Origin of the sequence: Wylensekiella montiformis, assembly GCF_009697385.1 — a bacterium.
Taxonomy (GTDB): Bacteria; Bacillota; Negativicutes; order Selenomonadales; family Selenomonadaceae; genus Selenomonas_A; species Selenomonas_A montiformis.
The window spans coordinates 1-57,120 of the sequence record NZ_VUNL01000006.1 but is presented as its reverse complement, the minus strand read 5'-3'; the positions used below and the strand labels follow the sequence as shown (position 1 = coordinate 57,120).

At 51.7% G+C, this 57,120-nt stretch carries 59 protein-coding genes and 1 other annotated feature (1 of these 60 only partly in view); of the genes, 48 read left to right on the top strand and 11 right to left on the bottom strand.

Annotated elements, in window-relative coordinates; translation table 11 throughout:
- On the top strand, nt 1-560 hold the 3' portion of the coding sequence (locus FYJ78_RS06595) for a YibE/F family protein (RefSeq protein ID WP_154620608.1). 205 nt of this gene lie to the left of the window's left edge; only the last 560 of its 765 coding nucleotides appear in the window; the start codon falls outside the window, past its left edge; it ends in the stop codon at nt 558-560.
- A gap of 70 nt (nt 561-630) precedes the next feature.
- Here FYJ78_RS06595 and FYJ78_RS06590 read toward each other — a convergent pair whose 3' ends face one another.
- Together FYJ78_RS06590 and FYJ78_RS06585 are read right to left on the bottom strand one after the other, a co-directional pair.
- Complete coding sequence (locus tag FYJ78_RS06590; protein WP_154620607.1) at nt 631-1,632, bottom strand: tyrosine-type recombinase/integrase; 1,002 nt, start codon at nt 1,630-1,632, stop codon at nt 631-633.
- Between the two features lie 3 nt (nt 1,633-1,635).
- Nucleotides 1,636-2,268 (bottom strand): helix-turn-helix domain-containing protein, encoded by a 633-nt coding sequence (locus FYJ78_RS06585; protein ID WP_195847896.1) that lies wholly within the window; start codon nt 2,266-2,268, stop codon nt 1,636-1,638.
- Nucleotides 2,269-2,409: 141 nt separating this feature from the next.
- Between FYJ78_RS06585 and FYJ78_RS06580 the strand changes: the two genes are divergently transcribed.
- The 5 genes from FYJ78_RS06580 to FYJ78_RS06560 all read left to right on the top strand — a co-directional run bounded on the left by FYJ78_RS06580 (nt 2,410) and on the right by FYJ78_RS06560 (nt 4,911).
- Nucleotides 2,410-2,598, top strand: a complete 189-nt coding sequence (locus FYJ78_RS06580; protein ID WP_206671382.1) for a helix-turn-helix domain-containing protein — start codon at nt 2,410-2,412, stop codon at nt 2,596-2,598.
- A 43-nt stretch (nt 2,599-2,641) separates the two neighbouring features.
- The gene (locus FYJ78_RS06575) at nt 2,642-2,845 is read left to right on the top strand and encodes a DNA-binding protein (RefSeq protein ID WP_154620604.1); all 204 of its coding nucleotides are present in this window, start codon (nt 2,642-2,644) and stop codon (nt 2,843-2,845) included.
- 217 nt (nt 2,846-3,062) lie between these two features.
- Nucleotides 3,063-3,545 carry a hypothetical protein gene (locus tag FYJ78_RS06570; protein WP_154620603.1) on the top strand — a complete coding sequence of 161 codons (483 nt, stop codon included), beginning with the start codon at nt 3,063-3,065 and terminating at the stop codon, nt 3,543-3,545.
- Between the two features lie 429 nt (nt 3,546-3,974).
- Nucleotides 3,975-4,688 carry a hypothetical protein gene (locus FYJ78_RS06565; protein ID WP_154620602.1) on the top strand — a complete coding sequence of 238 codons (714 nt, stop codon included), beginning with the start codon at nt 3,975-3,977 and terminating at the stop codon, nt 4,686-4,688.
- 10 nt (nt 4,689-4,698) lie between these two features.
- Nucleotides 4,699-4,911: a hypothetical protein gene (locus FYJ78_RS06560; RefSeq protein ID WP_154620601.1), complete on the top strand. Its 213-nt coding sequence runs from the start codon at nt 4,699-4,701 to the stop codon at nt 4,909-4,911.
- Nucleotides 4,912-5,188: 277 nt separating this feature from the next.
- On the opposite strand, the gene FYJ78_RS06555 is transcribed toward FYJ78_RS06560, so the two are convergent.
- Nucleotides 5,189-5,338, bottom strand: coding sequence for a hypothetical protein (locus FYJ78_RS06555; protein ID WP_154620600.1), 150 nt, complete (start codon nt 5,336-5,338; stop codon nt 5,189-5,191).
- 951 nt (nt 5,339-6,289) lie between these two features.
- Between FYJ78_RS06555 and FYJ78_RS06550 the strand changes: the two genes are divergently transcribed.
- A complete protein-coding gene (locus FYJ78_RS06550; RefSeq protein ID WP_328597671.1) occupies nt 6,290-6,850 on the top strand; it encodes a YibE/F family protein in 561 nt (186 codons plus the stop codon).
- Nucleotides 6,847-7,548: a winged helix-turn-helix domain-containing protein gene (locus FYJ78_RS06545; protein WP_235899911.1), complete on the top strand. Its 702-nt coding sequence runs from the start codon at nt 6,847-6,849 to the stop codon at nt 7,546-7,548. The genes FYJ78_RS06550 and FYJ78_RS06545 overlap by 4 nt, the downstream gene beginning before the upstream one ends.
- Nucleotides 7,549-7,611: 63 nt before the next feature.
- Here FYJ78_RS06545 and FYJ78_RS06540 read toward each other — a convergent pair whose 3' ends face one another.
- Nucleotides 7,612-8,184, bottom strand: a complete 573-nt coding sequence (locus FYJ78_RS06540) for a nitroreductase family protein (protein WP_154620599.1) — start codon at nt 8,182-8,184, stop codon at nt 7,612-7,614.
- A gap of 228 nt (nt 8,185-8,412) precedes the next feature.
- On the opposite strand from FYJ78_RS06540, the gene FYJ78_RS06535 reads away from it, so the two are divergent.
- Nucleotides 8,413-9,033 carry a TetR/AcrR family transcriptional regulator gene (locus tag FYJ78_RS06535; RefSeq protein ID WP_154620598.1) on the top strand — a complete coding sequence of 207 codons (621 nt, stop codon included), beginning with the start codon at nt 8,413-8,415 and terminating at the stop codon, nt 9,031-9,033.
- A 58-nt stretch (nt 9,034-9,091) separates the two neighbouring features.
- Complete coding sequence (locus FYJ78_RS06530) at nt 9,092-9,391, top strand: phosphatase PAP2 family protein (protein WP_154620597.1); 300 nt, start codon at nt 9,092-9,094, stop codon at nt 9,389-9,391.
- Nucleotides 9,392-9,560: 169 nt separating this feature from the next.
- Here FYJ78_RS06530 and mmuM read toward each other — a convergent pair whose 3' ends face one another.
- Nucleotides 9,561-10,502 (bottom strand): homocysteine S-methyltransferase, encoded by a 942-nt coding sequence (mmuM, locus tag FYJ78_RS06525; RefSeq protein WP_154620596.1) that lies wholly within the window; start codon nt 10,500-10,502, stop codon nt 9,561-9,563.
- 25 nt (nt 10,503-10,527) lie between these two features.
- Nucleotides 10,528-11,316 carry a basic amino acid ABC transporter substrate-binding protein gene (locus tag FYJ78_RS06520; protein ID WP_154620595.1) on the bottom strand — a complete coding sequence of 263 codons (789 nt, stop codon included), beginning with the start codon at nt 11,314-11,316 and terminating at the stop codon, nt 10,528-10,530.
- Between the two features lie 338 nt (nt 11,317-11,654).
- Between FYJ78_RS06520 and FYJ78_RS06515 the strand changes: the two genes are divergently transcribed.
- The 5 genes from FYJ78_RS06515 (at nt 11,655) to phoU (ending at nt 17,040) form a co-directional block, all read left to right on the top strand.
- The gene (locus FYJ78_RS06515; RefSeq protein WP_154620594.1) at nt 11,655-12,290 is read left to right on the top strand and encodes an efflux RND transporter periplasmic adaptor subunit; all 636 of its coding nucleotides are present in this window, start codon (nt 11,655-11,657) and stop codon (nt 12,288-12,290) included.
- Nucleotides 12,291-12,484: 194 nt separating this feature from the next.
- Nucleotides 12,485-13,507, top strand: a complete 1,023-nt coding sequence (locus tag FYJ78_RS06510; protein WP_235899909.1) for a Ppx/GppA phosphatase family protein — start codon at nt 12,485-12,487, stop codon at nt 13,505-13,507.
- Entirely contained in the window at nt 13,467-15,554 is a 2,088-nt protein-coding gene (gene ppk1 / locus FYJ78_RS06505) for a polyphosphate kinase 1 (protein ID WP_154620593.1), read from the top strand. The genes FYJ78_RS06510 and ppk1 overlap by 41 nt, the downstream gene beginning before the upstream one ends.
- Nucleotides 15,555-15,590: 36 nt before the next feature.
- The gene (pstB, locus tag FYJ78_RS06500) at nt 15,591-16,340 is read left to right on the top strand and encodes a phosphate ABC transporter ATP-binding protein PstB (protein ID WP_154620592.1); all 750 of its coding nucleotides are present in this window, start codon (nt 15,591-15,593) and stop codon (nt 16,338-16,340) included.
- A gap of 19 nt (nt 16,341-16,359) precedes the next feature.
- The gene (gene phoU / locus FYJ78_RS06495) at nt 16,360-17,040 is read left to right on the top strand and encodes a phosphate signaling complex protein PhoU (RefSeq protein WP_154620591.1); all 681 of its coding nucleotides are present in this window, start codon (nt 16,360-16,362) and stop codon (nt 17,038-17,040) included.
- On the opposite strand, the gene FYJ78_RS06490 is transcribed toward phoU, so the two are convergent.
- Nucleotides 16,979-18,775 (bottom strand): sensor histidine kinase, encoded by a 1,797-nt coding sequence (locus tag FYJ78_RS06490; protein WP_154620590.1) that lies wholly within the window; start codon nt 18,773-18,775, stop codon nt 16,979-16,981. The two genes, phoU and FYJ78_RS06490, sit on opposite strands and share 62 nt — an antisense overlap.
- 177 nt (nt 18,776-18,952) lie before the next feature.
- Between FYJ78_RS06490 and FYJ78_RS06485 the strand changes: the two genes are divergently transcribed.
- From FYJ78_RS06485 to pstA, 3 genes are read left to right on the top strand one after another with little or no spacing between them, the layout of a single operon-like run.
- Entirely contained in the window at nt 18,953-19,819 is an 867-nt protein-coding gene (locus FYJ78_RS06485) for a phosphate ABC transporter substrate-binding protein (protein ID WP_154620589.1), read from the top strand.
- 27 nt (nt 19,820-19,846) lie between these two features.
- Nucleotides 19,847-20,770: a phosphate ABC transporter permease subunit PstC gene (gene pstC, locus FYJ78_RS06480; protein WP_154620588.1), complete on the top strand. Its 924-nt coding sequence runs from the start codon at nt 19,847-19,849 to the stop codon at nt 20,768-20,770.
- A 1-nt stretch (nt 20,771) separates the two neighbouring features.
- A complete protein-coding gene (gene pstA / locus FYJ78_RS06475; protein ID WP_154620587.1) occupies nt 20,772-21,623 on the top strand; it encodes a phosphate ABC transporter permease PstA in 852 nt (283 codons plus the stop codon).
- Nucleotides 21,624-21,675: 52 nt separating this feature from the next.
- Here the strand turns inward: pstA and FYJ78_RS06470 are convergent, their stop codons facing one another.
- Entirely contained in the window at nt 21,676-21,873 is a 198-nt protein-coding gene (locus tag FYJ78_RS06470; protein WP_154620586.1) for a hypothetical protein, read from the bottom strand.
- A 17-nt stretch (nt 21,874-21,890) separates the two neighbouring features.
- Nucleotides 21,891-22,154, bottom strand: a complete 264-nt coding sequence (locus FYJ78_RS06465) for a hypothetical protein (protein ID WP_154620585.1) — start codon at nt 22,152-22,154, stop codon at nt 21,891-21,893.
- A 284-nt stretch (nt 22,155-22,438) separates the two neighbouring features.
- On the opposite strand from FYJ78_RS06465, the gene FYJ78_RS06460 reads away from it, so the two are divergent.
- The 4 genes from FYJ78_RS06460 (at nt 22,439) to FYJ78_RS06445 (ending at nt 26,138) form a co-directional block, all read left to right on the top strand.
- Nucleotides 22,439-22,738, top strand: coding sequence for a LysM peptidoglycan-binding domain-containing protein (locus tag FYJ78_RS06460; protein ID WP_154620584.1), 300 nt, complete (start codon nt 22,439-22,441; stop codon nt 22,736-22,738).
- Between the two features lie 46 nt (nt 22,739-22,784).
- Nucleotides 22,785-23,021 (top strand) — a binding site (T-box leader).
- A gap of 42 nt (nt 23,022-23,063) precedes the next feature.
- Entirely contained in the window at nt 23,064-24,983 is a 1,920-nt protein-coding gene (gene thrS, locus FYJ78_RS06455) for a threonine--tRNA ligase (protein ID WP_154620583.1), read from the top strand.
- A 138-nt stretch (nt 24,984-25,121) separates the two neighbouring features.
- Complete coding sequence (locus tag FYJ78_RS06450; protein ID WP_195847894.1) at nt 25,122-25,373, top strand: hypothetical protein; 252 nt, start codon at nt 25,122-25,124, stop codon at nt 25,371-25,373.
- A gap of 123 nt (nt 25,374-25,496) precedes the next feature.
- The gene (locus FYJ78_RS06445; protein ID WP_154620581.1) at nt 25,497-26,138 is read left to right on the top strand and encodes an MBL fold metallo-hydrolase; all 642 of its coding nucleotides are present in this window, start codon (nt 25,497-25,499) and stop codon (nt 26,136-26,138) included.
- Here FYJ78_RS06445 and FYJ78_RS06440 read toward each other — a convergent pair.
- Nucleotides 26,130-27,761, bottom strand: coding sequence for an SGNH/GDSL hydrolase family protein (locus FYJ78_RS06440; protein WP_154620580.1), 1,632 nt, complete (start codon nt 27,759-27,761; stop codon nt 26,130-26,132). The two genes, FYJ78_RS06445 and FYJ78_RS06440, sit on opposite strands and share 9 nt — an antisense overlap.
- Before the next feature lie 128 nt (nt 27,762-27,889).
- On the opposite strand from FYJ78_RS06440, the gene cobO reads away from it, so the two are divergent.
- From cobO to FYJ78_RS06310, 26 genes are all read left to right on the top strand, one after another.
- Nucleotides 27,890-28,426: a cob(I)yrinic acid a,c-diamide adenosyltransferase gene (cobO, locus tag FYJ78_RS06435; RefSeq protein ID WP_328597662.1), complete on the top strand. Its 537-nt coding sequence runs from the start codon at nt 27,890-27,892 to the stop codon at nt 28,424-28,426.
- 155 nt (nt 28,427-28,581) lie between these two features.
- Complete coding sequence (gene ilvD, locus FYJ78_RS06430) at nt 28,582-30,234, top strand: dihydroxy-acid dehydratase (RefSeq protein WP_154620579.1); 1,653 nt, start codon at nt 28,582-28,584, stop codon at nt 30,232-30,234.
- A 100-nt stretch (nt 30,235-30,334) separates the two neighbouring features.
- Nucleotides 30,335-30,832: a tRNA (cytidine(34)-2'-O)-methyltransferase gene (locus FYJ78_RS06425; protein ID WP_154620578.1), complete on the top strand. Its 498-nt coding sequence runs from the start codon at nt 30,335-30,337 to the stop codon at nt 30,830-30,832.
- A 33-nt stretch (nt 30,833-30,865) separates the two neighbouring features.
- Nucleotides 30,866-31,777: a UDP-N-acetylmuramate dehydrogenase gene (murB, locus tag FYJ78_RS06420; protein WP_154620577.1), complete on the top strand. Its 912-nt coding sequence runs from the start codon at nt 30,866-30,868 to the stop codon at nt 31,775-31,777.
- A 141-nt stretch (nt 31,778-31,918) separates the two neighbouring features.
- A complete protein-coding gene (locus tag FYJ78_RS06415; protein WP_154620576.1) occupies nt 31,919-33,532 on the top strand; it encodes an MBL fold metallo-hydrolase RNA specificity domain-containing protein in 1,614 nt (537 codons plus the stop codon).
- Between the two features lie 130 nt (nt 33,533-33,662).
- On the top strand, nt 33,663-33,977 hold the full coding sequence (locus FYJ78_RS06410) for a hypothetical protein (protein WP_154620575.1): 315 nt from the start codon (nt 33,663-33,665) through the stop codon (nt 33,975-33,977).
- 340 nt (nt 33,978-34,317) lie between these two features.
- Entirely contained in the window at nt 34,318-35,265 is a 948-nt protein-coding gene (locus FYJ78_RS06405; RefSeq protein WP_154620574.1) for an aspartate carbamoyltransferase catalytic subunit, read from the top strand.
- The gene (locus FYJ78_RS06400; protein WP_154620573.1) at nt 35,262-36,548 is read left to right on the top strand and encodes a dihydroorotase; all 1,287 of its coding nucleotides are present in this window, start codon (nt 35,262-35,264) and stop codon (nt 36,546-36,548) included. The genes FYJ78_RS06405 and FYJ78_RS06400 overlap by 4 nt, the downstream gene beginning before the upstream one ends.
- 19 nt (nt 36,549-36,567) lie before the next feature.
- On the top strand, nt 36,568-37,638 hold the full coding sequence (carA, locus tag FYJ78_RS06395) for a glutamine-hydrolyzing carbamoyl-phosphate synthase small subunit (protein WP_154620572.1): 1,071 nt from the start codon (nt 36,568-36,570) through the stop codon (nt 37,636-37,638).
- A gap of 3 nt (nt 37,639-37,641) precedes the next feature.
- The gene (gene carB, locus FYJ78_RS06390; protein WP_328597661.1) at nt 37,642-40,869 is read left to right on the top strand and encodes a carbamoyl-phosphate synthase large subunit; all 3,228 of its coding nucleotides are present in this window, start codon (nt 37,642-37,644) and stop codon (nt 40,867-40,869) included.
- On the top strand, nt 40,862-41,623 hold the full coding sequence (locus FYJ78_RS06385) for a dihydroorotate dehydrogenase electron transfer subunit (protein ID WP_408014428.1): 762 nt from the start codon (nt 40,862-40,864) through the stop codon (nt 41,621-41,623). The genes carB and FYJ78_RS06385 overlap by 8 nt, the downstream gene beginning before the upstream one ends.
- Nucleotides 41,620-42,555: a dihydroorotate dehydrogenase gene (locus FYJ78_RS06380; protein WP_195847893.1), complete on the top strand. Its 936-nt coding sequence runs from the start codon at nt 41,620-41,622 to the stop codon at nt 42,553-42,555. Before FYJ78_RS06385 ends, FYJ78_RS06380 begins: the two co-directional genes overlap by 4 nt.
- 22 nt (nt 42,556-42,577) lie before the next feature.
- Nucleotides 42,578-43,291, top strand: coding sequence for an orotidine-5'-phosphate decarboxylase (gene pyrF / locus FYJ78_RS06375; protein WP_154620570.1), 714 nt, complete (start codon nt 42,578-42,580; stop codon nt 43,289-43,291).
- Between the two features lie 2 nt (nt 43,292-43,293).
- The gene (gene pyrE, locus FYJ78_RS06370) at nt 43,294-43,869 is read left to right on the top strand and encodes an orotate phosphoribosyltransferase (RefSeq protein ID WP_154620705.1); all 576 of its coding nucleotides are present in this window, start codon (nt 43,294-43,296) and stop codon (nt 43,867-43,869) included.
- Between the two features lie 130 nt (nt 43,870-43,999).
- Nucleotides 44,000-44,725 carry a hypothetical protein gene (locus tag FYJ78_RS06365; protein WP_154620569.1) on the top strand — a complete coding sequence of 242 codons (726 nt, stop codon included), beginning with the start codon at nt 44,000-44,002 and terminating at the stop codon, nt 44,723-44,725.
- Entirely contained in the window at nt 44,722-45,723 is a 1,002-nt protein-coding gene (locus FYJ78_RS06360) for a nucleoid-associated protein (RefSeq protein ID WP_328597660.1), read from the top strand. Before FYJ78_RS06365 ends, FYJ78_RS06360 begins: the two co-directional genes overlap by 4 nt.
- A gap of 15 nt (nt 45,724-45,738) precedes the next feature.
- A complete protein-coding gene (gene hflX / locus FYJ78_RS06355; protein ID WP_154620568.1) occupies nt 45,739-47,541 on the top strand; it encodes a GTPase HflX in 1,803 nt (600 codons plus the stop codon).
- A gap of 5 nt (nt 47,542-47,546) precedes the next feature.
- Nucleotides 47,547-48,794: a methionine gamma-lyase family protein gene (locus tag FYJ78_RS06350; RefSeq protein WP_328597659.1), complete on the top strand. Its 1,248-nt coding sequence runs from the start codon at nt 47,547-47,549 to the stop codon at nt 48,792-48,794.
- Between the two features lie 234 nt (nt 48,795-49,028).
- The gene (locus FYJ78_RS06345) at nt 49,029-49,709 is read left to right on the top strand and encodes a Crp/Fnr family transcriptional regulator (RefSeq protein WP_154620567.1); all 681 of its coding nucleotides are present in this window, start codon (nt 49,029-49,031) and stop codon (nt 49,707-49,709) included.
- Entirely contained in the window at nt 49,681-50,346 is a 666-nt protein-coding gene (locus FYJ78_RS06340) for an ABC transporter ATP-binding protein (protein WP_235899907.1), read from the top strand. The genes FYJ78_RS06345 and FYJ78_RS06340 overlap by 29 nt, the downstream gene beginning before the upstream one ends.
- The gene (locus tag FYJ78_RS06335; RefSeq protein ID WP_154620566.1) at nt 50,318-50,989 is read left to right on the top strand and encodes a heme exporter protein CcmB; all 672 of its coding nucleotides are present in this window, start codon (nt 50,318-50,320) and stop codon (nt 50,987-50,989) included. Before FYJ78_RS06340 ends, FYJ78_RS06335 begins: the two co-directional genes overlap by 29 nt.
- 29 nt (nt 50,990-51,018) lie before the next feature.
- Entirely contained in the window at nt 51,019-51,669 is a 651-nt protein-coding gene (locus FYJ78_RS06330; RefSeq protein ID WP_154620565.1) for a cytochrome c biogenesis protein, read from the top strand.
- Nucleotides 51,659-52,027, top strand: a complete 369-nt coding sequence (locus FYJ78_RS06325) for a cytochrome c maturation protein CcmE domain-containing protein (RefSeq protein ID WP_154620564.1) — start codon at nt 51,659-51,661, stop codon at nt 52,025-52,027. Before FYJ78_RS06330 ends, FYJ78_RS06325 begins: the two co-directional genes overlap by 11 nt.
- Nucleotides 52,028-52,073: 46 nt before the next feature.
- Nucleotides 52,074-54,191, top strand: coding sequence for a cytochrome c biogenesis protein CcsA (gene ccsA / locus FYJ78_RS06320; RefSeq protein WP_154620563.1), 2,118 nt, complete (start codon nt 52,074-52,076; stop codon nt 54,189-54,191).
- A gap of 189 nt (nt 54,192-54,380) precedes the next feature.
- Complete coding sequence (locus tag FYJ78_RS06315) at nt 54,381-54,869, top strand: cytochrome c3 family protein (RefSeq protein ID WP_328597658.1); 489 nt, start codon at nt 54,381-54,383, stop codon at nt 54,867-54,869.
- Nucleotides 54,862-56,154, top strand: coding sequence for an ammonia-forming cytochrome c nitrite reductase subunit c552 (locus FYJ78_RS06310; RefSeq protein WP_154620562.1), 1,293 nt, complete (start codon nt 54,862-54,864; stop codon nt 56,152-56,154). Before FYJ78_RS06315 ends, FYJ78_RS06310 begins: the two co-directional genes overlap by 8 nt.
- Nucleotides 56,155-56,250: 96 nt before the next feature.
- Here FYJ78_RS06310 and lexA read toward each other — a convergent pair whose 3' ends face one another.
- Nucleotides 56,251-56,865: a transcriptional repressor LexA gene (gene lexA / locus FYJ78_RS06305; protein ID WP_154620561.1), complete on the bottom strand. Its 615-nt coding sequence runs from the start codon at nt 56,863-56,865 to the stop codon at nt 56,251-56,253.
- Between the last annotated feature and the right edge of the window lie 255 nt (nt 56,866-57,120).

Sequence of the window (57,120 nt, the reverse complement as noted above, 5' to 3'; positions counted from 1 at the left end):
GCCTTGCAGATGGTGCGCAGGAAACTGCGAACTGCCCGAACGGCATGCTGTTCGGCGCAGTTTGTGAGCCGGGGATGCCTGTGGTGGCGATGAGCAGCCGGGCCGGTTCGCTGGTCACTTATACCGTATACAGTTACGATCGAACCTTGCGGGTTCTTGGCTTTATCGCTTTTTTCTGTTTCCTTTTATCCTTGGTCGGCGGGCGTAGGGGGATACGCTCTGTGGCGGCCTTGCTCAGTACCTTTCTTTTGTTCCTGTTTTTGTTTCTCCCCCTGTTGATGCATGGCATCGCACCGATTCCCGCGGCTATGGTGACGGCCGGGCTGATTTTGCTGCTGACGGTCTGGCTGGTCTGCGGCTGGTCGCGTCAGGCGGCTGCTGCTGCCGGAGGAGCATTTGGCGGAGTTTTTTTCGCTGGACTGTCGGCAGTGGCCTTTGGCGAATCGGCGCATCTTTCGGGGTACGATATGAGAATAAACGCCTATGAACCCCATGGAATAAGGATTTATAGGCGTTTTTGCTATGTTAAAAGTTCTAAAATAGTTCTGTTTTCGGCTTAAAAGTATTGTGAAAGCCTGTCAGCAACGTCTTTCTGCTTGTCTGGGTACAGATGGGAATACAGGTCAAGAGTCATTTGTATCGACGCATGGCCCAGGCGTTCTTGTACACTTTGGGCGGTGTGCCTAGGTTGATGAGCATGGACGCATGGGAGTGCCTGAGATCATGCAAACGGATGGCAGACAGCCCCACTTGTTGGGCGTGTTGTTTGAGTGCAGCAGCATAGGTTGTTCTATCCCTAGTAAAAAGGCGGTCGTTGCTTCTTGCGTCGGTTCGCCGTATCCAGTCGGCTAGGATCATGACAAGCGGGCGCGGCAGAGATACCTTGCGGCGGCTATGTGCCGTCTTGGGCGGCCCTACAATGTAGCCGTGTTCTGTTTTTGTCATTGTCTTGTTGATGCCCATGATGCCCTGTTCTAGGTCAATGTCGCCTGCTGTCAGGGCCAAACATTCCCCTGAGCGGCAGCCCGTCCAGAACAGTGTAGAGAACATGGCGATATATTCTGGTTTGAGTCCTGACAGGATAAAGCGGGCGAACTGTTCGCGCGTCCAATATTGCATATCATGGGCGGGCCTTTGCGATCCCATACCGCCCGCAATGGTGGCGGGATTCTTTGCCAGTCCAAAATACTTGCAGGCGTAGTTCAGGGTAATGACTAGTGAAGCATGAATTTTGCTTAATGTTGTCGGCTGATAATGTCGGCTTGATATAAATCTGTTCTGCCATTCGCGAATCATGACGGGCGTCAGCTCGGTCAATGTCTTGTCGCCGAAAGCAGGAAACAAGTAGGTCACGAGTAAATTTCGCGTTGTCAAGTACGTGGATTCCCTGACATGATGCCTATAGTCATCAAGGAACCTGTCACAGAGGGCCGCAAAGGTCATGGCGGGGGATCCTGCTAGGCGGTCGCGGTAGTCCTGTTCGTAGCGGGCGGCGTCGGCCTGCCGCGTGAACCCCATTTTCTTGATTTTCTTGTTCGTGCCGTCCCATTGCTTGCAGTAGAACGTGACGTAGTACAGCGTGGAGCCGTCCTTCTCGTAACTGTACACATGGAGCGTGCGTGTCTTTGCCATAGGTCAGCCCTCTTTCGTGCCTGCCGTATCGTCGGCGGGCTTTTTTGCGTCCCTTGCCTTGTGGGTATGGTTGTACATGCCTAGCCGCTTGTATATCTGCATGGCGTATATGTTGCGCGTTTCCTTCTGCCAGTCATCGGCAGCCCTTCGCATGATGGCGATGAAGTCCGCGCGCGTCAGTTCTAGCGGCAGATAGTAGGGCGGCGTGTCAGGCGTCCATTCCATCGGCAGAAAGTCGAAAGATTCATGGGGCGCGGGCGTCGGATCCACAAAATCAAACTCAGATTCCCATGTGAGCGGCGGCGCGGCGTCGGCCTTTTCCTGTTCCCTGTTGTATATCGCCACCATGTCGCCGCGTTCCCTTATCCCGTAGGCAGGGCAGGCGGCAAGAAAGACGGCCTTGTATTTTTTGTACTCCCCGACAATAGGAACAGTGTAGCCTAACAGCTCATCCACAGAGACATGCAACAGTGTAGCGATAGAAACTAGTTTCTGTAAGTCTGGTTCACGTCTGCCTTGTTCATACATTCCCAATGTTGATAACGATATACCGACTTTATCAGCTAGGCTTTGACGTGAGAAATTCCTGTTCTCTCTATATTTTTTCAAATTTTGGCTAAAGATAGTTTTTGGCATTGTTTCACCTACTATAATGCATATCGCGTTTTTTACTTGCATTATAACACGAAACAGGTTACAATAATAGCAATAACACGATAAAGGTTTATATAACTCGATTCGTGTTAAAAGAAGAACATAGTAAAGAGAGGTATGGACATGGACAAGAAAAAGTTAGTCAACATTATGGCGGACAAGGGCCTGACACAGGCAGAGCTAGCAGAAAAGGCAGGGGTGTCGAGAACGGCAATCTACGGTGCCATGAAGGGCCGTACACCGCGCCTTAATACGTTGGGAAAGATTGCCAAAGTTTTAGGCGTGAAGCCGTCAGAGCTGTTAGACATGTGAAGCCGTCTGATCGACGTAAAATACTTTTGATAGGGGGGACAGTATGGAACAGGAAAGCAAGAAGCAAGAGCCGTTGTCGCGTTTCATTGGCGCGGATGAAGTGGCGAAAGATACAGGTTGTTCAAGGGGGTTTGCTTATTCGATCATCAAGAAAATCAATGACCGACTGGAACAGCAGGGATATATCATCCCGCGACATGGGCATACGTTACGCCGGAAATATTACGAAATGACGGGTGGGGAATGAAGATGATGAGCAGGCGGCCAGTCGGCGCGAATGGCCTTGTCATTCCCACAGTAGAGCTTGAAGAAATCGAAGCATAGAAAAAAACGCCCTTGTCGTGATGGATTGACAAGGGCGCGAATCAAATGTATAGAGCAGGATATTATTTTGTTGCTATTGTGTTCAATATAGCACATTTGCGGATTAATGTTAAGTGCGTTTGAGATATAGAGGTTTTAGCATGGCAAGTAAAGATGAAAAGACAAGAATCTATTGGTTGAAAATTGAATGTGATTCTTTTAGAAAAGATGTGTTCCAAACTCTATTGTTCAATCATGGTGAAATGGGACATAAATATCTAACCGCTTATCTATTTCTTTCTCTTAAGGCAGCCCCATTAAACGGCTATCTTTATGAGCAGTTAGGAAATAAGAAATTTGAAGTTTCAAGCAAGATTATTGCCAGTAACACGAATGTGACAGATGAAGAAGCAGAGAAGATTTACAACGATTTAAAAGAATATGGCCTTATTGTAAAGGCTGATAAGCATAACGCGGATAAACTCTATTATATGCCCAAAGTGAAAGAAGCTATTGCAAGCGTAACAAAGGCAGCTATCATAAAGGCTAAACAACGAGAACGCGCCAAAACAGCCCAAAGGATCAAAGAGCAAAAGGCCCTAGAGAAGGACGCCAAAGAAAATAATATTGACCTTCCATTTTAGGTCATTGCGGACAACGTGCGGACATGTTGCGGACAATGTCCGGTATAGTATATAGAATATATACTATAGAGCGCATGAGCCGCGAGTGGCGAAAGGCTAGGAGCATGTAGCGGCCCGCGTTAGCGTGCGGGCGTTAGCGGAATGGTGCTAGCCTGTTGCGCTCGGGGGGTGTGGGGGGTGAAATAGTATAAAAAAGGCGTGGAAAAAGTGATGGAAACGGCTTAGACAGGACGAAAAGCAGAGCTTTTCTTTTCAGTGTTCCACTTTCACCTGTCACGCCTTAATTCGTTTGGATATTCTGGAATGTAGAATCGAAAACCAGAAAAAAACCTGCCTGCTTTTTGTGGGCGGCGGCTTAGGGCCGCCCACAGCAGCCAGAACTTTTTCCTATTTTGTTTTCAACAAAATTTTTCTAGCGAGGTGGGAAATATGAGATTATACAATCATGATTTTGATGACATGTATTTGATTATGGGTGAAATGCCGCCATTGAACCATAAGCCGCCCGACGATAAAGAGTTCAATCCGAAACACAGCAAGGTTTTTCGATGGATCATGCACGGCCCTTATGCGTATGAGCTAGCAGAAATAGTTCTTCATATCGCAAAGAAAACAAGTATGGTTTATGATGGCGATGAGTGCGGGAATCAAAAAACATATGACGATGAATATTGCGATGATGAAGGACGCCAATACAAGTATGATGGAATTGGCGAACCATACTGTATAGAAATCACATATGGCAGGTATAAGGGAAAATACTTAAATGAGATTCCTAAAAAGTGTTGGCTTCTTGAGTACAAGAAGTTATTGGACATGTTCGTTCATATGCCACTTCTTGAAGGCGAGATGCCGTATTATCATGATGAAATTGAACAGCTTACAGAAAACCATGTAGAGCGGGTGAGAAAGTTAAAAGCAAGGGCAGGAATAAGCAAGAAAAGAAAAATAGAAGAAGAAATCAAAGACTATGAGAAACGGAAACAAGCACTTATCCATGCTATGCGGGTACTGAATAATGTAAATCATTATATTCGCGGGAAATATGATTTTGCGTCGTATGTATTTGATAAGGCGAAAATAGCGGGCGTTATCAAATACGACAAAGAATCCCATACATGGAGAGGAATTGCAGAAGAATAGGGGCGATGATATGGAAGAACAGGATATTATGCAGCCGTTCAGGGCGGCAGGCGAGAGATTAGAGACAGAGCAGCAGCGCACGTTCTACAAAGCGTTGTGCAACGTCGTGGAACCATCGGCGCGGCAGATCGTCGCGGCGGGCGGCACGGTAGAGGACGCGCGGCTTTATGCGGGCAGGCGTATGATTGTCATTATGCGGGCGTTGCAGATGGGGCGGGCCTGATTCCCTCTTGTGGTATCATACAATGCAGATATGGGCAGAACGTACAACGAACGGTACGCAATGCCCTATTTTTTTTTGCGCGTGTCCAGAGCGCGGCGGGCGACAGTGTTCTGTATCCTGACGGCGAGACTGGCAGGACGGCGGACAGCACCATTAAGCATGGGCAGGGGCAGGCGGAAAAAGTTTTCGCATTGCGCCCGATTTAACGCGCCCCTACTTTTCCACAAAAAAACGCTAAATAAAAATAAACACGAATATTACATAAAAATATTCACTTTTAGGCGATGCGGATGCCCTGCCCGTAGTCGCGGCGATGGGATGGAGCAGAAAACGCCTGTACACCGTCCAGAGCGCCATGTAAGGCACATCTGGCGGCAGGCGATTCTAGAAGGGGCTGTCCAGACATGGGCGGCCTTTTCTGCTGCATGACGCGGGGCCGCCTGTCCTTCTTGTGGGTATCCTATGGCATGGAGCCGCGCCGCGATGCGTTCGAATCCTGAGCCGTCCGCATGGCTTCTAGACAGAGCCGCCATTTCAGACTTGCCTTGTTCCAGTACCAAAATACATTTGTTTCAGTCCGTACATTACTTCCGATAAATTATTGCTATCGGAAGTAATAGGGATGAAAAGAAACGTATCAGGATGAAGCGACAACATAATAATGATAGTAATGATAATAGACAAAAATCCATATATGATACACAAAGTTCACAAAATAAAGCGTGATAAAGCGAAGTAAAACACATGCCAGAGAGCGGGCCGCGAAAAAGACTTTACATTCGTGTCTACGGGCGTTCCTGCCTGTTTTGCAAAATGCCTTTGGTCAAAACATCAAGATTTTTGTGAGCGCGTCGGCCTGCCTGCCAGATTCCCACAGGAGAGCCGCCCGCCCGCCGAAAAGTCGGGAAAACACGGCTTTTGGCAGATGGGGCCATGTTTGGGGCGTCAATCCCGCCCGCGTGCGCGAGGGTGCAGCCCATTCCTTTGCATACCGTCGCGGATCACGACGAAAAGCCGCCCGCCCGTGGCGATATGTCCACAGGATGGGGCGGCGTTTCTCTCTCTCGCCGCCTAGGACGCGATTCTAGGCCCTTCCAGACGGCGGCCTATATAACTTTATGCGTTGATGATTCGACGGGCAGGAGCAGGCGCGGGGGAGCCGTGGAACGCGACGGCCTGCCAGTCGATGCGGGCGGCGATGCCAGAGCGTGCGCGGCAGGATCCCACATGTTGGGAGCGATGCCGTGGGGCCGCCGTTTCGGTCCCTGTATGGCGGTTCCAGAGTCAGATGCTAAAAGTTCTAAAAAAGTTCTGTTTCAGAACTGGAATCTCAAAAATAGCATGAAAATCGGGAAGGACGGGGCCGCGAACCCTTGATATTATTAAGGTAAAAAATGTTGTATGTGCCTTATCATCGGGGTACAACGTGGGGAATATCGAGGCGTTGATTTTTGTGGAGCAGAATACCGCCATTGATGTCGGCGGGCTGCTGTTTGCCGGGATTCTATTTGTCAGTCTGGGCGCCGTTTTGGATATTGCGATGGACGTGTCTGCTGCGGTGACAGAAATTCATCGGGGCCGATCGGAAGAACATGGGGCGTCTTTGTTTCGAAGCGGAATGTCTGTGGGCCGGGATGTCATGGGGACGATGGCAGCCACCTTGATTCTGGCCGTTTTTGGCAGTTCTCTGGGAACATGGGTGTTGGACTATGTCTATGATCTTCCCCTTTTACAGCTGATAAACTCAAATCGTGTTGACATTGTTTTGATGCAGGGATTGTCCGGCGGTATCGGCGTCATTTTGACCGTACCGCTGACATCGGCCTTGTCTTCCTGGCTGCTCACGCGCAGATCCTGCCATGTTTCGATAAAAAAATTTTGGAAAAAGGAAGACCATAACCCGGATTATGTTGTAAAATATGGGCAGGAAAATCTATGAAAAAGGTGAGAGCAATGAAGATCCTGGCTGTAGATGACGACGATTCCATTCGGGAATTGCTGGTTGTCCAACTGAAAAAACATGGTTATGAGGTAATGGAGGCCGCGGATGGCAAGGAGGCGCTGGCGAAGGCAGCAGGGGCAGATCTTATTTTGCTGGATATCATGCTGCCGGGATTGGATGGCTTTGAGGTATGCCGTCAGCTGAAAAACTCGCAGGATACCATGGCGATTCCAATCATTATGCTGACTGCCAAAGCGGAAGAGATCGATAAAGTTTTGGGATTGGAACTTGGTGCGGACGATTATTTGTCCAAGCCCTTTTCTGTACGGGAACTTATGGCAAGAATCAAAGCGGTGTTACGGCGAAGCAGCGGGCGGTTGGCGGCTTCTCAGCAGACGCTGTCTATTGGTGCTTTGCGGCTGGATTTCAATTCGTATCAGGCCAGCCTGAAAGAAAAGCTGCTGGCACTGACACCCAAGGAATTTGAACTGCTGAAATTGCTGGTCACGAATCCCGGTAAGGCGTTTTCCCGCGATGAACTGCTGGAGCGGGTATGGGGGTACGAATACTATGGAGACACCCGGACCGTAGATGTACACATACGTCATCTTCGCGCAAAACTGGCGGCGGATCCTTTGCTGGCAGAAGGAATTGAAACCGTTCGTGGCGTTGGCTATCGCTTTGCACGAAAATAAAGGAATGAAAAACGGTCTGTTCCGAAGGGGTGTTTCGGAACAGACCGTTTTGTGATGCAAAAATCAGCGGATAACATGGACGCGTTTGCTGATGTCTTCCGTGTCCTTGGAATTCGGCTGAGCTGCAATGCCGCCGAATGGCATCTGAGCAATGAGCTGCCAGTTGGCAGGGACGTCAAAAAGATCGGCCACGGCCGCATCGATGACCGGATTGTAGTGCTGGAGATTGGCTCCAATATCGAGATCACGCAGCGCTGTCCAGACGGAGAACTGCAGCATGCCGTTTGCCTGCTGGGCCCAGATCGGGAAATTTTCCGCGTAGAGCGGGAATTGTTCCTGCAGGGCTTTCACAACATTGTTGTCAATAAAATAAAGAACAGTACCGGCAGCTGCTCGAAACCCATCGATCTTTTCCCGGGCAACTTTCCCGTCAAAAGCACGGTAAACGGCATCCCAAAGATCATCCTGCTTTTTTCCGAGTACCACGATGACGCGGGCGCTTCGCATATTGAACGCATCCGGTACGAGCTCCGTAGTCTTTTGGATGGTATCAACAACCTGTTCTTCACTTACCGGCAGTTCTTTGTTAAGTGCATAATAGGTCCGGCGCTTTTCTATGGATTCTAATATACTCATGTTGTATCCTCCTTACATATCGGTTGATCATAATTCTTCTTTTTATTCCATTTTTTAACTTTTCTTCACTTCGATCTGCATACAAAATTTTCCTGCCGAAATGGAAGATTTTGTCCAAATAAAACAGGGTAAAGAGCAGCGTGTCTGTTTCATGTGAGGGCGTTGACATTTTGAAAACAAGGCGATATAATCTCATATTGACTTTGGTCAATATGGAGGTTTTTATTTATGAGAATTCGAAAGAATCCGGAAGAACGATACCGGGAGCTCGTGGATGTTGCGAAAGGGTTGTTTTTGACAACTGGCTATGAGCGAACTACGGTACAGGATATTTGTGAGCAGGCTGGTGTAGCCAAGGGAACGTTTTTTTATTATTTTGCGACGAAGGAAGCAGTGCTGCGGGCGATTTTCACAGAGTGGGCAGAGCAGTTTGCCGCATCGTATCAAACGAAGGCTGACGGAATAAGCGCAATGAATCAGCTGCGGATGCTTCTTGCGTTTATGTCGCGTGAAAATTCCATTGATCCATTGGTGGACAAGCTTTTTGATGAGCAGCAGCGAGACTTGGCCGTTGATCTTTGGCAGAGTGCTGTCGTGGAGCGGTTTAATCCGCTGTTGCGCAATATCCTGTCAAAGGGCGTGGACGAAGGCGTTTTTTCCAGCGATCACATGGAGGAACGCCTCACTTTCTTCTGGCATCTGCTCGGCGCCATGTGGCCGGATGAGTGCCGGGGGGAAAGCGACGAGGCGGCGGACATCCGCATGGGGATCGCCGTGCCGCTCATCGAGCAGCTCTTCGGCGCCAGAGCGGGCAGCCTGAAGGGCTTCCTCGGCGGCGATAGGAAGTGACGTTGCTTTCTTGGGGCGACTGTAACTGTAAATGTGATGCACCATATCCGCGAAGCGGATGGTTGTGCATGCGGTTCGCTGTGTTTGTGAGATACTGGGGGTATGTTTTGGATTCGTTTCTTCTTTTGTTTTTGCAGGAGCATGTGCGGCAGGCGTTTTTGCCGTCGCCCTGATCCTCCTGCGGGCCTGGTATCGCTGGCTTGCGCTGGCAATGGCCGTGCTCATCGTCTTTTCCCGCCTCTATGTCGGCATGCATTATCCAAGCGATGTGCTCGGCGGTTTCCCGCTCGCCTATATCGTGTCCTTTCTTGTCTGGCGTTTTCTGGGGGAGGGCATCGCGCAGCCGGCGAAGTCCTAGGCAGTCCTAGGCAGGCTGCAGCGGGCGGTGGTATTTTCGGAAGTGTTTTCTGCCTGTTTTGGAATAGAAAAAGCGGCACCTGCGCGGTGCCGCTTTTTTGTGCAAAGTACCTGTATAAACCTGCGCGGAGATGGTATGTCTCCATCGCAGGGAATGGCGGTGTGTGCGCTCAGCCGCGCTGCAATTCGGCGCGGAAGGCGGCGATGCTGCGGATATCGTCCGGCGTCGTGCGGCAGCAGCCGCCGATCAGGCGCGCGCCCGCCGCGTACCACGTGCGCACGAAGTCGCGGTACGGCGTCGGGCTGCCATGCCATGTCTTCGTTACGGCATCGTACGTTTCCCCGGTATTCGGATAGACGACGATGGGCTTTGCCGTATGTTGGCGGATCTGGCGGATGAGGCCAGCCACATGCTGGGGGGTTGTGCAGTTGACGCCGACGGCCGCGACCTGGGGTTCTTTGTCGAGCAGCCGCGCGCAGTCGGCAATCGCATCGCCGCCGCAGGTATGCGCGTCATCTCTGCATGAGAAAGAGATCCAAGCAGTTGTGTCAGGATGGCGGCGCAGGTCGGTGAGAATGGCGCGCGCCTCGTCGAGCAGCGGCAGCGTCTCGCAGGCCAGAAGATCCGGCTGCGCCGCACAGAGGAGCGCGAGGCGCTCCGCATGGAAATCCGCGAGCTCCGCGCGGCTCGCCTTGTAGTCGCCGCGGTACTCCGAGCCGTCAGCAAGATACGCGCCGTAAGGGCCGACCGAGGCGGCGACGAGCGGCTGCGGCCGATCTCGCCGCCTCGCCGCTTGCTGCCAGAACGCATCGCGTGCCCGTTGCACGAGGCGGACCGAGCGCGTGATGAGCTCTTTTGCCTGGTCGCGTGAAAAGCCCTTCTTTTCAAAACCCTCGATGGTCGCCTGATAGCTCGCACTCGTCGAAATGTCTGCTCCCGCCTCATAGTAATCGCGGTGGACGGCTTCGACGAGCTCCGGCTTTTCAAAAAGCGCCTTGGCTGACCAGAGCGCATCGTTCGTGTCAAAGCCGCGGCGCGCGATCTCCGTGCCAAAGGCACCGTCGAGCACGAGCAGCGGATGGTTCGCTAAATCGCGTGCGATTGTATCCATAGTTTATTCTCCTTTCTTTGTCGCTTCACTGCAGAAGTTCCTGCGGCGGCTGTTTGCCGAACCACTTTTTATAGATTTCTGTGAATTTTCCGTTGGCCTTGATTTTCGCAAGGCCATTGTCGATTTTTTCGAGCAGTTCATGATTTCCCTTGCGCACGGCGATGCCGAGGTATTCCTTCGTCAGGGCAACTTCTGCTGTGCGCACGTGTTTGCCTCCCGCATGGCTCACATAGTATTCATTGGTCGGGATATCGTTGACGACGGCGTCGACACCGCCGTTTTGTACCTCGAGAAATGCTTCGTTGATGGCGTTGAAGACGCGGACATTGGCGCCGGGAATCTTGCGTGCCGCCTCTTCGCCCGTCGAGCCGATCGAAACGCCGAGTGCCTTGCCCTGCAGATCCTCGGCCGTATGGACCGTGTCATTGTCCGCGCGGACGACGATGCCGAGCCCTGCGATATAGTACGGCTGGGAAAAATCTACTGACTGCTTGCGGTCGTCTGTGATCGTGATGTCGTTGATGGCGATGTCGATTTCTTTGGACTGCAACGCCGGAATCAGGCCGTCGAAGGAGCGGTTGCTGATCTCGACGTCGAAGCCCTCTTCCGCCGCGATGGCGCGGATGATATCGACATCGAATCCCTCGTAGTCCTTGGTTTCCTGATTTTGCGAGCCGAACGGCGGATAGCTCGCGTCCATGCCCACGCGCAGCATCTGCGGCTTTGTCGCCTGCATATCCGAGCCGCAGCCCGCCGTCATAGCCGCCGCGGCGAACAAAAGAATGGTCAGGCTTAGTAAGAATCGTTTTTTCATAGAATGAGCACCTCGCAATATGATCGTGTAACAGTATGATATTCATCATAATACATTAGTATACATAGCATGTCAATATGTTTTACAGGAAAAAGGTTTCGTCTTACCATATTCAGTAAAAATGCGATGGAATGTTTCTTTGAAGGGGCGGGAGTATCGTTTCTGGAAAAACTGTCAGCCGGGTGGTCTGCAAGGGAGCAGGGGCGCAGCATTCCAGGAGGGGCGGTTGAGAAGTTTTCTGCGGCACTGTATACTTTTTACTGACCAAGGTCAATATTGGTTGCTTTTATTTATTTTATTTTTTATTACTGACCACAGTCTATAAAAGGAGTTTTCAGATGAGAAATCACAAGGTGCGCTACGGGATGGCGACTCTTTTGGCGGCGGTGCTGGCGCTGCTCGCCTGGCGGATGCTGGGGGCGACGGAGGAGGAGACGTCCGCGCTGCAGCCGCTTGCGGTATCAATCGAAACGGTGAAGCTGGTGGAAAAGCCGGCAACCCTGCCGCTTTCCGGTACGGTGGAGGGGCTGACCTCGTCGATTGTCAGCAGCCGCTTCTCCGGGCAGGTGACGCAGGTGCTCGTCGAGGATGGGCAGGCGCAGCTTGCGCGTCTGACGCAGGCGTATCGACTTTGCCAAGCAGCGCATGCAGGCGGGAACGCCCTGCGCGGCGGCGCTCGGCACCTCGACGCTTTTGACGCTTGTCGTGGTGCCGACGATCTATGCGTTCATTCCTGGCATGCCGTTGAGAGAGCACATCCCGGTATCAGGATATGGAAGACCTTTACGCCTTATTTTGAGAAGCGGAATATTCATTTCTATGTAAACAGGCTGGGCTTTCAGATCGATGAATTTTTTCACGAAGGTCATTGCCTGTCCGCTGTTGCAGGGGACGAGCATAATGAGGGTCTGGATGAAATGTTTCATTTTATCCAGTATATGCGTGTTGAAGAGAAGAGGAAAGAGAATCCTTAACTTTGGTTCTTTTCGGGTTGGCTCAGAGGATCCGCTTTGGTGAAAAGAACCGGGCTTCGGTCTGGCAAAACGAAAAAATCGGCAGGGAAAGAAGAAAACGTAACATAGAATTTACAATTTTGTAACAGTCGGTGGACTGGATTCCCGTAGAATAAGGCTAGAACAAATATCCCATCATGATGGAGGTAATGGATATGTTGTATGGAATTGTCGATCTCGGGTCGAATTCGGTTCGGCTGAATATTTATAAGGCGGATGATCGTCACTTTTCGCTGGTTATGAGCAGGAAGGAATCGGTCGGACTGGCCAGTTATGTTAAAAACGGACAGATGACTTCGGAAGGCATTGAACGGGCCTGTTATGTTTTGCACGATTTTCAGACCTTGCTCCGTGATTTTTCTATTCGCGAGATGCATGTCTTTGCGACGGCTGCTCTGCGCAATGCGAAGAACAGCCGGGCGGCGGTAGAGGAAATCATGAACCGGACCGGAGTGGAGATCAAGGTGCTTTCCGGTGAAGCGGAGGCGGAGCTTGACTTTGTTGGCGTGTCACATGCTATGGAACGGGCGGCAGAGTCTCTGGAAGACGGATTGATGGTAGATATTGGCGGTGCCAGTACGGAGCTTGTTATTTACAAGAATGGTGCGATACGGAAAAAGACAAGTATTCCGATCGGTTCACTGAATACCTATGACGCGTATGTGTCGAATATCCTGCCGACCCGCATGGAGAGGAAAGCCATCAAACAGGCGGTATTGGATGCGCTGAAGGACGACGCCGATTTGAATTATGGCAGTTATTCGATCATTTGCGGAATCGGAGGTTCGATCCGCGCGGCAAAAAAACTCAATAATTATCTGTTCCAGCTGGCACCGGATAATACGCGAATTAAGGCGCCAAATCTAAAAAAAATGATCAAACTGTTCCAAAATGATGAAGGGGCGGCCATCCCTACGGAAACACTGGATGTTTTGCTGAGCGTAGTACCAGACCGGGTAAGAACGGTGCTGCCAGGCATGATTATTCTCAATACGCTGCTGAAACATTTTAAGAGCGAATGGGTGGAAGTCACCAAGGCAGGCGTACGGGACGGATACCTTTATCGATATGTTCTGCAGTCCGGAAAAGAAGAGGAGGAGAACGTGGATGCAGAGCCTGTAAAGGAGGAGACGGCAGATGGCTTCAATACTTCTGGAGAAGAAAGCCCCCAGGCATGATACGAGCTTCACACAAAACCGGGAATTGTCATGGCTGCGGTTTAATGAGCGTGTCCTCGAAGAGGTGAAGGATGAAACAGTGCCGCTTTACGAGCGGCTGAAGTTCACGGCGATTTTTACGAGCAATCTCGATGAGTTCTTTATGGTTCGGGTAGGCAGCCTTATGGATCTTTTGCACATCAAGCCGAATCAGCGTGATAATAAGAGCCGGATGACACCTGCCGAGCAGCTGCATCATATTTTTTCTGCCTGCCAGCAGCTTTATCCCAAGCGCGATATGGTTTATGAAAACGTATCACGCAAGCTGGCACAGGCTGGAATCGTACATTTGGATTTTGCCGATCTTGGCGGAGAACAACAGCGGTATTATGAGCAGGAATTTTCTGATCAGATTTTACCTGTTCTTTCTCCGCAGATTCTTGATTTGCATCATCCTTTCCCGCATCTTGAGAATAAAGAATTGTTTGTAGCAGCGCTGCTCAAGCATGAGCACCGTATCACGCTTGGCATGATTCCCGTTCCTCATACCTTGCCGCAGTATCTTCTTCTCCCGAGCAATCGGATGGAATATCTTTTGATCGAGGAAGTCATGCTGGCCTTCATTGAGCAGGTTTTTCCCTCTTATCCAATCATAGACCGAGGCGTTTTCTGCATCACAAGGGATGCGGATATCAGTCCGGACGATGAGGAAGTGGAATATGGGAATGATTATCTGAAACAGATGAAAAAGGTGCTTCATCTGCGCAAGCATTTGCCGCCGGTGCGCATTGAGATCCAGTCTGATGGCGATTCCATGCTGGCTCCTTATCTTTCCCGCCAGCTTCATCTTCCCATGGAGCAGGTTTATGTGACAACTGCTCTGCTTCGGCTTGATTTTGTTTATGACTTGGAAAAGGAATTTACGGCGCGGCAAAAACAACAGTTATGTTATCCTCCGTTCGTTTCGGCTGCACATGCGGATCTTTTTAAAAAATTCGGCATGATGAAGGCAGTAAGACAGAAAGACCGGCTGCTGTCTTATCCGTATGATGACTTCAACATTTTTCTGCGGCTGATCCGTGAAGCCGCTTATGATCCGAATACGGCATCCATTAAGATCACCATTTACCGGATTGGACGAGGTCATGTTCAGCTTATGAATTATCTGATCATGGCTTCTGAGCTGGGAAAAGAGGTCACCGTCCTGCTGGAACTCAAGGCGCGCTTTGATGAGGCAAATAACATGAGCTGGGTGGACAGTCTGAGAGATGCAGGAGTGCATATTCTTTATGGTTTTGAAGGATATAAAGTTCATGCCAAGGTATGTCTGATCACCTGCCAGCGCGGTGGAGAGCTTTCTTATATTACCTATGTCGGTACGGGAAATTTCAATGCCAAAACAGCGCATCTGTATACGGATCTGGCCTTGCTGACGGCAAACAGCAGCATTGGCCGTGATGCCGCCGTATTTTTTCGGAATATGGGTATTTCCAATTTGTATGGGGAATACAGGGAACTGCTGGTCGCACCGGTCAATTTGAAGAAAAAATTACTGGCTTTGATTCAGCGGGAGATCGATAAGGCAATTCGCGGAGAGGAAGCCCGTATTCTTCTTAAAATGAATTCCCTGACAGACCGTGAGCTTATCGATAAATTGAAGGAAGCGGGGACGGCCGGCGTAGTTGTTCATATGATCGTGCGCGGTATTTGCTGTCTTGTGCCGGAAATTCCCGGAAAGACGGAAAATATTCATGTGAGGAGTATTGTCGGGCGATTTTTGGAACATGCAAGAGTGTTCGTCTTTGGCTGCGGGAAGGAAGCTGAGGTATATATTGCCTCAGCAGACTGGATGACCCGCAATACAGAAAATCGTGTCGAGGTGGGGTGTCCGATCTATGATCCGGAGATACGGAGGCGCATTCTGGCCATGCTGGATCTGCAGCTTCGGGACAATACCAAAGCCCGCCGTCTGGGCAGTGATGGGTACTATCACCGGCTTTTGATGAGCGGAGAAGCGGTTAATGCACAGATGACTTTGGCCAGACAGGCCGTACTTGAAAAGGCATGATGCTTTCAAATGAAGCATCAGGGAGGTATTGGACAGATGAAGATGAATATTAAGAATCTCAACCTGTATTATGGCGATCATCAGGCGTTATATGATGTTTCGCTTGAGGTACCGGAGAATCATGTCGTAGCTTTGATTGGCCCGTCTGGCTGTGGCAAATCGACATTTCTGCGCACGCTGAACCGCATGAATGATCTGATTGAAGGGGTACGTATTGATGGAGAGATTCAGCTGGACGGCGAGAGCATCTATCAGGAAAACATGGATCTGGTTGAGCTGCGCAAGCGGGTCGGGATGGTCTTTCAGCGTCCCAATCCGTTTCCCATGTCGATTTATGACAACGTCGCATACGGCTGCCGTGTGCATGGACTGAACGACCGGAAAAAACTGGATGAGATTGTGGAGCGAAGCCTGCGCGGCGCCGCTTTGTGGGATGAGGTGAAGGACAGATTGAAATCGTCTGCGATGGGCATGTCAGGCGGTCAGCAGCAGCGCCTTTGTATCGCCCGGGTGATGGCGGTGGAGCCGGAAGTGGTCCTCATGGATGAACCGTGTTCTGCACTGGATCCGATTTCCACGATGAAGATTGAGGAAATGGTGGCAGAGCTTAAGAAAAAATATACGATTGTTATGGTCACGCATAATATGCAGCAGGCCGCACGCGTTTCCGATGAAACGGCCTTCTTCCTGAATGGGAAACTGATTGAGCATGATAAGACCGATGTGATTTTCACGAAACCGCGTGATAAGAAGACCGAAGATTATATTACGGGAAGATTTGGCTGATGTAGGGAGGATGGATACGATGAAGAAGACCAGACAGGAATATATCCGGGATCTGCAGACGGTGCAGGATAAAGTGGCAATCATGGGCGAAACGGCCCGTCAGGCGCTGCACAAAGCCATGAAGTCTCTGATGGAAAGCGATCGGATGCTGGCCGAAGAGGTTATGAAAGCAGACGATGCAATTGATGATATGATTATCGATATTGAGGATTATTGCCTTTTGCTCATCGCCAAGCAGCAGCCGATTGCCCATGACCTCCGTGTGATTGCCACCGGATTCAAGATATCGACGGACATTGAGCGCATTGGCGATCATGCCTATGATATTGCCAAAACGGCTATGTCTTTTGATGCAGCATGGGAGTTGGATAAACTGCAGAAAATTTCTTCGCTGGGCGATTACGCGGAAGCTATGCTGGAAAAAGCGATCGAGGCGTATCGTCGGCGGGATGTCGTCATGGCGGATGAAGTGCGCAAGATGGATCAGGGAATGGACGATTTGGTGACGAAAACCTTCTACATGTTGTCAGGGATGGTTACGGAAGTGGCGGAACGCCAGAAACAAATTACACAGCTGCTGTTTGTCTCTCGTTTTCTGGAACGCATCGGGGATCATGCCGTGAATATCGCAGAATGGATCATTTATCTGGAAACGGCGGAACGGATTCACACGCAGAAGCATACGAAAACGTCAGTGTGAACGTGGTACCCTTTTCCGGGATGCTCTCCACCTGAATCCTTCCGTCGAAGAGCTCGACCAGAAATTTGACGAGGGAAAGACCGATGCCGTTTCCGCCTGTCTTGCGGGCGCGGGCTTTATCGACGCGGTAGAACCGGTCGAAGATACGGGGGAGCGATTCTTCCGGTATGCCGATACCGGTGTCCTGTATGGTGAACCATACTTGCTCTTTGTCCGTTTGACAGGAGGCGGTAATACATCCCCGTTCCGGAGTATATTTAATCGCATTATCAATGAGGTTGCGCAGGACCTGTTCCATCAGATCCTGCGCAGCCTTTATTGTTGGCGGCTCGGGCGAAAATATCAGCTTCAGCTGCTGATGCTTGGCCGAGGCTTTTTTCTGCAGGGAACCCGCCGCTGCCTGCAGCAGCTCATTTCCGCTGACGATCTGCTGAGGGATCTGCGCCTGATACGTTTTGTTTTCCAAACGGGTGAGCTGCAGCAGTTCCTGAATCAGGCGGGTCATGCGCTGCGCCTGCCGGTATATGACATCGGCGTAATGGTGCGAATCGTCAGGGGAGGTGAAGTCGTCCTCGCGCAGGATTTCAGCGAATCCCGAGATCGAGGTAAGCGGCGTCGCAAGTTCATGCGCAGCATTTCCCGTAAATTCGGCCTGACGCTGGTTCAGTTCCTGCAAAACGGAAATATCATGAAATACAGCCAGGACGGCGGGGGCTTTCTGATTCTGAAAGGCGGAGAGAAAGACGTCAAACGTGTGTGTTTCGTATTGCATGGTAAATGCTTCTGCCCGGTTGCTTTTCATGATCTGTCGTGCCTTTTCCGAAAGCAGAGCGCTGCCGATGAGATGGATGCTGTGATGAGGAAGCATGGATTCCTGTATGTGGAAAAGTTCACAGGCTTTGCGGTTGGCTTCAATGATTTTTCCTTGCGGATCGATCAACATGACCGCATTGTCCATTTGTTCCAAAATCAGAGAAAATTTATGCGCGTCGGCCTGTGCCTCTTTGATCTTTGCGGCAAGGCTGGCTGTCAACTTGTTGATGGTAAGGGCGAGCATATCGAATTCATCTCCGGTGCGGAGTCGGATGCGGTGCGACAGGTTTCCTTTTGTGATTTTTTGCGCATCGCGGTTCATAAGCAGGAGCGGGCGAAGCTGTCTTCGGGCCAGCCAGAAAGCAAGAGCCAGAGAAGCCGCCAGCGCCATCAGAAGAGCGACGGCGATGCTTCGGACGATCTGACGATATGCCTGCTCGGCGGGAGCCAGCGAAGTAGAGGTTCGTATGATGCCAATGAGCGTGTCGTCGCGATAAACAGGGATGGCCGCATACATCAGATTTTCATGCAGGGTATTGCTGTAGCGTATAGACGATCCGTAGTCGGAGGATCCGGATAAGGCCTGACGAACCTCTTCCCGGTTCAGATGATTGTCCAGCTTGTCTGCCGGTTCGGAGGTATCCGCTAAAACCGCCCCGTTGTTATCTAAAATAGTGATGCGCAGAGAGGTCTGACGGCTGATTTTATCGGCAATGCCGGCGAGATGCGGGTCTTTTTGATAGAGTTTGTCGGACAGCGTCGTATCAATTATGCGGGCGTTGAGGAGAAGCGTCGCCTGCTCGCTGGCCATCGTATTTTGATAGAAGAAATGCAGCAGATACCCGCTCAGACAGGCAAGGGAAATCAGCACGACAAGCAGAATGGATGCGGTAAACCGGCGGGTAATGTGGGCGTGAAGCATAGTGCAAACCTCCTTCGTGATAAAAATATTTTATCATAATATGTTCAGGATATGTTCAGGCCTGGGAATCGTTTTACCTAAAATTAACATAGCCGCAACAATTAGCGGTGAATAGTCTGTTAGCATAAAAGAAGAAAGCGAAAGGCTTTTGATTCAGTTCATTAGGAGGAGAGGAACATGTTTAACAAGAAAAAAATTGGTCTGGCAATGAGTGCCTTGATGGTTGCAGCAACCATGGTATTCACAGGCTGCGGCGGATCGCAGTCATCTTCCGGCGGGTCGAATGCGGCTGAAGCGTTGTCCGGCAAGGTCAGTGCTTCGGGATCTACCGCGCTTCTTCCGCTGCTGAAACCGGCTCAGGAAGCCTTTCAGGAGAAAAATGCCAAGGTTACGGTCAATGTGGCCGGCGGCGGTTCCTTTACCGGTATGAATCAGGTGGCAGAAGGTTCAGTGGATATCGGAAATTCCGATGTGAACCTGCCGGACGAATATAAAGATAAAGGACTGGTCGATCATAAGGTTGTTGTGGAGCCGTTCGTCTTTATCGTCGATAAGGAAAACAAGGTGGACAACCTCACGAGACAGCAGGTCATCGATATTTTGACCGGAAAGATTACGAACTGGAGTCAGGTCGGCGGTGCGGATCAGAAAATCACGCTGATTCATCGTGCTAAGTCTTCCGGTTCCCGTGCGACGATCAGCGATGTAGTCCTCAAAGGAGCTGCATTTACCGATGATGCGGTGATTCAGGATTCGAACGGTGCGGTTCGTGCGGCTATTGCAAGCACGCCGGGGTCCATTGGATACGTTGATGCGCCTTATGCCGACGATTCGGTCAAGGTGTTGAAATTCGATGGTGTGGAATTCACTGCACAGAACATTATCGATGGGAAATATCCGATTTATGGATATGGCCATATGTATACCAAGGGCGAGCCGAAAGGCGCAGTAAAGGCCTTCATCGATTATATCCTCAGCGATGAGTTCCAGAACAGTCAGGTAGAGAAGCTGGGATTTATTCCGGTCAGCAAAATGAAGAAATAAGTGACAGAAAAACAGGAGGCAATCACGATGGAACAGGCAGCAAAGTGCAGTAAACCTGTGGCGAGCCGGAGCCCCGGGCAGGGACATGAGCGCAGGTTATTCTATGACAAATGCGGGAAGTATCTCTTTGTTGCATCAGCCTGTTTCATGACGTTGATTATCTTTGCGATTATCTTTTTTGTAGGCAGACAGGGACTGCTGACTTTTACACAGGTAAGTCCGGTGGAATTCTTCGGCAGTGCCCGCTGGGATCCGTCGGCTGGAAGCTATGGAGCGTTGGCCTTTATCGTCGGGTCATTGACCTCTACGTTGCTGGCTGTGGCGCTGGGAACCCCGCTCGGCCTGCTCGGTGCGATTTTTCTGGCGAAGGTAGCGCCGGTCTGGCTCAGAAGGATCATGCGTCCGGCAACCGATCTTTATGTCGCCATTCCTTCGGTTGTATACGGCTATATTGGCCTTGTCCTGCTGGTTCCGTTCCTGCGCACACAGTTCGGCGTAACAACTGGCTTCGGTGTTTTAGCGGCTTCGGCCGTGCTGTCCATCATGATTCTGCCGACCATTCTTTCCATCAGTGTTGATGCGATTCAGGCGGTGCCGCGTCCATTGGAAGAGGCATCGCTGGCGCTGGGGGCAACCTGGTGGCAGACGATGGTTCATGTTGTCCTTCCGGCAGCTGCCCCGGGGATCCTGACCGCGGTTGTTCTGGCGATGGCCAGAGCCGTCGGGGAAACGATGGCGGTGCAGATGCTGATCGGCAATACGCCGCAGCTCATCACGTCCCTGTTTACTCCGACGGCCACGCTTACCAGTAATATCGTTGTGGAAATGGGCAATACTCCGTTCGGATCGGTTTGGGGGAACGCGTTGTTTCTCATGGCGTTTGTTCTGTTGATTCTGTCACTGGGAATGATTCTGCTGATTCGCCGCTTCGGGCAGAGAAAGGTGGCCTGACATGAGTTCACAAATACAGAACCGGATTGCGGTTGCCGGACTTTGGTGCGCGGGATTCTTCATCCTCGCTCTGCTGGCCGTATTTCTTGGATATATTCTTTACAAAGGACTTCCTGTCCTGAACCTCCACTTTATTCTGGGGCGGTCTAGTGACATTACAGCCGGAGGCGGTGTCGGGGCGCAGCTGTTCAATTCCTTTTATATGTTGCTGCTGTCCATGGCTGTGTCCATTCCGCTGGCAGTCGGCGCGGGGATTTATTTGGCGGAATATGCCAGAAATAACCGACTGACTCGTTGCATCCGGCTTTCGGTAGAGAGCCTGGCGACGGTGCCATCCGTTGTACTCGGATTGTTCGGGATGATTGTATTCGTCAATGAAATGCATTTGGGATTCAGCATACTCGGAGGAGCGCTGACGCTGGTTCTGCTGAACCTTCCGATGCTGGTTCGCGTGACAGAGGAATCCATCCGGACGGTGCCAAAATCCTATGAGGAAGCAAGTTTGTCTCTTGGCGCGACAAAATTGCAGACCATTTTCCGCGTGGTGCTGCCAAGTGCAATGCCGGGCATCATTACCGGCATTACGCTGACGGCAGGACGGGCATTGGGCGAAACAGCCATCCTGATTTTTACGGCAGGTACGACGGTGTCGCGGTTCATGTACGATACAGATGTCATGGCCGGTGGAGAAACACTGGCTGTCCATCTTTGGTATCTGATGAGCGCCGGCCTGGTTCCTGACCGGGATACGATCACTGATGGAATCGGCGCATTGCTTATTCTGACGATCCTTGTGTTCAACTTTTTGCTGATTTTGCCGCTCCGATATTTTCGTCATAGCGCCAAAAATTAAAACAAGCCGGCAGGTTATCGATGATTATGCGATAACCTGCCGGCTTTGCGCGTTAGGATAAAAGATTTCGAATAGCCGTACTGATGGCCAGCAAGACACAAAATACGGCGATACCTCCGGCTGCATAGGCAAAGCACCAGCCGTATTTTCGTTCAGCCCCATAGCCCTTTATATTGGTCCAGATGATGTCCAGCGTGACCAGCAGGACAATGAAACAAAAAATATCCGACACATAATGAAATAGATACATAACAAGGCCTTCTTTCTTCATCCGTAAACATGATACGTTTTCCATGGAATTTGCTCCGGCCGGATCGTTTTGAGAAAATCGACGATATCCTTGCGTCCGTAATAATGTGGCGTTCCTTCGGCATCCCGGCTCATCAGGATGATCGGCATGTTTGGGAAAAAGGCGGAGAGCTCCTGCCTGACTTGTATGATGCGAGTGGTATACATGGTGACAGAGTTCCGAACCGATACGACAGCGAACGTGACCCCTTGTTCGATGATGACTGCACCGTAAATGTTCATGGAAAAATCCTTTCTGATAGGAACGGTTTTGTTTTTATCCGATACTAACGGGCGCTGGGAAAGTTCGACTAAATTCAGAGGAAGTAAAAACCCTTTTGAATAAGTCTCACTTTATTCTATCAGATGCAAACGACACGTCAAGAAAAAAGATCAGACAACACGTTCCGCGAAAAAATGTTCGAAAAACACTTGCGGGAATATGCGTTCTGTGATAATATAAGAACATAATTTTGGAGAAAATATGTTTTCGAAAGATATGTTCTAATAAGAGAGGAGTGTCTGTCATGAAGAAACAGGGAATATGGCTGTTGGCGGCTGTGATGATTCTTATTGCCGTTTCTCCTTTGCATCTGACGAATGAATACCTGCGCAGCAATACCTTTGACCGGGTGGAGATACAGCAGGGGGAGGACATACAGTCTGTCGCCCGGCGCTATACAAGGGACGAGACAAGGGTCCGCGAACTGCAGCAGGCCATCATCGATGTTAACGATCTGAATCCGGACGGCAGCGGACTGCGTCAGGGGCAGGAGCTCTTGATTCCCCTGCTGCAGGCACCTGAGACACAGGTGGCAGAAAAATAAAGAAAATCCTTGACAGAATAAAAGGAGGCTCCTATAATAAGGTCAATCAAAGGCAATGAAGAAGACAATGCTGAGTACGAGCATCTTTCAGAGAGGGATACGGCTGGTGAGAGTATCCTAAGACAGCAGACACAGATACCGCTTCTGAGCCGCTGCATAGAAGTCTGGTGATATACTGGGTGTGTAGATGCAGACGGATTTTCTTCCGTTAACAGATACTGAGTGGCCATGGCTGCAGCGTGGCAATCAGGGTGGAACCGCGATGCAATGCTTCGTCCCTATGTTTTAGGGACGGAGCTTTTTTAGTTTAAGGAGGTAGAACCCCATGTTAAAGATTACGATGAAAGATGGTGCTGTACGCGAGTTTGAGTCCGGGAAAACGCTTCTGGATTTTGTTAAGAGTGTGAGCAACAGTCTGGCAAAGAAAGTTCTGGCAGCCAAAGTAGACGGGGAGACGAAGGATCTGTCGGCGATTCTGGACAAAGACTGTGCCGTCGAGTTCCTTACTTTTGATGATGCCGACGGCCGCTGGGCATTGCGGCATACCGCTTCTCATATTCTGGCGCAGGCCGTGAAGCGCTTGTATCCGGATCAGCATGTGAAGCTGGCGATTGGCCCGGCCATTGACAACGGATTCTACTATGATTTTGATATGGATAAAAAACTCAGCGAGGCAGATCTTGTCCATATTGAAAAAGAGATGAAGAAAATCGTTAAGGAAAATCTTTCCCTTGAGCGCAAAGAGGTCAGTCGTGCGGAAGCACTTCAATTCTTTGAGGAAAAGGGTGAGGACTACAAAGTAGAACTCATCCGCGATCTGCCGGATGATGCCTCCATTACGATGTATACGCAGGGAGAGTTCACGGACCTCTGCGCCGGCCCGCATGTCCTTACCACAGGAAAGGTAAAGGCGCTGAAATTGCAGAGCATCGCCGGAGCATACTGGCGCGGTGATGAGCACAACAAGATGCTGCAGCGTATTTATGGCACGGCCTTTGAAAAGCAGGCAGATCTAGATGCCTATCTGAACATGCTGGAAGAGGCGAAGAAACGCGATCACCGCAAGCTGGGCAAAGAACTGGATCTGTTCAGTTTGCACGAGGAAGGGCCGGGATTCCCGTTCTTCCATCCAAACGGCATGGTTATTCGCAATGAGCTGATTCAGTACTGGCGGGAAGTGCATCGCCGGTATGGCTATCAGGAAATCAAAACACCGATAATCCTGAACCGCAAGCTCTGGGAACAGTCCGGCCATTGGGATCATTATGCAGAAAACATGTATTTCACCAAGATCGATGGAGAAGATTATGCGATCAAGCCGATGAACTGCCCCGGCGGCATGCTGGTTTATAATTCCAGACAGCACAGCTATCGTGACCTGCCGCTGCGTTTGGGCGAACTTGGCCTCGTCCATCGCCATGAAAAGTCCGGCGAACTGCATGGACTGTTCCGCGTCCGCAACTTTACGCAGGATGATGCGCATCTCTTCGTTACGCCGGATCAGATTGAGGAAGAGATTCAGCATACAATTGATTTGTTTGACGAAGTGTACAGCACATTCGGTCTTACTTATATGGCGGAATTGTCCACACGTCCGGACGATTCCATGGGATCGGATGAAATTTGGGACAGAGCAACCAATGCGCTGCGCAATGCGTTGGAACATCGTGGCTTGAAATACGTGGTCAATGAAGGAGACGGCGCTTTTTACGGCCCCAAAATTGATTTCCATCTGCGTGACTCCATCGGGCGTACCTGGCAGTGCGGAACCATCCAGCTGGATATGCTCATGCCGGAGAAGTTTGATCTGACTTATGTGGGCGAGGATGGCGAAAAGCATCGTACCGTCATGCTGCACCGGGTAGTATATGGATCGATTGAACGGTTTATTGGTATTCTCATTGAGAATTATGCCGGAGCTTTCCCTGTCTGGCTGGCCCCCGTACAGATCCGCATCCTGCCGATTACGGAGAAACATGCGGATTACGCTTACGCACTCAAGAAGAAAATGTTTGTCCTCGGCCTGCGCGTAGAAGTCGACGACCGCAACGAAAAAGTCGGCTATAAGATTCGCGAGAGCCAAGTCAAAAAGACACCGTACACGCTCGTCGTCGGTGATCAGGAAGCTGCTGACAAGACGGTATCCGTCCGCAAACGCGGCGTGCAGGAAAGCGAGACGATGAAGATTGACGACTTCATCACCTATGTGCAGGAAAAAATCATCAGCAAAAGCAAAAAATTTTAATTCATTTTGCAGTTAAATATCTGACCGGTCAGATTGACAGTCGTTGACATGTCAATCTGGCCGGTCATTTTTGTGTCAGGAGAGTTTTAGGCGGATTATATCATTAGCCTGCACACTAAAAATCCATAGCAAAATCCCATGCGCTATTCCGCAGAGACGGAGCAGGCCCCGCGGAAGGTTGTGGAAAAGGCGTTTTTGAACATCATGAAGCGCAGTCATATCAAGGGCGATAAAATCATCGTTGAGGAGCGCAAGGCGGCAAAGAAAATCGATGATGTTTCTGGCGTGCACCTCCGCTCACCGTCGCGTATTGCGTCGAATGTGGTCCGGTTCCGTTTGCTCTGGCGTATGGGCGACCGGGCTATGAATAATAGGAAAAGGCTGGCGTGAGCGCGCTGCAGATCATGGATGCGGCTCTCCTGCGCCAGCCTTTTTGTGTTTTGCTTTTCTGGGAAATTTGTCCTACAATGGAGAAAAAGACGTTAGGTATGTTGAGATAGAGGAGAGATGTGTATGGTAATCCAGACTGTGGTCATGCAGTATATTCCGACCAATTCCTATTTCTATATTGATGACGATACCGGACATGGTTTTTTGATTGATCCGGGAGCAGAGGCGGACAAGCTGCTGGAAATTATTAATCAGCGTGAGTTTGTGATAGAACGGATTCTTCTGACACATGGCCATTTCGATCATATCGGAGCGGTGCAGGAGCTGCAGCAAAAATTGAAGATTCCGGTCAATATGCAAAAACACGGGTGTTTTTATGTAGAGCGGCCGGAATGGAATCTTTCTGCACAAACAAGTCAGCCGATTGTGCTCAGCGATGTGGAGTATCTGCCGGATGGAAGTGATATTGTTCTGGCGGCGAATCCGGATTTTCGGCTGCATATGGTGCCGGTTCCCGGTCATACGTCGGATGGCTGTATTTATTATAGTTTGAAAGATCGTGTCGCTTTTGTCGGCGATTCGGTTTTTCAGGGAAGTTATGGGCGTACGGATATGCCCGGCGGGGATGAAGATACGCTTCTTCAAAGCATTGCCCGCGAGATTCTCACGCTGCCGGATTCGATGACGCTGTTGAGCGGTCATTCTGAACCGACGACTGTGGCCGCGGAAAAGAAGATGCCATGGTATGCGCCGTATTTACTGTGAGTCCGGTTTGGCCAGCAGATGCTGGTTCTGATTGATGATTTCGCCCATGAGCATTTTCCCGTATACGTCAGGATGCAGTCCGTCAACCGAGAATACGGGGTCCATGCGGTCGTGCGACGGCGCATAGAAGCGGGGTTCCAGGTCGATGAAATAATCCTGCTGCCGGATCCAGCCGTTGATGGAAAAAAGTTTCTGACGCCATGAGGGATCGGTCGGGGTATGAAAGGCGAATTGGATGTTGTCGGGGTTGACGGGCATTAGCGTCAGAAAAATGGGGCGGATGTCATTCTCCACGCATTTCTCGCGGATGGCTTTTAGATCGTGGATGACCATTTCAGCAGAGATGTTGGGGGCGCGCAGGCTGTTTGTTCCCGTGAGAATCAGCAGGTTGACCGGATGAAACGGAAGAACGTCCTGATCGAAACGCTGCAGGGTCATGGCGGAGGTATCGCCGCTTCGCCCAAGATTTAGGCAGGGAAAATCGAGATAGGTGGTATAGCTGTATTCCAGCGCCGCTGGCGAATTGGATACGGCTCCGCCGCCATGCGTAATGCTGTCTCCTAACACGGCGGCCGTAACGCGTTCGGGCTGCTGCGGCATGGTGAAATGAGCGGTGTCTGACCATCTGCTGACAGGTTTTCCCTGCTTGTCAACGGCCCGGACACGCCAATAATAATCGCCGGCGTAGGGGCGTGGGTATTCATCGTAGCAGGCGGTAGCTGAGTCGACGATTCGCGACCATACGCGGTCCGGATCCGGCTGCGTTCCATTTTCCTCGGCAGGCGGATGGATCAGGAGCTCCACTTCGTAGCGGTTGATATTGTGCAGGGGGATCCACTGATATACGGGATAGACCGGCATTTGGAACCGGGGCATACTGTTGAAATCGTTCGGCAGAGGCTGGTCGGGCTGCGGCAGGCTGGCATCGATGTAGAGCGGTTCTGCTTTGGAAAATTCGCCGATCGGGTTGTGGCGGATATCGAGCGCCCGGACCCGCCAGTAAATAAATTTCCGGGAGGCGTATTTTTTCAGGTCGGCCTGCCAGCCATTGGTGAAGATTTGTTTGGTGCTTTCCAGATGGGTTTTGCTGGAAAGGCTGATACCGCCTTCCTGCTCAGGTCGGCCGGCGAGCAGTTCTACCTCATAGCAGACGGCGTTGGGAATGGAGTGCCAAATCAGGAAGGGCGCCGGACTTGCCGGGGTGTCTTCGGTGTAATGACTGATGATCGTCGGAGACAGTGGATTTTTGCTGTAGATTGGATTCTCGATCGGCTGCGACGGCGGTGTAAGCGGACCGAACATTCCGTAGGCCGTGATGCGGTAAAATACCGGGATGCTGCTGGGCGGTACGTCAAATGAGGTCGTCGCAGTATAGCCGCTGTCCAGCAGGCGGCAGTCCGGTTCATCTTCCAGACGGCCGGTGGTACGGGCATAGGTTTCTACTTTATAGAAACAGGGGTAAGGAAGGGGATCCCAGGAAAGCGTCAGATGGCCGTCCTGTTCATCAAAAGACGTTTCCATTGTCCTATTCTGCAGACCGAGCAGGTCTGTCTTTTCGGCCAGAAAGGCGACACATACCGTAAAGGAAAAAAGAATAAAAACAAAGAGAAAAAATTTTTTCATGCGAACACCAGCGATAATAAGATTTTTGCGAACGGAACGATTATGAAGGATAGCTCTGTTCGTAAATGATGGTTTTTATATACAGAAATACATAAAAGTAGTATAACATAAAACGGGAGGCGATGTGAGTGAAAAAGCATGGATTGGTGCTGGTTCATACTGGCGATGGAAAAGGAAAAACAACGGCCGCGCTGGGGCTTGCCATGCGGGCCTGGGGGGACGGGCTGCGCGTTTTGATTTTGCAGTTTATCAAGGGCGGACAGACTTATGGCGAGCTGAATACCATCCAGACTTTGGCTGAGGTCGACGGCCGGATTTGTGTGGAGCAGTGCGGGCTGGGGTTTACGCAGCGGGGCACTCGCACAGAGCCGGAACATCAGGAAGCTGCGGCAAGGGCTGTCGGCAAGGCGCGGGAAGCGATCCAGAGCGGAGCGTGGGATCTGATCATTCTGGATGAGATCAATTATGCGGTCAAGTTTGGTCTGATCGAAGAATCCGAAGTCCTTGGCTTGCTGGATCTCCGCCCTTCGGAGCTTCATTTGGTTCTGACCGGACGGGATGCCAGACCGGCCGTACTGGAACGTGCTGATCTGGTCACGGAGATGAAGATGGTCAAGCATCCTTATCAGAAGGGAATTCAGGCACAGAAGGGAATCGAGTTCTAATATCTGTTGCTTTGTAAAGATTTTAGGGTGAATCTATTGAAATACCCGAGAAACTGCGGTAAAATTGTAACTACATATTGAGTTTGTATCATCAAATGTCTGAGAGAAAAAGACATTTGATGCAAAGTATTGCTCAGGAGTAGGAGAGTTTTATCATGAGAAGTGATATTGTCAAAAAGGGCGCTACGAGATGCGCTCATCGTTCTTTATTTCATGCGAATGGATATGGGCCGGAGGATTTGAAAAAGCCGCTGATCGGTATTTGCAATTCATTTAATGAAATCATTCCGGGGCATATTCATCTGCGGGAAATTGCCGAAGCAGCCAAGCTGGGAGTGGCTGCAGCCGGAGGAACGCCGATTGAGTTTCCGGCTATCGGCGTTTGTGACGGTATTGCCATGGGCCATACCGGGATGAAGTATTCACTGGCCAGCCGGGAGCTGATCGCTGATTCTGTCGAGGCTGTGACCATGGCTTCGGGGTTCGACGGGCTGGTGCTTATTCCAAACTGTGACAAGGTCGTTCCGGGCATGCTCATGGCGGCAGCCCGTCTGAATATCCCCGCTATTGTTGTGTCAGGCGGTCCGATGCTGCCGGGACGGTTCCACGGGCGTGATGTTTCGGTCAGTCAGGCCTTCGAGGCGGCGGGCAAGTATGCAGCCGGAGAGATGAGCGACGCAGAGATGGAGGAACTGGAATCGAAGTGCTGCCCTGGCTGTGGTTCCTGTGCAGGACTTTTTACGGCGAATACGATGAACTCCCTGTCTGAGGTGCTCGGTATGGCTCTGCCGGGGAACGGCACGATTCCCGCTGCTTATAACGGCGCCCGTCGGCTGCTGGCAAAACGTGCCGGTGCTGTAATCATGGATTTGGTCTGCAATCATGTCTGCCCGCGCGATATTCTGACGCGTGAGGCTTTCGAAAATGCGATCACGGTAGATATGGGGATCGGCGGTTCTTCGAATACGGTGCTTCATCTGACTGCGATTGCGCATGAAGCAGGGCTGGAGCTTCCCGCGCCTTTGTTTGATGAGATTTCCCGCCGCACGCCGTATATTACGAAACTCAGTCCGGGCGGCCATCATCATATGGTGGATTTGGATGAAGCCGGCGGGATTTCCGCTGTGATGCACGAGCTTTCCCAAAAGGATCTGATTCATCTGGATGCTATGACTGTAACTGGCCCGATGGGGGATCGGATTCGGGATGCTGAGGTGCTGGACCGTGAGGTCATTCACAGCGTCGATCATCCGTACCGCAAGGAAGGCGGCATTGCGATTTTGAAGGGAAATCTTGCCCCCGACTGCGCAGTCGTCAAGGCGTCGGCTGTGGCAGAGGATATGCTTATTTATGAAGGCAAGGCAAAATGTTATGATTCCGAGACCGAGGCCTGTGACGCGATCATGGCGGGAGATATTCATGATGGCGATGTTGTGGTGATCCGTTATGAAGGGCCAAAGGGCGGTCCCGGTATGCAGGAAATGCTGAATCCGACGGCGGTAATCACCGGACGAGGGTTGAAGGTTGGTCTGATCACCGATGGACGTTTCAGCGGGGCCAGTCAGGGAGCCTGTGTCGGTCATGTTTCACCAGAGGCGATGGAAGGCGGTCCGATCGGTCTGATCGAGGATGGAGATATCATCTTGATTGACATCCCGAATCGGAGGCTGGAGCTCAAGGTAAGCGATGAAGAGCTGGCACGGCGCCGGGCGAAGTGGACGCAGCCAGAGCCGAAGATCAAGACCGGATATTTATCCCGCTATGCAAGGTTGACGACTTCTGCCAGCACAGGTGCGGTTTTGAAATGATTCCGGCAGACAACCCATCGGACCAGATCCGATGGGTTGTTTTTGTGTAAAGAATTCGTTATAATGGAAAGGCTAATGTGTCTGTTTTGAGGTGTCTGTTTTGCATATCGTTTTGATTGAACCGGAGATTCCGGGAAATACAGGAAATATTGCCCGGCTTTGTGCCGCCGTTGGCATGGAGCTGCATTTGGTAAAGCCGCTGGGGTTTTCAACGGATGATAAGTATTTGAAGCGTGCCGGACTGGATTATTGGCATTTGGTCCGGGTTCATTATCATGAGAATTTTGATGAGGTTCTGGCGATGTATCATGGCCACCGGTTTTTTTATTGTTCGACAAAAGCGCCGCGCTCTTATTCGGAAGCGGTGTTTGGGCCGGATGATATGCTGGTATTTGGCAAAGAATCGGCAGGAATACCGGAATCGATTCTGGATGAGCATTGGGACAGCTGCATACGCATTCCGATGATCGCAGGGGCGCGTTCGCTGAATTTGTCCAATTCTGTGGCGATTGTTGCTTATGAGGCCATGCGCCAGCAGAATTTTGTTCATTTGGCAGAGGCCGGACCGGGACTGCGCATGTGGAAGAACGGCAAGTGAGGATAGACGAAACAGGAAAGGATCGTAGTAGGGATGGATAAGAATTTTATCGAAGCGTGCCGAGGTGTGGTGAAGTCTGGCCGCGTTTTGCTCGATGAGCCGATGAGCCTGCATACGACGTTCAAGATCGGCGGTCCGGCTGACTGTCTGATCTTTCCGGCGACAATGGAGGAAACGCAGCAGATTTTGAAGCTGGTCAGGGACTATCATTTGCCGCTTACTTTGCTGGGCAATGGATCGAATCTCTTGGTTCGGGATAAGGGGATCCGTGGAGTTGTGGTGAAGTTCGGCGAGCCGATGTCCTATATCCGGTGCGAGGGGACGCGGATTATTGCCGGGGCCGGAGCTTTGCTCAAGGATGTTTCCGAATGCGCCGCAGAAAATCAGCTGACCGGTTTGGAGTATGCTTGCGGTATCCCCGGCAGTATCGGCGGAGCCGTATTCATGAATGCCGGCGCTTACGATGGGGAAACGAAAGATGTAGCGGCTCTCGTCCGGGCGGTTGATGGGGACGGTGCCGTTCATGTTTTTTCTGGTGATGCGTTGGAGCTGGGATATCGGCACAGCGTGTTTCAGACGAACGGCGAGGCGATCTGCGAGGTCGAGCTGCAGCTGCAGCCCGGCGATGGCAAGGCGATTCGCGCAAAAATGGATGATTTTACACAGCGGCGTGAAAGCAAACAGCCGCTGGATATGCCGAGTGCCGGCAGCACCTTCAAGCGGCCGGCCGGATATTACGCCGGTACGCTGATCGATCAGACGGGGCTAAAGGGTCTGCAGGTCGGAGGCGCGCAGGTATCGACAAAACACGCCGGTTTTGTCGTCAATGCGGGGAATGCGACGGCCGATGATGTGATCCGGCTGATTCGGGAGGTCCAGCGCCGGGTTTATGAGAAACATGGCGTGCGGCTTCAGCCGGAGGTCCGCATGATCGGTGAGGAATAAATAGCAGACGAGAAGAGTGGTTCGAAAAAACTGCCTGACAAAATTTGTTTCTGTCGGGCGGTTTTTCTTTTTTTAGGCAGGAAAAAGAGAAAAAGGTCAGAATATTTAATATATAAAAAGAGACAGAGGGGGCGTTTTGTCATGAGACTAGGATTTTTAGGTGCAGCTCATACCGTTACAGGTTCCTGCTATTTGCTGGAGACAAAAGAGAAGCATTATCTGATCGATTGCGGCATGTTTCAGGGAGCGCGGCGCGTCCGTGACCTGAATTATGAGGGATTTTCCTTTAATCCCGCAGATATTGAAGGGGTATTGCTCACGCATGCTCATGTGGATCATTGCGGCTTGATTCCTAAGCTGGTTCGGGAGGGATTTCAGGGCAGCGTTTATGCGACAAAGGCGACCTGTGATCTCGTGCAGATCATGCTGCCGGATTCCGCACATATACAGGAAGCGGATGCAGAGATGTCCAATCGGAAAAGCCGCCGACGCGGCGAGAATCCGGTGCAGCCGATCTATACATTGAAAGACGCTGCGGCTGCATTGGAGCATTTCGTACCGGTTCCCTATGAACAGGAGTTTGAGCTTGGAGATAATCTTCGCGTGGTCTTCCACGATGCCGGACATATTTTGGGCTCGGCTATCATTGAGCTGTATGTGACGGAAGAGAATAAGACGACAAAACTAGTGTTTTCCGGCGATCTTGGACAGCCGGACCAGCCAATCATCCGGGACCCGGCGATTCTTCACGGCGCAGATTTTCTGGTGGTCGAGTCTACGTATGGAGATCGGCTGCATCAGATTTATGACAAGGAAAGTGCGCTGCTGGAGATCATCAATGATACGATGGACCGGGGCGGTAATTTGATTATTCCGTCCTTTGCCGTAGGGCGTACACAGACCTTGCTGTATTATCTCTATAAATTATGGAAAGCCGGTCGGCTGGATGGAGATATTCCGATTGTCATTGACAGTCCGCTGGCCATCAATGCGACGCGCGTTTTTTTGAAGAACTTTCAGGATTTTGACGATGAAACCATCGATTTATTCAAGGAAAGCGGCAAGATTACACGGTTCCCGCAGCTTCGTGTCTGTGAGACGGCAGAGGAGTCCCGGGCGTTGAACAGTTCGGAGGGATCGGCGATTATTATGTCGGCATCCGGCATGGCGGATGCCGGGCGCATCCTCCATCATTTAAAACATAATCTCTGGCGGCCGGAGTCTACGATTTTGTTTGTTGGCTATCAGGCTGAGGGGAGCCTTGGAAGGCGCTTGGTTGATGGGATCAAACGGGTGCGTGTGCTGGGCGAGGAGGTCGCCGTGAAGGCAAAGATCCAGATGCTGGATGGCTTTTCTGCTCATGCCGATGCCAATCAGCTGATGGAATGGATCGATCATTTTCAGGATCCCAAGCCGGCTAAGGTGTTTATCGTTCATGGCGAAGGCCAGTCTCAGGAAGCGTTAAAAAGCCGAATCCAGAAGGAATGTGGCGAGGAGGTATATATTCCTTTCCGGGGGGATGTCGTTAAAATCGATGGGCGTGCTTCGGAAATTCAGCCTTCGAATATTCCTGAGGTTTCGGTGGAAATGGAAATGGAGGAACAACTGCGCTTTTTCGATTCCGAATACCGTACTCTCCGCCGCAAGGCGATGCAGTTGGTTATCCGCCAGCCGAAGGCGATGGAACCGTTGCTTAAGGCCATTACAAAAGGGTTCAATTATATGAAAAAATTGTTTGCACCGTTTAATCTTTGAGTGAAGCGCGGGAAGCCACATGTCCTTGACGAAAGGGAAACATCCTGTTATGATAAATAACGTTTAGCGTCGATTTGGTGCGAACTTGCAGTGAACGGATGATGCAGACAATTCGTTGGGGGCATGAGGTATGGAACAGATTGAGCGCGTCAAAAAAATCACCAATGCGTGGGAGCCGGAGCTTTGTCGGCGCAGTGTGAACCGCGAGGCCCGTGTTAATATGGAAATCTATCATGAAGGTGCGGCGGAACCGGAACGTCACAAGACGAGCATGGCCCGTGCTGTGGAGTATATTCGCAGCATGGCTGCGGTAATGGATATCAAGGCCTTGCTGCGGGATCTGGATCACATTACGATCCGCAGTGCAGAAGATAATCGTTTGATTTATCGGGTTACGGCACGCTATGGCTATGCAGAAGAGGAATTCGTTCCATCGGCAATCTGAATCGATGCCGGTGAGGCTATTGTTTCGCGTTTCATGGTATGCGCAGCGGAAGTTTTTCCGCTGCGCTTTTTCTGCCCGGCTTGCTTTTCGCTGAAGGAAACGTTATAATAAAGCAAGGCAGACGAGAGCTGCTTTATAACAAGTGAATATCCGCCTTTTAAGATGCGTACTGCGATGCGCATAAAGGGAGCATTAGTACCGCTATAAGTTTTTGCAAAGCCGGAGCTTTCTTATGCATACGCATAGGAAAGCTCTTTTTTTTCAGGCAGAGTTCATACTTGAAAAATTATACATTAATATTGTATAATTATGTTTGTCAACATGTTAAGGAGTGATTGACTTGGGGAAAAACACGGTATCCTTACGAGGGAAGAACATCCTGGGGCTGGAATCATTCAGTCCGGAGGAGATTGGCCTGGTGTTGGAAACAGCGAAGGAAATGAAGAATATCATTCATCGCGACATCAAAAAGGTGCCTGCTCTGCGCGGCAAATCCATCGTGACATTGTTTTATGAACCAAGCACGCGGACGCGTACATCCTTTGAACTCGCCGGGAAATATCTTGGTGCAGACGTTGTGAATATTACAGCCGGAACCAGCAGCATCGTCAAAGGCGAGAGCCTGCGCGATACGCTGTATACCATTGAGGCGATGGGCGTGGATGCCATTGTCATGCGGCACAAAGCGGAAGGAGCCGCAGAATATGCCTCCCGTGTCGTCAGTCCCGTTATTTTGAATGCTGGCGACGGCGCGCATGCGCATCCGTCTCAAGGGCTCCTGAATCTGTTCACAATTCAGGAGCATAAGGGGCATCTTGCCGGATTGAAGGTGGCGATCCTCGGTGATGTCCTGCACAGCCGGGTTGCCCGTTCGGATATTTATGGCATGCGCAAGATGGGGATGGATATTCATATCGCCGGTCCGAAAACCCTGCTGCCGCGGTTCCTTTTTGAGGAGCCGGGGATTACCGTACATGAACGTGTGGAGGATGCGATTGCCAACGCGGATGTGATCGAAGTTCTGCGTATCCAGCTGGAACGTATGAAGGGCGGCCTTTTTCCGACTACGCGGGAATATGCGCGTATTTTCGGCTTGAATGACAGCCGGCTGGCTCTGGCGAAAGATGATGTTCTCGTCCTGCATCCGGGCCCGATGAATAAAGGCTGGGAAATTTCTCCGTTTACCGCTTATGGGAGCAATTCCGCGATTCAGGAACAAGTTCAGAATGGCGTGGCGGTTCGCATGGCGCTCTTTACCTTGGTGTTGACGGGAGGAAAACAGGAATGAAACTTTTAATCAAAGGCGGCCGTGTCATTAATCCGGAGACGAAGTGGGATCAGGTGGCTGATGTGCTGATTGAGGACGGCAAAATAAAGGCTATTGCGGCGGATTTGACGGCAGAAGATGCCGAGGTTTATCCTGCTGAGGGTAAAATCGTAACGCCGGGTCTTGTGGATCTTCATGTTCATTTTCGTGAACCGGGGCAGGAAGCGAAGGAAGATTTTGAATCCGGATCGAAAGCAGCTGCAGCCGGTGGGTTTACGACGGTCTGCACGATGCCGAACACCAAACCGGTTGTCGATTCGGCCGCTATGGTACGCAGCCTGGAAAGGCGCGCGGAAGAGGCGGCAAGGGTTCATATCCGGATGATCGGCGCTGTGACGAAGAATCAGGAAGGCAAGGAGCTGGCGGAACTGGGCGATATGATCGAAGCGGGCGCAGTCGCATTTTCCGACGACGGCCATTTTGATCCTTCGGCCAAGGTTTTGCTAAACGCATACGATTATCTCCATGCTTTTGATAAGGTCATTATCAATCATGAGGAAGAACGTTCGCTGGTTGAGGACGGCGTTATGAATGAGGGCCACCGCAGTGCCATGCTCGGGTTGAAAGGGCGTCCGACGGTTGCAGAAGATATTGCCGTGGCTCGCGATATCATGCTGGCAGAGTATGCGGGGGCTCGCGTTCACGTTGCGCATATCAGCTCGGGACGGGCCGTCGATATCGTGCGCCAGGCTAAGAAGCGCGGTGTCCGCGTTACGGCAGAGGCGACGCCGCAGCATATGACCATGACCGATGAATGCGTCAATCTTTTTGATACGTCGACCAAGATCAATCCGCCGCTTCGCTCTCAGTCAGACTGTGATGCGATTATTGAGGGGCTTAAGGATGGTACGATTGATGCGATTGTAACCGACCACTCTCCGCATGCGCAGGAAGAAAAGGATCGTGAGTATATTTATGCACCGAGCGGGTTCCCAGGGCTGGAGACTTCTCTGGGCGTTATGCTGACCGATCTTTATCATACGGGCAAGATGGATCTTCCGCTGATTATATCCAAAATGACCTGGGAACCGGCAAAGGTATTCGGTCTGGATGCGGGTAGTCTGGCTCCCGGCAAAGCGGCGGATCTTACGGTTATTGATCCGAATTTAGTCTGGACGGTGGACGATCAGAAGTTTTATACCCGGGGCAGTCATTCGCCCTTTGTCGGTCGTGAGCTCAAGGGGCGGGCCGTCATGACCGTGGTCGATGGTAAAGTTGTTATGCAGGACGGCATCGTTCGTTGAAATAAAATGAGGTGTTTTCATGAAGGGAAAATTAATCCTGGAGGACGGCAGCGTTTTCCACGGCGAATTGTTGAACAATATCAAGGCAACGGGAGAAGTCGTATTTAATACCGGCATGACCGGATATCAGGAGAGTTTGACGGATCCGTCCTATTGCCGTCAGATTCTTACGCTGACTTATCCGATGGTCGGAAATTACGGGATTGCAGATTTATTTATGCAGTCGAGAAAATCCTTTGTCAATGGGTTCGTCATAGGAGAGCTTTGTCAGGAGGGCAGCAACTGGCATTATGAGACGAGTCTGGCTGATTTTCTTACAAAGCAGGGGGTTCCCTGCCTGTATCATGTCGATACCCGGGCTGTTACGCGCAAGATTCGTTCGGCCGGTACGATGAAGGGCATTATTGTACCGGATGATGCGGCACGTACGGAGATCGATGAGCTTTTTGCCGTCCCGATCAAAAAAGACGTCGTCATGGAGGTCACGACGCCGGAACGTTATACACTGGGATCTGAGCAGATGAATGCGCCGCATGTTGTTGCTATGGATTTTGGTATCAAGCAGAATATCCTGACTTCTCTGCAGCAGCTCGGATGCCGGATCACGGTAGTTCCGGCAGGGACTGCCGCGAAAGAGGTGCTGGATCTGAATCCGGATGGAATCTTCCTGTCCAATGGGCCGGGCGATCCTGCCGATGTACCGGAAATTGTCGAGGAGGTTAAAAAGCTTATCGGCACGAAGCCGATTTTCGGCATTTGTCTGGGACATCAGCTGCTGGCGCGGGCCATGGGAGCGAAAACGTATAAGCTCAAGTTCGGGCATCGCGGCTGCAATCAGCCGGTCAAGAATCTGCTGACCGGCCGGGTACAGATTTCTTCGCAGAACCACGGCTTTGCCGTGGATTCCGATTCGCTGAGAGATCTTCCTTTGGAAGTCACGCATATCAATGTCAATGACGGCACCGTAGAGGGCATGCGCCATAAGGAACTGCCGATCTTTTCCGTGCAGTATCATCCGGAAGCCTCGCCGGGTCCTGATGATAATATGTATCTTTTCGATCAGTTCTGGACGATGCTCAAGGGGGAATAAGCTGTGCCAAAAAAAGAAAATCTTAAAAAAGTAATGGTTATCGGCTCCGGCCCGATCATCATCGGACAGGCGGCAGAATTTGATTATGCAGGCTCACAGGCCTGCCGCTCGCTGAAGGAAGAAGGCCTGGAAGTCGTTTTGGTCAATTCGAATCCGGCGACGATTATGACGGATACGCATATTGCGGACCGCGTCTATATTGAACCGCTGACGCCGGAGTTTTTGGAGGAAATTATTTCAAAGGAACGTCCGGACGGGCTTTTGGCTACGCTTGGCGGTCAGGCAGGATTGAACCTCGCGGTTCAGCTGTCGGAGCGCGGCGTTCTGGATAAATATGGCGTAGAACTCCTCGGTACTCCGCTTGAGGCCATAGAAAAGGCTGAGGATCGTGAAAAATTCAAGGAAACGATGCAAAAGCTGGGTGAGCCGATACCGGAGAGTACGATCGTTGAAGATGTTCCGTCTGCCGTCGAATTTGCCAATGAGATCGGTTATCCGGTCATCGTTCGGCCGGCCTATACCATGGGCGGAACTGGCGGCGGCATTGCGGAGAATGAGGAAGAGCTTATTGATATTGTGATCAAGGGACTCAATTATTCCATGATCGGTCAGGTCCTTATTGAACGCAGTGTAGCAGGCTGGAAGGAAATCGAGTATGAAGTCATGCGCGATGGCAATGATAATTGCATTACGGTCTGCAATATGGAGAACTTTGACCCGGTAGGTGTTCATACTGGTGATTCCATTGTTGTGGCGCCGTCGCAGACGCTTACCGATCATGAATATCAAATGCTCCGCAGCGCATCGCTGCGCATCATCCGTGAACTGGGCATTGAGGGCGGCTGCAATGCCCAGTATGCCTTGGATCCGAACAGCAATAAGTATTATGTCATCGAGGTAAATCCGCGTGTCAGCCGTTCTTCGGCGCTGGCCTCCAAGGCAACCGGTTATCCGATCGCCAAGGTTTCCGCTAAAATCGCCATTGGCTATACCCTCGACGAGATTACTAATGCGGTTACGCAGAAAACCAAAGCCTGCTTCGAGCCGGCGTTGGACTACTGCGTCGTCAAATTCCCACGCTGGCCGTTTGATAAATTCGTTTATGCTGATCGTACGCTGGGAACGCAGATGAAGGCGACGGGCGAAGTCATGAGCATTGACCGTCACTTCGAAGGCGCGATTCTCAAAGCGGTGCGTTCGCTGGAAATCGGAGTGCATCGGCTTCATATGGATAAGATGGACGAATGGGACGATGCACGCGTCAAAAAGAATCTGGCCCGAATTAACGATGAGCGTATCTTTGTGATCGCTGAAGCTCTGCGCCGCGGCATCGCTACGGTCGATGAGATTCACGATATCACGAAGGTGGATAAATGGTTCATCCATAAGATCAAGAATATTACCGATGTGGAAGTGGCGCTGGCTTCGGAGCCTCTGACGCCGAAACACATGCTGGCCGCGAAAAATGTGGGGCTTGCCGATGTGTCCATTGCGGAAATCACGGGCAAGACAGCCGATGAGATTCGCACGACCCGCAAGAGCATGAACATTTTGCCTTGCTATAAGATGGTGGATACCTGCGCTGCCGAGTTCGAGGCCGCGACTCCGTATTATTACTCCACGTTCCATGCACAGCAGGATGAAGTGAAGGTTTCCAAGGCGCGTAAGGTCGTGGTTCTTGGCTCCGGGCCGATTCGTATCGGGCAGGGGGTGGAATTTGACTATTGTTCGGTTCATTCGGTCTGGGCGCTGCGCGAGATGGGCATTGAAGCGATTATTGTCAACAATAATCCGGAGACGGTATCTACCGATTTTGATATTTCCGATCGGTTGTACTTTGAGCCGCTTACGACGGAAGATGTCCTGAATATCATCGATAAGGAAAAACCGGAAGGCGTCATTGTCCAGTTCGGCGGCCAAACGGCCATTAATCTGGCGGCATCGCTGCAGAAAGCCGGCGTCAAGGTATTCGGCACATCAGTGGATGATATCGACCGTGCAGAAGACCGTGAACGCTTTGATGAAGTCCTCACGCAGACAAAAATTCCCCGCCCGCAGGGCATCAGTGTCACGAATCTTGAGGATGCGATTTCGGGAGCGGAGCGAATTGGCTATCCGGTCATGGTTCGTCCGTCTTATGTTCTGGGCGGCCGCGCTATGGAGATTGTCTACAATGAGGAAGAGCTGCGCGATTACATGAGCCGTGCGGTTAAGGTGACGCCGGATCATCCTGTTCTCGTTGACCGTTATATGCAGGGCACCGAGGTGGAAGTCGATGGTATTTCCGATGGCGTCGATGTCGTTATTCCCGGTATCATGGAACATGTGGAGCGGGCTGGCGTTCATTCTGGCGACAGCATTGCGGTGTATCCTCCGCAGACGCTTCCGTCCAAAGTCATTTACACGATTATTGATTACACGAAGCGCTTGGCGGTTGCGCTGCATGTCAAGGGCCTGCTGAATATTCAGTTTGTCGTTGTCGATAATGAAGTCTACATCATCGAGGTCAATCCTCGCTCCTCGCGTACGGTACCGTTCCTGTCCAAGGTAACGGATGTCAAGATGGTGAATCTGGCTACCCGGATTGCGCTGGGCGCGACGCTGAAGGAACTGGGATATCATTCCGGATTGGTACCGCCAAGGCCGTATGTCGCGGTCAAGGCACCGGTTTTTTCCTTTGCGAAAATGACAGACGTGGATATTGCTCTGGGACCGGAGATGAAATCTACGGGCGAAGTGATGGGGATCGACTATAATTACGCCCGGGCGCTTTATAAGGCGATCATTGGCTCCGGAATCAATGTCCCCATTAAGGGATGCGTGCTGTTTACCGTCGCGGATAAGGATAAAGATGAGATGATGCAGCTGGCGAAAGCTTTCGCGGATCTGAATTTCCAGATTGCGGCGACGGAGGGGACGGCGAAGGCGATTCAGTCGATGGGTATCGATGTAGAGGTTGTCGGCAAGGTTCATGAGCGCAGCACAGATATCATCGAACGAATCAAGACCGGAAAAATCAATATGGTCATCAACACACTGACTCAGGGAAAACATTCTCTGAAAGACGGCTTTAAGATTCGCCGTGCTACTGTCGAACATGGAATTGCCTGCCTTACCTCACTGGATACGGCATGGGAAGTACTTCGCGTGCTCTCCTTTATGAGGGAAAGCCGGCTGGTTTATTCGCTGGCGATACAGGATTATGTAGGCGGTGGTGATGATCTTGCATAAGGTTTCAGAGAATGCGCGTGTCCTTGTTCAGCAGGAACTGGCGGATAAGGTGTTTCGCATGGAGGTGGAGGCTCCGCAGATTGCGGAGCTTGCCCGTCCGGGCCAGTTTGTTCATCTGCGGATTTTGACCGGGAGCTTCCTCTTGCGTCGGCCGGTAGGTGTAGCAGAAGCGGATCGGAAACGGGGAACCGTTGCCTTTATTTATCGTGTGGTTGGCCGCGGGACAGAAGCGATGGCTGGTCTGGTTACCGGCGAACGGGTCAACTTGTTGGGGCCTCTGGGACACGGATTTGACTGTGGGGTACGCCATCCTTTGATTGTCGGCGGTGGTATGGGACTCTCGCCGGTACTGTTTTACGCGGCGGCAATGAAAGGGAAAGCAGCTGTCCTTATGGGCGGAAGATCCGCGGCGGAGCTTTTTTGGCAAAACCTATACGCGCCCTATGCGGAAAAGATATTTTGTACAACGGACGATGGTTCGCTGGGGATAAAAGGATTTACAACGACCCTGCTGCCGGATCTTTTGCAGCGCGGCGATTATGATTTGATCACAGCTTGCGGTCCAGAAGTTATGATGCGTGGAATAGCCCGGATTGCCAAGGAACATGGCGTGCGCTGTCAGGTGTCGCTGGAAAAGCGCATGGGATGCGGCCTTGGAGCCTGCCTGTCCTGCTCTATTGATACGACGGATGGAAACCGCAGGAAGGTTTGCAAAGACGGACCGGTTTTTGAAGCAGGGGAGGTGTTCGCATGAGCCGGACGATGAATCCTCGTGATGTCAGGCTGCATACGAACCTTGCCGGTATCGAGATGAATACGCCGGTTCTTACAGCATCGGGAACGTTCGGTTTCGGCGAGGAATTTGCAGAGTTTGTCGATCTGTCCCGGCTGGGCGGAGTCATGGTCAAAGGAACGACGCTGAAGCCGCGCCGGGGAAATGACGGAGTTCGCATCACGGAAACTCCGATGGGGATGCTGAACTGCATCGGCTTGGAAAATCCCGGGGTGAATATTTTTTTGAAGGATATTCTTCCGCGGATCCAGCAGTATGGGATGAATGTTATTGTCAATATTTCCGGGAATACGGCGGAAGAATACGGCGTTCTGGCTGAAATGCTGGATGTTCCGGGCGTTGCAGCGATTGAACTCAACGTCTCCTGCCCGAACGTAAAGGAGGGCGGTATTGTATTCGGCACAGATCCGAAAGCCGCCGCTGCTGTGGTGCGTGAGGCGAAAAAGCGGACGAAAAAACCGGTGATTCTCAAGCTTTCGCCGAATGTCACAGATATTGTCGAAATGGCGAAAGCAGCGGAGGACGCTGGTGCGGATGTACTTTCTTTGATCAATACCCTTATGGGCATGGAAATCGACATCCATACATGCCGGCCGACTCTGGGGAATATCACGGGCGGACTTTCTGGTCCATGTGTCAAACCGGTTGCGCTGCGCATGGTCTGGCAGGTGGCTCAGGCGGTCCGGATACCGATCATCGGCATGGGAGGAATTTCGTGCTGGGAAGACGCAGTGGAATTCTTTCTGGCCGGTGCCAGTGCAGTGGCTGTAGGCACTGCCAATTTTGTCGATCCGTCTGTTACGATGAAAATATGCGACGGTTTGGATGATTATTTGTCCTGCCGTCATATGGAATCCATACGGGATCTGGTGGGTAAGGTTCAGCTGGGATAGAGGATAAAGGAGAGTGCTTGTTATGTCGGATGAACGCTTGATTGCCGCACTGGATTTTCATACCATGGAGAATGTCCGATCACTGGTCAGCGTGTTGGGCGATCGTGTAGGTTATTATAAAGTAGGCATGGAGCTGTTTTATCGTGTCGGCCCTGAGGCCGTGACCTGGCTGCGGGAACAGGGCAAACATGTTTTTCTGGACCTGAAGCTGCACGATATTCCCAATACCGTTGCCGGAGGCCTTTGCTCTTTGATGTGTCTTGGCGCTTCGATGCTCAATGTGCATGCGGGCGGTGGCTATACCATGATGAAAACGTCTGCGGATCGTCTGCATGAAGAAGCGGCAAGACTCGGCTTTGTCTGTCCGAAATTGATTGCTGTGACGGTGCTTACCAGTATCGGGCAGAAAGACTGGGATGGTTTGGGGCAGGCGCTGCCGATTTCCGATGCGGTCGTGCGCTATGCGTCGCTGGCGAAACAGGCCGGTCTGGATGGCGTGGTTGCTTCGCCGCAGGAGGCTGCACTGATCCGTAAGGCCTGCGGCCCCGATTTCCTGATCGTCACGCCGGGGGTGCGGCCGGCCGGCGCATCGACCGATGATCAAAGCCGTATTGCGACGCCGGCCGCAGCTCTGCGGGCAGGCGCCAGCCATTTGGTGATCGGCCGTCCTATACGTGCTGCTGCGGATCCCGGAGCGGCTGCTGATGCGATTTTAAAAGAAATGGAGACGGTATGATGATGACGGAACAGGAAGTAAAGGAACTGCTGGTCAAGACCAATGCGATCATGAATGGTCATTTTTTGCTGACCTCGGGACTGCACAGCCCGCATTATGTCGAGAAGTTTAACGTGCTGCAGCATCCGAAATATACGCAGCAGCTTTGCGAAGCGATGGCGGAAAAATTTAAAGACGCCCGGATTGAGACAGTGGTCGGCCCCGTGACCGGCGGTATCCTGTTGGCGCATGAAACAGGAAAAGCGCTGGGAACGCGCGCGATTTTTACTGAACGCGTGAATGGGAAGATGACCTTTCGCCGCGGTTTTTCTCTGCATGAAGGCGAGCGGGTCCTCATTGTTGAAGATATTGTTACAACCGGCGGATCGATCAAGGAAGTCATTGATGTCGTCAAAGAGCATGGCGGCGTGCCGGTAGCGGTAAGCATGCTCGTGGATCGCAGCGGCGGAAAGGTCAGCTTCGGTGACGTTCCTTGTACGGCGCTGCTGCATCTCGATGTGGAGGCATATAAACCGGAAGAGTGTCCGCTCTGTCAACAAGGCAAACCGCTCACGAAGAGAGGTCGCACAGGAAAATAAAGCGTGTTTTTGATTGGAGACATGGCCTTTTGCAGGCCGATGTAAACGGTGCGGGGTGTTCCTGCACCGTTTTTCATGTTATAATTATCTTTTGTAGTGCTGCGAATGGAGAAAGGCGGGTGCAAATGATTTGAAGGATGAGACGATAGAAAAAGTCAGAGCGGAGACGGAGCATTGGGGCTATATGGATCAGCTGCCGGAGGAATGGCATGGCTTTCATCTGGATCGCACCGTATCCGTCGGGAAAGATACGTATGATCTTTGCCGCTATGAAAATAAAGACCGCCATACGAGCGTGATTCTTTATTTTCATGAAGAGACGCATGAGTATAAACTGCGCCTGAAAATCGGTCTGATTGAATTCTGCCGGATTGAATACATTACCGCCGGTCTGGAATCCTTTGAGCATCTTCTGCGCAAGCAGCTTGAATTCTTGCTTATGGATATGGAAACCTTTAATCCCAAAACGTTAAGCAGCATTGTTTCGGATAAAAAGATCACGGAGTGGGCATTGGGCAGGGAACTGCCGGAGGAACTGGAAGGGTTTTCTCTTTTCATCCGGCCGGCACAGCCGGTTAAGATCAACAATGGGTCCTATATTGTTGTGGACTATGTGGATTTTTCTCTTGAGAGCAGTTTTACCCTTTATTATAATATATACCGGGATGAATTTTTTGCGGAAGCCCGCATCTGGAATATCCCGGACGTGAATTATGATTTTGATTCCAACGAGCTTCCGGAGCTTGAGGAAAAACTTCATCAGCGTCTTCTGCCGCGTCTGCAGGAAATTCGTAAGCGGGCGGAAACAGAAGCGGCGAACAAGAAAGAGGCCGTGAAAGGGAAGAGTGAATCGTGATTATTATTGATAAAGCTATTTTGCATATTTTGGATTTCCAGTCCGGTATGACAGTGTATTCGGATGAGTTACTTCCCGTGCAGGATAGTATTGAAACCTTTCTGTCCCGTCATATCGAAAAATCCTGGGGCAGTCAGGACGCCAAGCCGGGGAGTTTTTATGAGGACAGCGTTTTTCAGCAGAATATGGATTCGTATCTTCGCGGAGCGTCCGATTTTGTTGCTTTTTCCAAGGAAATCGCGCATACGCTGGAAAATGCCTTTGTTCACGCGGAGGAGATGGCTTCGGCGGATATCATTGTTGCGGATGTCCGCATCGACGACTGCCGGAAATTGGTCGTGTTTAAATCGAACAGTCATATAGGGTATACGCATCAGGTCAGCCAGACGGAACACGGCATACGGAATGAAATCATCAATCATTATTCCATCATGCCCAATCTTACCCAGAAAATGGATGAATTTGCGTTTATTGATACAGAGAGCCGTGAGGTATCGGTCTGCGCGAAAAAATATACGATAGATGGCAATGCTCTGTTTGTTTTTCCTGAGATCCTGCTGGAATGCAGCCTGACGCCGTCTCCGAAGGAGGCGATGCGAAATCTCAGCAAAACGGCTGCAAAAGTCGCCGAGGCTTACGGACAGGACAAGGTTTCGACAGAAGCGGCGGTTAAGAGCTATGTGACGGAGAATATGCAGACATCGGATGAACTGGATCTTGCCGAGGCAGGAAAAGAAATTTTTCGGGAAAATCCGGCGATGCAGGCCGATTTCGATCAGGCGATTCGTGACGCCGGTTTTACCGAGCCGGTCCGCATGGATCAGGAAGCGACATTGAAAAGAGTCTGCAAGCATAAATTAAAAACAGATACTGGAATTGAATTGACCATTCCAACGGACTATTTTGATAATACGGAGTACGTGGAATTCAACAATAATGCCGATGGAACACTTTCCATCACGCTGAAGCATATTTCCAATATTGTCAATCGCGGTTGAAGGTGAGGCGAAGTTATGCAGGTTGCTGGAAATCTGGCCAATATCAAAACTTATTTGCTGGAACAGCTCAAGTCGATCTATGAGTTATCTGTTCCGATCGGCCAGTTGTCAACGCGTGAGCTGAATGCGCGGCTGGTTGGGATTACGGATACGCTGGATCGTGAAGTGGCGGTCTATGTCAATCGTCAGGGGAAAGTGGTTCAGGTTTCTTTGGGGGATGCAGACACGGTAGATTTGCCTGCAATACACCGTCAGAGCAGGTCGGACCGGCGTCTTTCAGGAATACGGTGCATCCATACGCATCCAAGCGGGGATGTGAGGCTGAGCGAACCGGATCTTTCTTCGCTGCGCCGTTTGCGGTTTGACTGTATGGCGGCCATTGGCAGAAGTCAGGACGGCAGTATAATCGGTGCTTTGGGATTCCTTTCCGGTGAGACCGGTGCTGATGGTATGGAAGAACTTTCCTCATTTGGCCCTGTGTCCGAACGGATTCTGAACCAAGTCCATTTGCCCCGGCTTATTTTGGCTGTCAATAAAAAGCTCGGTGCGCAGACCGCCAAAACGACCAAGGAGGAGGAAGAGCGTGCTATACTGGCCGGTCTTGCCTGTTCGGGACGATCAGGGCAGACGATAGAAGAATCCGTTCATGAGCTGGAATGCTTGGCTGAAACGGCCGGCGCTGTCGTCGTCGGGACCTTTATACAACATCGGGACCGCCCGGACGCGGCTTTTTTCCTTGGGAAGGGAAAGGTTGCAGAAATGGCGATGGAAATTCAGAATCGCGGGGCAAGCCTGCTGATTCTGGATGATGAGCTCACACCCTCCCAGCAGTATAATCTTGAACAGGTACTCGGAATTAAAGTCATTGACAGGACGGCGCTGATTTTGGACATTTTTGCCCAACGGGCCCGTTCCAGAGAGGGAAAGCTTCAGGTTGAACTGGCACAGCTGAAGTATAACCTTCCGCGTCTGGGCGGACAGGGCTTGTCGCTGTCGCGTCTGGGCGGCGGAATTGGAACGCGCGGACCCGGCGAGACTAAGCTGGAGGTCGATCGGCGGCGTATCTATACGAAAATTCATGATGTGGAAAAGCAGCTCGATGAAATTAAGGAGCGCCGGTCGATGCATCGGCTGCGGCGCAGGGAATCGCGCATTCCGTTGGTTGCTCTGGTCGGCTATACGAATGCGGGCAAATCGACGCTGCTCAATAAACTGACCGGCGCAGAGGTGCTGGCCGAGGATAAGTTGTTTGCTACGCTGGATCCGACGACACGTCATCTTGTTTTGCCTGAACAGCAGGAAATTTTGCTGACCGATACGGTGGGGTTTGTCCGGAAACTGCCGCATACGCTGGTGTCGGCATTCCGGGCCACTTTGGAGGAAGTTCAGGAGGCGGATCTGCTGCTTCATGTGGTCGATTGCAGCTGTGAGCAGTATGAGCAGCAGATCGCCGCTGTGATTGAAGTGTTGCAGGAGCTTCGGGCTGACCAGAAACCGACCTTCTATGTGTTCAATAAGGCAGATTGTATGGAAAATGAGAGTGTCCGTGCCAGAATGCTGCAGGGACGTGAGGGGATATGCGTTTCTGCTCGTACTGGCGAAAATTTGGCGGAATTGCAGCGCCGGATCGAGCAGTTTTTCCGGGAAAGCCGGGTAACGATGAAGCTGCTGATTCCTTTCAGCGATGGCGGAGCGATCACGAGACTGCATCAGCTTCATGCGGTACGCAGTACGGAATATGCGGCGGAAGGGACACGGCTGACGGTCAGCCTTCCCGCCTCGGAAAGAGAGCCGTTTGAAAAATATAGTGAGGAGTAATAGTTGTGTCATTTTCAAAGAAAGTACAGGATCTGAAAGAAGAGGTACTCAAAGAGTCCGATCCTCTTTTTCGACATGTGGAGGACGTAGCAGAAGCGAATACGTTGAAGGTTCTCGATGCCATGCGTGAATGCAGGGTGTCAGATGCTCATTTTAATACCACAACGGGCTATGCTTATGATGATATCGGCCGCGGCAAGTTGGAAGAGCTTTATGCGAAGGTCTTCGGTGCTGAACGCGCTTTGGTCCGCACGCAGTTTGTTTCCGGAACACATGCACTGGCTACGGTGCTGTTCGGCATTCTGCGTCCGGGGGATGAGCTGGTTTCGCTTACAGGAAAACCGTATGATACGATGCAGACGGTCATTGGCTATGATCATCCCAGCGCTGGTTCGTTGAAAGAGTTTGGTATTCTTTACAATGAATTGCCGATGATTGACGGCAGGGTGGATCTGGATGGCATAAAAAGCGTGATCTCTGAGAAAACCAAAATGGTTGAAATTCAGCGTTCCCGTGGTTACAGTATGCGCAATCCTTTGTCGGTGGAGGATATCCGTGTGATTACGGACGAGGTACACCGTATCAAGCCGGATTGCATCTGTTTTGTCGATAATTGTTATGGCGAATTTGTTGATACGCTGGAACCGACGCAGGCCGGTGCGGATATCATGGCCGGTTCGCTGATCAAAAATCCGGGCGGTGGTATTGCTCCTGCCGGCGGCTATATTGCAGGAAAGGACGAACTGGTGGAGCTGGCATCTTACCGGCTGACGGCACCGGGGATGGGGGATGAGCTGGGTGCCAGTCTTGCCAATAACCGCCTTTTGTTCCAAGGGTTGTTCCTCGCGCCTCATGTGGTAGCGCAGGCTATAAAGGGAGCCTTGTTTGCCGCAGGGATGTTTGCCAAGCTGGGGTATAAGACGCTGCCGCTTCCCACAGACATCCGCGGAGACATCATACAGGCTATTGAACTGGGGTCTGCGGAAAAATTGATTGCTTTTTGCGGCGGAATACAGAAATATTCGCCTGTGGATTCTTACGCGGCGCCGGAGCCGTGGGATATGCCCGGGTATGCGGATAAGATTATTATGGCTGCCGGTACCTTTGTACAGGGCGCATCTATTGAGTTCAGTGCAGATGGCCCGATGCGCGCGCCTTATAATGTCTATCTTCAGGGAGCCTTGACGTTTGAACACGCTTTGATCGGAATCATGGGAGCTGCGCAGGCAGTGCTTGATCTGGATTCCGAGTGAGCTGCCTGCCGCGGTCTGCTGCAAAGCATTTAACAAGAAGCGCTGTGCGCTGCATGAGATGATTTTGTGTGCGAATCATAAAGAGATTCACGTATGGGATTATCGATTGGCGGTGCATAGCGTTTTTTTTGTTCTCAGATTATCCTGCATGATGTTGCTAAAGCAACATATATGAGTCGGATTTGATGATATAATACAGACAAATGCAACGATTACAATAATTGGGGGAAGAGTATGCGAATCGATGAACTTGGACTGCAGGAGCTTCCTTTTTTTCGCGGACTGACTCAGGCGGAGATGAAGCGCTTCATTAAAGCAACTGGTGCGGCAGCAAAGCATTATGAGAAGGGGACGCGCGTCCTTAGAGCGTATGAATCCAATGGAAGGATCGGTATTTTAGCAGACGGTGAGGCGATCATTCTGGCTGAAGACCGCTTTGGCAATGAGTCCGTCGGACATCGTTTGGAACGAGGTGCGCTACTCGGCTGCATATCGGCCATTTTGCCGGATTATCCAAATCCTGCTTCGGTTGAGGCAGTATCCGATGTGTGGATCCTTTGGGTTCCTTATAAGGAGCTGTTGGAATCGGGCTCTCATTTCGGACGGATTCATGGGATTGTCATGAGGAATCTTCTGGTCGCGTTCAGCCGGAAAAACGTGCTTATGATGCAAAAACTGGAGGTGCTTTCACAGAAAACCTTGAGAGAGCGGCTGATCTTGTATTTACTTCAGCGTGCAAGACATCAGCGCACGATGCAGGTCCGTGTTCCGGGCCGCGTCCAGCTGGCCAAAGAGCTGGAATGCAACAGGAGCGCGCTGACCCGTGAGATCGGCCTGATGAAGGAACAGGGGATTCTGGCATGCGGCCCGGATTGGATGCAGCTCAATGAGGAACGAATTCGGGAGGAGAGGTGATGTCATGATCCGCCTGACGTTTTCTGGTGTAACGAAATGTTTTGATGGCAGAACAATTATCAGGAATTTTTCCGCTGAGGCTTTATCGGGACAAATTACGGCTGTGACAGGGATAAATGGAAGCGGTAAGTCGACATTGCTGAAGCTGGCAGCCGGATTATTATTGCCCGATACGGGCAGCGTCATCGTCCGGGAAGACGGTAGTGTGTGGCGAAAGAATGACCGCTGCAGACGGGTTGGCATGGTTGCGCCGGATATGCATGTTTATTCCGAGCTGACCGCGCGGGAAAATCTGGATTTTTTTTTAGGCTTTCGTTATAATGTGCCGCTTTCTGATCGCCAATATGATGAACTGATGTCCCGGGTCGGGCTTCAACCTGATGCCATTTTAAAAAAGCGGGTGAGAAATTTTTCGACTGGCATGGAAAAACGTCTTCATTTGGCCATCCTTCTTGCGTCAGGCGCTGATGTCTGGCTGCTGGATGAGCCGGGAGCTCATCTTGACAGGGCGGGGCGTTGTCTGGTACAGAGGGAGGCTCGCAGGGCCGCGGAAGAAGGGAAGCTGGTGCTTTGGGCAACCAATGATGCGGAAGAGGAGGCGGAGGCCGATGCAAGTATCGCTTTATCGGGCCGTTGAGGCGGTCTTCCGCAAGGAGGCGCTCATCTCTCTGCGTTCGCGCGCATCGTGGCTCGTCGTCCTGATGTTTGCGCTGACGACGCTCTCGTGCGTGAGCCTGCTGATGCAGGGCGATGTGCTGTCGCCGCGTCTCGCGGCGGCCATGCTCTGGGTCATCCTGTTCTTTTCTCTGCTCTCTGGCGCTGGCCGCGGCTTTGCCGATGAGGAGCAGGAAGGGACTCTGATGGCGCTTTCGGTCTACGGCAGCCCGCAGGCTGTCCTTTTCGGCAAGGGGATCTTTATGGCAGTTCTGCTGTTTGCGCTTTCCCTGCTCATCGTACCCGTTTACCTCGTGCTCATGGATATCCCTGTTTTTTCGGTACTGCTGCTCTTCGCAGCCTTGCTGGCCGGTACATATGGCATGGCGATGGCGGGCACGCTGCTTTCGGCGCTGATGGTCGGTGCCAAGGCGCAGAACGGTCTGCTCGCCATCCTGATGTTGCCGGTGCTGCTGCCCATCCTGCTGCCGGCTATCGTGCTGACGGCAGGCTGCTTCTCGGGCGAGGCGGTGAGGATTTCGTATCTCGTCGGCATGTTGCTCTATGACGGAATTATGACGCTGGCCGCATCTTTGCTGTTTGATTTCCTCTGGTATGAGGACTGATCTGCGAATATATGTAAGGAGTTGATTCGATGAAGTCGTGTGAGAAGGGGCTCTGGCTCTTTATCCTGTTGCTGACGGCCGGTCTTTTCTATGCCGTGTTTTTTTTCGTGCCGCCGGCCGAGGGGCTCGGCAGCCTCGTGCGCATCGCCTTCTTCCACATCCCCGTGGCCTGGGGGTCGGTGATTGCCTTCCTCGTCGGTGCCTGGTATGCTCTGCGTTATCTGCGGCGGCCGGGGAAGCGTTTTGATGCCATCAGCGCGGAGTCTGCGCGGCTCGGGCTCATCTTTGTCGTGCTCGCGACGCTGAGCGGAGCTGTTTTCTCGAAGCTGACATGGGGCGCGTATTGGAATTGGGATCCGCGGCAGACGACGATCTTCGTCCTGCTGTTGATTTACGCGGCGTATCTGACGCTGCGCTCGGTGATCACGGATGAGCGGCGCCGCGCGCGCGTATCAGCCATCTACGCGCTGTTCTCGTTTTTGACCGTTCCGTTCCTCATCTTCATCATCCCGCGGTTCTATTTTTCGCTTCATCCATCGCCCGTTCTCAACGGCAGCGGCTCCATTGAGATGGATCCCGTCATGCTGCGTGTGCTGCTTCTGTCTCTGCTGGATGTGACGCTCATCTACATAGCTCTGCTCGGTCATCGCGTGAAAGAGGTGCATCATCATGAAACGTAAGATTCTGCTCATCGTGCTCCTGCTGGCCTTTATCGGTTACGCCGGATGGAGTTTTGCCGACTCGGTCACGCCATACGTTGGCATCAAGGAGGCAAAGGCAGCGACTTCCTCAAGTGTTCAGGTCAAGGGATTGCTGGCAAAGGATGCACCGGCTCCACATATGGAGGGGAAGGATTTCGTATTTACCCTGCAGGATGAGGAGACGGGCGAGACACTGCTCGTACATTATCACGGCACGAAGCCTGATCAGTTTGACGAGGCGCATCACATCGTCGCTATCGGCAAGATGCAGGGCGAGGCATTCTCCTCGGACAAGCTTCTCATCAAGTGCCCGTCGAAGTACGAGCAGAAGAAGTGACGCAGCCTGAATACAACTTACATGCAATCTATGGGGGACTCATAGTATGATTGGAACAATATCTCTGGCAACATCTCTGTTCTTTGCCCTGCTGGCCGCGATGGCCTATGGCTATGTGATGAAGGTAAAGGCTGATCGGGATCGGGCTCGGTGCTGGGGGCGGCGGTCGCTTTTCGGCGCGTGCCTGTCAGCTGTCGTCGCATCGGCCTATCTTTGGGCGATGATTCTCGGTGATCATTTCGAAATCGCCTATGTGGCGAACTATTCGTCGAGGGAACTGCCGCTCATGTACAAGATTTCGGCGTTCTGGGCCGGGCAGCAGGGGTCGCTGCTCCTGTGGATGCTCGTTCATGCGCTTGCCTCGCTCTACCTTTGCGGCAGAGAACGGATGACGGCGGCGGGGCTCACCGTCTACGCCGTTCTTGAGTCGCTGCTCGTCATCCTCGTACTGGCCAAGAGCCCTTTCGTGGCCTCGGCAACGGCCGTGCAGGACGGCGTCGGCCTCAATCCGATGCTGCAGGATCCGTGGATGGCCGTACACCCGCCGATCATCTTCATCGGCTATGCGCTGCTGGCTGTGCCGTTCGCCTATGCGCTGGGCGCTCTGCTCAAGGAGGAAGCAAAGGAAAATTGGCTGGATCCGGCACGTCGCTGGGCGCTGATTGCCTGGGGCTTTCTCGGCGCCGGCGTCTTCATCGGTGGTTACTGGGCTTACAAAGTGCTCGGCTGGGGCGGCTATTGGGGCTGGGATCCTGTAGAGAACTCTTCACTCGTGCCGTGGCTGCTCGCTGGCGTATTTGTCCACGTCCTTCACGTCGCAAAGAGGCGCCCAGCGGCGCTCCTTGTGCTGCATCTCTCCGTCATTTTCACGTTCGCACTCGTCATCTATGGCACGTTCCTGACGCGCAGCGGCATTCTCGGCGATTTTTCGGTCCACTCGTTCAGCGGCACGAGCATTGGCATGACGCTGGCCGTTGCCAATGCCGTCGTGCTCATAGGCGGTCTTGTGCTGCTCGCGCTCAAGGCGGGCAGCCTGCCGCAGGGCAAGGTATACGAAGAATATGCGAGCCGCGAGTTCTGCCTGCTTCTGGGGGCGCTGCTGCTCGTCTTCATCGCGGCCATCGTATTCATCGGCATGTCGATGCCGCTCTTTACGCAGCTCCTCGGCAAGCCGGCTGCCGTCGACACGGACTTTTATGTGCGCACGACCCTGCCGTTGGCCATCGCCATGTGTCTTGTCATGGCTGCCGGTTCCTGCCTTTGTTACGGGAAACAGGCAGAGCCGTTTCACAGAGCCGTTCCTGCTGCGCTCGCGGTTATCGGCTTTGCACTTGCTTTCCTTGCAGGCGTGCGCTCGCCGGGGCTGCTCGTGCTCGCAGCTGTCTCCATCCTGCTCCTCGGCGAGACGCTCGTCAGTTGGCGCCGCAATCTGCTGCGCTTCGGCGCGATGGCCGCGCACAGTGGCATAGCGCTGGCGCTCTTTGCGATGGTGCTTTCGGGCGGTGCCAGCCAGTCGCTTTCGCAGGAGTTCAAGCCCGGTGACAGCGCGCAGATCGCCGGCCACACGGTCACGTATGAGGGCCAGGCTTTTGCCGATGACAGCACGATGAAGTTCTACTGCTATCGCGTTGATGGCAGCGAGGTGCGCGCCATGACGAAACTCCACAGGAACGGCGAGGATGCCGCGCGTGAACCGGCTATCGCCCACATGCTCACAGGCGATATCTATATCGCGCCGACGCCGCCGAAGGACACGGGACGTATGGAGCTCATCCTCAAGCGCGGCCGTATGGGGATGGGCGACCTCTTCGCCTACCGATACGATGATGTTACGATGGAGGATCAGCCGGACGGCACGATGCTCGTGACGGCTGCGATCGCCGTGACAGACGGCGAAACCGTCGAGCACGCACAGCCAGCCATTATCGCGACGCGTGACGGCGGCACTTCGACGCCGGTTCCCGTATTCGGCGGCCAGAAGCGCATCCGCCTGACGGGGATCTCCGCCAACGACTCGCAGGCGCGCCTCGAGATCCTGCCGTCGGCTGAAGAAGAAGCGCAGATCGCCGTGACGGCTTCCGTCAGCACAAAGCCCTTCATTTATCTGCTCTGGATTGGCGCCGTTGCTGCCTCGCTCGGCTGCTTTGCAGCTATGCGCCGCTGACTTTGCGATGGAACCTGTTTTTTGTTGTTCTATCGATAGTATTGGCTTTTGGTCAATCGCATCCCCTTTGTTCCATAAATATGAAGTATGAAAAGATTCTGAAAGGCGTTGCGCCAGCAACGCCTTTTTCGTATCTATAATGATATAATAATAAAAAATAAGGTGGAATAAGAGAGGAGGGGAACCAGAGTGGAGTTCAAGGAACTATTTCAGAAACATACACTGGCCTGTCTGGCGGGCGGTTTCGTCATTGGCGTGGCGGTTTGCGGCATCGGCTCAGCGGCCATGGCCTTTTCGGGATCGCCGGCTTTCTGCGGGTCGTGCCATGCGATGAAAGGAGAGGCGGCGACCTTTGCGATGTCTTCGCATCGCGAGCTGGAATGCACGGACTGCCACCTGCCGCACGACAATGCGGTGCACTACATGTTCGAGAAGGGCCGTACGGGCATGATCGACACGTATCATGAAGTGCTTCGCGACTATCCGGCGAATATAAAAATCTCGTCTGAGGGCAGGCAGACGGTCAATGACAACTGCCTGCGCTGCCATCAGACGACGATGGGCAATGTCCACGCCGATGTTGGTGTCAGCATGGACACTGGCGGCGATTGTCTCAAGTGCCACAGCAGTATCGCACATGGTTCAAATCATCTCGAAGGGGGGATAAAAGTTGAGTAAACTACAGAAGATATTGACGGGTATCATCGCTGTCTGCGTTGTGTTTTTCGGCTTTGTCGTTTTTCGCATTGCTGCGGCTCCCGATGATGACAGTGTCAAACTCGCTAAGATACCTCAGGAAAAGCAGCTGGGCAAAGAAGCCTATAAGGATGCATATCCGCTGGAATACAATTCCTTTATGAAAAACAACGATACCTCGCCGTCACCTACGGGATATGGCGGCGCGCAGGAGGGAAATTCGCATTTAACCGAACAGCCCGAAATGATCGAAAATTTCAAGGGGTATAAATTCGCCATCCAGTACGATGACGACCGCGGCCACACCTATGCGGGCGTGGACTTCAAGAACACGAAGCGCCTGCCCGGGCAGAAAGGCAGCTGCATCACCTGCAAGGGTTCTTATATGTATGATGTCTATTACAAGCAGAGCGGCTGGGACTATGCTTCAAAACCGATTGACCAAGTCATGGCGCCGATCGAGGATGACCAGTGGTTCGGCTGCTCGAGCTGTCACGATCCGGAGACGATGGAGCTTCGTGTTTATCAGCAGGGCTTCATCGATTCCATGGCACGGCGCGGCATCGATGTAAATAATGCTTCGCATAACGATAAGCGCGCGTATGTCTGCGCACAGTGCCATAATGAGTATTACTTTACAAAAGAAGATGGACGTGTCAATCATCCGTTTGACAACGGACTGGATGCGGAGTCCGAGTACCAGTTCTATCAGTCCGGACAGGCTGGCGCCTTCAAGCAGGACTGGATCCATGCAGATTCCAAAGCCCCGATGCTCAAGGCACAGCATCCGGATTTCGAGACCTGGGCGACGAGCGTCCACGCTGATGCTGGTGTTACCTGCGTCGACTGCCATATGCCGTATATGAGGGAGAATGGCCAGAAGTACACCTCGCACTGGATGACGAATCCGCTGAAGACGACGGAAGCATCGTGCCTCAAGTGCCACGACGAGAGCGCCGAGACGCTCAAGGCGCGCGTTCAGACGATCGGCGACAACACCTTCAAGCTCCAGCGCATCGCTGGCAAGACGGTCGCACGAGCTCATAAGACGATTCAGGCAGCGATGGAGGCAGGCGCGACGGATGAGCAGCTTGCGGCATCGCGGCAGCTGGTTCGTGAAGCACAATGGTATTGGGATTGGGTAGCCGCTGAGAACAGTATGGGCTTCCATAATCCGGATAAGATTATGCGTACTTTGGGGCTGGCCATTGATAAGGCACATGAGTGCATAGAAGTGACCAATGCTGTGGTAAAAGGGAGCTTGTAAATTCTTATTGGAAGTTCAGATACAAAAAAGATTCCGCCGTGATACATTGCGGCGGAATCTTTTTTGTATTTTTTTGTTGTTCCGGTACAGCCGATGTTACATCTGACGATATACGCCGATCACTTTGCCGAGAACACGAACATTTTTTTCGTAGAATGGCTTCATGGTATCATTTTCCGGCTGGAGACGGATGAGGTCTTTTTCGTGATAGATACGCTTCACCGTGGCGCTTTCGCTGTTTACAAGGGCAACGACGATTTCTCCGTCATGGGCGGAAGACTGCTGCCGGACCATGACATAATCTCCATCGCAGATTCCTGCATTGATCATACTTTCTCCCGAGACCTTCAGCATAAAGGTCTGGTCGGAGGTTCCGAGCAGGCTTTGAGGAAAAGAATAGACGTCCTGCACATTCTGTTCGGCTAAAATTGGCGTACCGGCCGTTACGGTGCCGATGAGCGGGACCGGGACATTTTTTCCCCAGGGCTTTTCGTCGAGAATATCAATAGCCCGGGGTTTGGTTGGATCCCGCTTGATCATGCCGTTTTCTTCCAGACGGGCGAGGTAGCCATGGACGGTGGAGCTGGACTTCAAGCCGACAGCTTTGCCGATTTCCCGTACGGAAGGAGGATAACCTTTTTCCAGCAGAAAGGTTTTGATATATTGGAAAATTTCTTTTTGACGTTCGCCGGAAGTTCGTGTTTTGCGCATGCTATCTGCCTCCTGATCTGATTCACTTTTGTCGTCAATGGATTTGCCGAAATATACTTTCTTATGAATATTGTATCATATTCATGGCTTGTATGGAACAGGCTTTCGAAAAATATTTTTATTTCTTGTGTAGGTTTGTCAATGATGTGAGACCGATAAAAGTTATCAATTATGAGGCATTCCCATAGATGTAATCCATAATATCGCCTTGGATTTTTGGGGCTTTTTTCGGTTGAAATACAAGGGATAATGCTT

Coding starts and splice junctions, on each gene's coding strand:
- FYJ78_RS06530 (WP_154620597.1), top strand. CDS start 9,092: ATGGTTGTGCATGCGGTTCGCTGTGTTTGTGAGATACTGGGGGTATGT.
- FYJ78_RS06410 (WP_154620575.1), top strand. CDS start 33,663: ATGGAACAGATTGAGCGCGTCAAAAAAATCACCAATGCGTGGGAGCCG.
- FYJ78_RS06470 (WP_154620586.1), bottom strand. CDS start 21,873: ATGTATCTATTTCATTATGTGTCGGATATTTTTTGTTTCATTGTCCTG.
- FYJ78_RS06555 (WP_154620600.1), bottom strand. CDS start 5,338: ATGCAGCAGAAAAGGCCGCCCATGTCTGGACAGCCCCTTCTAGAATCG.
- FYJ78_RS06335 (WP_154620566.1), top strand. CDS start 50,318: ATGCAAGTATCGCTTTATCGGGCCGTTGAGGCGGTCTTCCGCAAGGAG.
- hflX (WP_154620568.1), top strand. CDS start 45,739: ATGCAGGTTGCTGGAAATCTGGCCAATATCAAAACTTATTTGCTGGAA.
- FYJ78_RS06535 (WP_154620598.1), top strand. CDS start 8,413: ATGAGAATTCGAAAGAATCCGGAAGAACGATACCGGGAGCTCGTGGAT.
- FYJ78_RS06575 (WP_154620604.1), top strand. CDS start 2,642: ATGGAACAGGAAAGCAAGAAGCAAGAGCCGTTGTCGCGTTTCATTGGC.
- ppk1 (WP_154620593.1), top strand. CDS start 13,467: ATGGCTTCAATACTTCTGGAGAAGAAAGCCCCCAGGCATGATACGAGC.
- FYJ78_RS06450 (WP_195847894.1), top strand. CDS start 25,122: ATGCGCTATTCCGCAGAGACGGAGCAGGCCCCGCGGAAGGTTGTGGAA.
- FYJ78_RS06445 (WP_154620581.1), top strand. CDS start 25,497: ATGGTAATCCAGACTGTGGTCATGCAGTATATTCCGACCAATTCCTAT.
- ilvD (WP_154620579.1), top strand. CDS start 28,582: ATGAGAAGTGATATTGTCAAAAAGGGCGCTACGAGATGCGCTCATCGT.
- FYJ78_RS06520 (WP_154620595.1), bottom strand. CDS start 11,316: ATGAAAAAACGATTCTTACTAAGCCTGACCATTCTTTTGTTCGCCGCG.
- FYJ78_RS06545 (WP_235899911.1), top strand. CDS start 6,847: ATGAAAAAGGTGAGAGCAATGAAGATCCTGGCTGTAGATGACGACGAT.
- pstC (WP_154620588.1), top strand. CDS start 19,847: ATGGAACAGGCAGCAAAGTGCAGTAAACCTGTGGCGAGCCGGAGCCCC.
- pstA (WP_154620587.1), top strand. CDS start 20,772: ATGAGTTCACAAATACAGAACCGGATTGCGGTTGCCGGACTTTGGTGC.
- FYJ78_RS06565 (WP_154620602.1), top strand. CDS start 3,975: ATGAGATTATACAATCATGATTTTGATGACATGTATTTGATTATGGGT.
- FYJ78_RS06580 (WP_206671382.1), top strand. CDS start 2,410: ATGGACAAGAAAAAGTTAGTCAACATTATGGCGGACAAGGGCCTGACA.
- FYJ78_RS06510 (WP_235899909.1), top strand. CDS start 12,485: ATGTTGTATGGAATTGTCGATCTCGGGTCGAATTCGGTTCGGCTGAAT.
- pyrE (WP_154620705.1), top strand. CDS start 43,294: ATGACGGAACAGGAAGTAAAGGAACTGCTGGTCAAGACCAATGCGATC.
- FYJ78_RS06460 (WP_154620584.1), top strand. CDS start 22,439: ATGAAGAAACAGGGAATATGGCTGTTGGCGGCTGTGATGATTCTTATT.
- FYJ78_RS06590 (WP_154620607.1), bottom strand. CDS start 1,632: ATGGCAAAGACACGCACGCTCCATGTGTACAGTTACGAGAAGGACGGC.
- FYJ78_RS06465 (WP_154620585.1), bottom strand. CDS start 22,154: ATGAACATTTACGGTGCAGTCATCATCGAACAAGGGGTCACGTTCGCT.
- murB (WP_154620577.1), top strand. CDS start 30,866: ATGGATAAGAATTTTATCGAAGCGTGCCGAGGTGTGGTGAAGTCTGGC.
- FYJ78_RS06485 (WP_154620589.1), top strand. CDS start 18,953: ATGTTTAACAAGAAAAAAATTGGTCTGGCAATGAGTGCCTTGATGGTT.
- FYJ78_RS06400 (WP_154620573.1), top strand. CDS start 35,262: ATGAAACTTTTAATCAAAGGCGGCCGTGTCATTAATCCGGAGACGAAG.
- FYJ78_RS06345 (WP_154620567.1), top strand. CDS start 49,029: ATGCGAATCGATGAACTTGGACTGCAGGAGCTTCCTTTTTTTCGCGGA.
- pstB (WP_154620592.1), top strand. CDS start 15,591: ATGAAGATGAATATTAAGAATCTCAACCTGTATTATGGCGATCATCAG.
- FYJ78_RS06330 (WP_154620565.1), top strand. CDS start 51,019: ATGAAGTCGTGTGAGAAGGGGCTCTGGCTCTTTATCCTGTTGCTGACG.
- thrS (WP_154620583.1), top strand. CDS start 23,064: ATGTTAAAGATTACGATGAAAGATGGTGCTGTACGCGAGTTTGAGTCC.
- mmuM (WP_154620596.1), bottom strand. CDS start 10,502: ATGGATACAATCGCACGCGATTTAGCGAACCATCCGCTGCTCGTGCTC.
- FYJ78_RS06585 (WP_195847896.1), bottom strand. CDS start 2,268: ATGCCAAAAACTATCTTTAGCCAAAATTTGAAAAAATATAGAGAGAAC.
- carA (WP_154620572.1), top strand. CDS start 36,568: ATGAAGGGAAAATTAATCCTGGAGGACGGCAGCGTTTTCCACGGCGAA.
- FYJ78_RS06490 (WP_154620590.1), bottom strand. CDS start 18,775: ATGCTTCACGCCCACATTACCCGCCGGTTTACCGCATCCATTCTGCTT.
- FYJ78_RS06340 (WP_235899907.1), top strand. CDS start 49,681: ATGAGGAACGAATTCGGGAGGAGAGGTGATGTCATGATCCGCCTGACG.
- ccsA (WP_154620563.1), top strand. CDS start 52,074: ATGATTGGAACAATATCTCTGGCAACATCTCTGTTCTTTGCCCTGCTG.
- FYJ78_RS06570 (WP_154620603.1), top strand. CDS start 3,063: ATGGCAAGTAAAGATGAAAAGACAAGAATCTATTGGTTGAAAATTGAA.
- phoU (WP_154620591.1), top strand. CDS start 16,360: ATGAAGAAGACCAGACAGGAATATATCCGGGATCTGCAGACGGTGCAG.
- FYJ78_RS06540 (WP_154620599.1), bottom strand. CDS start 8,184: ATGAGTATATTAGAATCCATAGAAAAGCGCCGGACCTATTATGCACTT.
- pyrF (WP_154620570.1), top strand. CDS start 42,578: ATGTCGGATGAACGCTTGATTGCCGCACTGGATTTTCATACCATGGAG.
- FYJ78_RS06325 (WP_154620564.1), top strand. CDS start 51,659: ATGAAACGTAAGATTCTGCTCATCGTGCTCCTGCTGGCCTTTATCGGT.
- FYJ78_RS06440 (WP_154620580.1), bottom strand. CDS start 27,761: ATGAAAAAATTTTTTCTCTTTGTTTTTATTCTTTTTTCCTTTACGGTA.
- lexA (WP_154620561.1), bottom strand. CDS start 56,865: ATGCGCAAAACACGAACTTCCGGCGAACGTCAAAAAGAAATTTTCCAA.
- FYJ78_RS06380 (WP_195847893.1), top strand. CDS start 41,620: ATGAGCCGGACGATGAATCCTCGTGATGTCAGGCTGCATACGAACCTT.
- FYJ78_RS06560 (WP_154620601.1), top strand. CDS start 4,699: ATGGAAGAACAGGATATTATGCAGCCGTTCAGGGCGGCAGGCGAGAGA.
- FYJ78_RS06415 (WP_154620576.1), top strand. CDS start 31,919: ATGAGACTAGGATTTTTAGGTGCAGCTCATACCGTTACAGGTTCCTGC.
- FYJ78_RS06515 (WP_154620594.1), top strand. CDS start 11,655: ATGAGAAATCACAAGGTGCGCTACGGGATGGCGACTCTTTTGGCGGCG.